General features: G+C 57.3%; 47 protein-coding genes and 1 tRNA gene (1 of these 48 cut by a window edge). 27 read left to right on the top strand and 21 right to left on the bottom strand.

The window, feature by feature from the left end:
- The 8 genes from ACFE7X_RS13105 to hisIE form a co-directional block, all read left to right on the top strand.
- The coding region (locus ACFE7X_RS13105; protein ID WP_375436122.1) for a pyridoxal phosphate-dependent aminotransferase at positions 1-711 on the top strand (711 nt) is incomplete at its 5' end.
- A 7-nt stretch (positions 712-718) separates the two neighbouring features.
- Entirely contained in the window at positions 719-1,171 is a 453-nt protein-coding gene (locus ACFE7X_RS13110; protein ID WP_375436123.1) for an AAA family ATPase, read from the top strand.
- A complete protein-coding gene (locus tag ACFE7X_RS13115) occupies positions 1,158-1,922 on the top strand; it encodes a tRNA(His) guanylyltransferase Thg1 family protein (protein WP_375436124.1) in 765 nt (254 codons plus the stop codon). Before ACFE7X_RS13110 ends, ACFE7X_RS13115 begins: the two co-directional genes overlap by 14 nt.
- 89 nt (positions 1,923-2,011) lie before the next feature.
- Positions 2,012-3,124: a bifunctional histidinol-phosphatase/imidazoleglycerol-phosphate dehydratase HisB gene (gene hisB, locus ACFE7X_RS13120; RefSeq protein WP_375436125.1), complete on the top strand. Its 1,113-nt coding sequence runs from the start codon at positions 2,012-2,014 to the stop codon at positions 3,122-3,124.
- A gap of 153 nt (positions 3,125-3,277) precedes the next feature.
- Complete coding sequence (gene hisH, locus ACFE7X_RS13125; RefSeq protein ID WP_375436126.1) at positions 3,278-3,865, top strand: imidazole glycerol phosphate synthase subunit HisH; 588 nt, start codon at positions 3,278-3,280, stop codon at positions 3,863-3,865.
- A 96-nt stretch (positions 3,866-3,961) separates the two neighbouring features.
- Entirely contained in the window at positions 3,962-4,678 is a 717-nt protein-coding gene (gene hisA, locus ACFE7X_RS13130; protein ID WP_375436127.1) for a 1-(5-phosphoribosyl)-5-[(5-phosphoribosylamino)methylideneamino]imidazole-4-carboxamide isomerase, read from the top strand.
- Between the two features lie 87 nt (positions 4,679-4,765).
- Positions 4,766-5,524, top strand: coding sequence for an imidazole glycerol phosphate synthase subunit HisF (gene hisF / locus ACFE7X_RS13135; RefSeq protein WP_375436128.1), 759 nt, complete (start codon positions 4,766-4,768; stop codon positions 5,522-5,524).
- A gap of 94 nt (positions 5,525-5,618) precedes the next feature.
- Positions 5,619-6,260: a bifunctional phosphoribosyl-AMP cyclohydrolase/phosphoribosyl-ATP diphosphatase HisIE gene (gene hisIE, locus ACFE7X_RS13140; RefSeq protein WP_375436129.1), complete on the top strand. Its 642-nt coding sequence runs from the start codon at positions 5,619-5,621 to the stop codon at positions 6,258-6,260.
- A 185-nt stretch (positions 6,261-6,445) separates the two neighbouring features.
- On the opposite strand, the gene ACFE7X_RS13145 is transcribed toward hisIE, so the two are convergent.
- The 4 genes from ACFE7X_RS13145 to ACFE7X_RS13160 all read right to left on the bottom strand — a co-directional run bounded on the left by ACFE7X_RS13145 (position 6,446) and on the right by ACFE7X_RS13160 (position 12,749).
- Positions 6,446-7,411, bottom strand: coding sequence for a hypothetical protein (locus ACFE7X_RS13145; RefSeq protein ID WP_375436130.1), 966 nt, complete (start codon positions 7,409-7,411; stop codon positions 6,446-6,448).
- A 1,040-nt stretch (positions 7,412-8,451) separates the two neighbouring features.
- Positions 8,452-9,594 (bottom strand): tetratricopeptide repeat protein, encoded by a 1,143-nt coding sequence (locus ACFE7X_RS13150; protein ID WP_375436131.1) that lies wholly within the window; start codon positions 9,592-9,594, stop codon positions 8,452-8,454.
- A gap of 171 nt (positions 9,595-9,765) precedes the next feature.
- Positions 9,766-12,360, bottom strand: coding sequence for a DNA gyrase subunit A (gene gyrA, locus ACFE7X_RS13155; protein WP_375436132.1), 2,595 nt, complete (start codon positions 12,358-12,360; stop codon positions 9,766-9,768).
- Positions 12,361-12,506: 146 nt separating this feature from the next.
- Complete coding sequence (locus tag ACFE7X_RS13160; RefSeq protein WP_375436133.1) at positions 12,507-12,749, bottom strand: hypothetical protein; 243 nt, start codon at positions 12,747-12,749, stop codon at positions 12,507-12,509.
- 303 nt (positions 12,750-13,052) lie between these two features.
- Between ACFE7X_RS13160 and ACFE7X_RS13165 the strand changes: the two genes are divergently transcribed.
- Entirely contained in the window at positions 13,053-14,651 is a 1,599-nt protein-coding gene (locus tag ACFE7X_RS13165; RefSeq protein ID WP_375436134.1) for an OmpA family protein, read from the top strand.
- Positions 14,652-14,691: 40 nt separating this feature from the next.
- Here the strand turns inward: ACFE7X_RS13165 and ACFE7X_RS13170 are convergent, their stop codons facing one another.
- Both ACFE7X_RS13170 and ACFE7X_RS13175 read right to left on the bottom strand, forming a co-directional pair.
- Positions 14,692-15,375 (bottom strand): HD domain-containing protein, encoded by a 684-nt coding sequence (locus ACFE7X_RS13170; protein WP_375436135.1) that lies wholly within the window; start codon positions 15,373-15,375, stop codon positions 14,692-14,694.
- 102 nt (positions 15,376-15,477) lie between these two features.
- Complete coding sequence (locus tag ACFE7X_RS13175) at positions 15,478-16,023, bottom strand: RNA 2'-phosphotransferase (RefSeq protein ID WP_375436136.1); 546 nt, start codon at positions 16,021-16,023, stop codon at positions 15,478-15,480.
- 121 nt (positions 16,024-16,144) lie between these two features.
- Here ACFE7X_RS13175 and ACFE7X_RS13180 point away from each other — a divergent pair, with 121 nt between their 5' ends.
- A complete protein-coding gene (locus tag ACFE7X_RS13180) occupies positions 16,145-16,597 on the top strand; it encodes an antitoxin Xre/MbcA/ParS toxin-binding domain-containing protein (RefSeq protein WP_375436137.1) in 453 nt (150 codons plus the stop codon).
- 12 nt (positions 16,598-16,609) lie between these two features.
- Positions 16,610-17,059: an RES family NAD+ phosphorylase gene (locus tag ACFE7X_RS13185; RefSeq protein ID WP_375436138.1), complete on the top strand. Its 450-nt coding sequence runs from the start codon at positions 16,610-16,612 to the stop codon at positions 17,057-17,059.
- Between the two features lie 35 nt (positions 17,060-17,094).
- Here the strand turns inward: ACFE7X_RS13185 and ACFE7X_RS13190 are convergent, their stop codons facing one another.
- Positions 17,095-17,907 carry a DUF547 domain-containing protein gene (locus ACFE7X_RS13190; protein ID WP_375436139.1) on the bottom strand — a complete coding sequence of 271 codons (813 nt, stop codon included), beginning with the start codon at positions 17,905-17,907 and terminating at the stop codon, positions 17,095-17,097.
- A 184-nt stretch (positions 17,908-18,091) separates the two neighbouring features.
- On the opposite strand from ACFE7X_RS13190, the gene ACFE7X_RS13195 reads away from it, so the two are divergent.
- A complete protein-coding gene (locus ACFE7X_RS13195) occupies positions 18,092-20,986 on the top strand; it encodes a TonB-dependent receptor (protein WP_375436140.1) in 2,895 nt (964 codons plus the stop codon).
- Positions 20,987-21,141: 155 nt separating this feature from the next.
- On the opposite strand, the gene ACFE7X_RS13200 is transcribed toward ACFE7X_RS13195, so the two are convergent.
- Positions 21,142-22,305 (bottom strand): hypothetical protein, encoded by a 1,164-nt coding sequence (locus ACFE7X_RS13200; protein ID WP_375436141.1) that lies wholly within the window; start codon positions 22,303-22,305, stop codon positions 21,142-21,144.
- A gap of 350 nt (positions 22,306-22,655) precedes the next feature.
- Here ACFE7X_RS13200 and ACFE7X_RS13205 point away from each other — a divergent pair, with 350 nt between their 5' ends.
- Both ACFE7X_RS13205 and ACFE7X_RS13210 read left to right on the top strand, forming a co-directional pair.
- Positions 22,656-24,128 carry a L,D-transpeptidase family protein gene (locus tag ACFE7X_RS13205; protein WP_375436142.1) on the top strand — a complete coding sequence of 491 codons (1,473 nt, stop codon included), beginning with the start codon at positions 22,656-22,658 and terminating at the stop codon, positions 24,126-24,128.
- An 89-nt stretch (positions 24,129-24,217) separates the two neighbouring features.
- Positions 24,218-24,290: transfer RNA gene (locus ACFE7X_RS13210), tRNA-Thr, on the top strand.
- Between the two features lie 243 nt (positions 24,291-24,533).
- Here the strand turns inward: ACFE7X_RS13210 and ACFE7X_RS13215 are convergent.
- Both ACFE7X_RS13215 and ACFE7X_RS13220 read right to left on the bottom strand, forming a co-directional pair.
- Positions 24,534-26,999: a S9 family peptidase gene (locus ACFE7X_RS13215; RefSeq protein ID WP_375436143.1), complete on the bottom strand. Its 2,466-nt coding sequence runs from the start codon at positions 26,997-26,999 to the stop codon at positions 24,534-24,536.
- 263 nt (positions 27,000-27,262) lie between these two features.
- The gene (locus ACFE7X_RS13220) at positions 27,263-29,596 is read right to left on the bottom strand and encodes a DPP IV N-terminal domain-containing protein (RefSeq protein WP_375436144.1); all 2,334 of its coding nucleotides are present in this window, start codon (positions 29,594-29,596) and stop codon (positions 27,263-27,265) included.
- Between the two features lie 202 nt (positions 29,597-29,798).
- Between ACFE7X_RS13220 and ACFE7X_RS13225 the strand changes: the two genes are divergently transcribed.
- Positions 29,799-30,278, top strand: a complete 480-nt coding sequence (locus ACFE7X_RS13225) for a hypothetical protein (RefSeq protein ID WP_375436145.1) — start codon at positions 29,799-29,801, stop codon at positions 30,276-30,278.
- Between the two features lie 73 nt (positions 30,279-30,351).
- Here ACFE7X_RS13225 and ACFE7X_RS13230 read toward each other — a convergent pair whose 3' ends face one another.
- The 5 genes from ACFE7X_RS13230 to ACFE7X_RS13250 form a co-directional block, all read right to left on the bottom strand.
- The gene (locus ACFE7X_RS13230) at positions 30,352-30,984 is read right to left on the bottom strand and encodes a gluconate 2-dehydrogenase subunit 3 family protein (RefSeq protein ID WP_375436146.1); all 633 of its coding nucleotides are present in this window, start codon (positions 30,982-30,984) and stop codon (positions 30,352-30,354) included.
- Between the two features lie 19 nt (positions 30,985-31,003).
- Positions 31,004-32,746, bottom strand: coding sequence for a GMC oxidoreductase (locus tag ACFE7X_RS13235; RefSeq protein WP_375436147.1), 1,743 nt, complete (start codon positions 32,744-32,746; stop codon positions 31,004-31,006).
- Between the two features lie 529 nt (positions 32,747-33,275).
- Positions 33,276-33,902, bottom strand: coding sequence for a helix-turn-helix domain-containing protein (locus ACFE7X_RS13240; protein ID WP_375436148.1), 627 nt, complete (start codon positions 33,900-33,902; stop codon positions 33,276-33,278).
- A 12-nt stretch (positions 33,903-33,914) separates the two neighbouring features.
- Positions 33,915-34,292: a cupredoxin domain-containing protein gene (locus ACFE7X_RS13245; protein ID WP_375436149.1), complete on the bottom strand. Its 378-nt coding sequence runs from the start codon at positions 34,290-34,292 to the stop codon at positions 33,915-33,917.
- 4 nt (positions 34,293-34,296) lie between these two features.
- Positions 34,297-36,570, bottom strand: coding sequence for a heavy metal translocating P-type ATPase (locus tag ACFE7X_RS13250; RefSeq protein WP_375436150.1), 2,274 nt, complete (start codon positions 36,568-36,570; stop codon positions 34,297-34,299).
- A gap of 289 nt (positions 36,571-36,859) precedes the next feature.
- Here ACFE7X_RS13250 and ACFE7X_RS13255 point away from each other — a divergent pair, with 289 nt between their 5' ends.
- The 11 genes from ACFE7X_RS13255 to ACFE7X_RS13305 all read left to right on the top strand — a co-directional run bounded on the left by ACFE7X_RS13255 (position 36,860) and on the right by ACFE7X_RS13305 (position 48,434).
- Positions 36,860-37,780, top strand: coding sequence for a cation diffusion facilitator family transporter (locus tag ACFE7X_RS13255; protein ID WP_375436151.1), 921 nt, complete (start codon positions 36,860-36,862; stop codon positions 37,778-37,780).
- 249 nt (positions 37,781-38,029) lie between these two features.
- Entirely contained in the window at positions 38,030-38,512 is a 483-nt protein-coding gene (locus ACFE7X_RS13260) for a hypothetical protein (RefSeq protein ID WP_375436152.1), read from the top strand.
- 328 nt (positions 38,513-38,840) lie between these two features.
- Entirely contained in the window at positions 38,841-39,788 is a 948-nt protein-coding gene (locus tag ACFE7X_RS13265) for a heavy metal-binding domain-containing protein (protein ID WP_375436153.1), read from the top strand.
- A 359-nt stretch (positions 39,789-40,147) separates the two neighbouring features.
- Complete coding sequence (locus tag ACFE7X_RS13270; protein WP_375436154.1) at positions 40,148-41,383, top strand: TolC family protein; 1,236 nt, start codon at positions 40,148-40,150, stop codon at positions 41,381-41,383.
- Between the two features lies 1 nt (position 41,384).
- Complete coding sequence (locus tag ACFE7X_RS13275; RefSeq protein ID WP_375436155.1) at positions 41,385-41,996, top strand: hypothetical protein; 612 nt, start codon at positions 41,385-41,387, stop codon at positions 41,994-41,996.
- Positions 41,980-43,125, top strand: coding sequence for an efflux RND transporter periplasmic adaptor subunit (locus tag ACFE7X_RS13280; protein WP_375436156.1), 1,146 nt, complete (start codon positions 41,980-41,982; stop codon positions 43,123-43,125). The genes ACFE7X_RS13275 and ACFE7X_RS13280 overlap by 17 nt, the downstream gene beginning before the upstream one ends.
- Before the next feature lie 2 nt (positions 43,126-43,127).
- A complete protein-coding gene (locus tag ACFE7X_RS13285) occupies positions 43,128-46,349 on the top strand; it encodes an efflux RND transporter permease subunit (protein ID WP_375436157.1) in 3,222 nt (1,073 codons plus the stop codon).
- Positions 46,350-46,530: 181 nt separating this feature from the next.
- Positions 46,531-46,758 (top strand): hypothetical protein, encoded by a 228-nt coding sequence (locus tag ACFE7X_RS13290; RefSeq protein ID WP_375436158.1) that lies wholly within the window; start codon positions 46,531-46,533, stop codon positions 46,756-46,758.
- Complete coding sequence (locus tag ACFE7X_RS13295; RefSeq protein ID WP_375436159.1) at positions 46,724-47,095, top strand: ArsR/SmtB family transcription factor; 372 nt, start codon at positions 46,724-46,726, stop codon at positions 47,093-47,095. Before ACFE7X_RS13290 ends, ACFE7X_RS13295 begins: the two co-directional genes overlap by 35 nt.
- 36 nt (positions 47,096-47,131) lie before the next feature.
- On the top strand, positions 47,132-47,590 hold the full coding sequence (locus ACFE7X_RS13300) for a DUF6428 family protein (protein ID WP_375436160.1): 459 nt from the start codon (positions 47,132-47,134) through the stop codon (positions 47,588-47,590).
- A 70-nt stretch (positions 47,591-47,660) separates the two neighbouring features.
- The gene (locus ACFE7X_RS13305) at positions 47,661-48,434 is read left to right on the top strand and encodes a metallophosphoesterase family protein (RefSeq protein WP_375436161.1); all 774 of its coding nucleotides are present in this window, start codon (positions 47,661-47,663) and stop codon (positions 48,432-48,434) included.
- Between the two features lie 172 nt (positions 48,435-48,606).
- Here ACFE7X_RS13305 and ACFE7X_RS13310 read toward each other — a convergent pair whose 3' ends face one another.
- A complete protein-coding gene (locus ACFE7X_RS13310) occupies positions 48,607-48,900 on the bottom strand; it encodes a hypothetical protein (protein WP_375436162.1) in 294 nt (97 codons plus the stop codon).
- A gap of 541 nt (positions 48,901-49,441) precedes the next feature.
- Here ACFE7X_RS13310 and ACFE7X_RS13315 point away from each other — a divergent pair.
- Entirely contained in the window at positions 49,442-50,449 is a 1,008-nt protein-coding gene (locus ACFE7X_RS13315; RefSeq protein ID WP_375436163.1) for an SDR family oxidoreductase, read from the top strand.
- Between the two features lie 229 nt (positions 50,450-50,678).
- On the opposite strand, the gene ACFE7X_RS13320 is transcribed toward ACFE7X_RS13315, so the two are convergent.
- The 5 genes from ACFE7X_RS13320 to ACFE7X_RS13340 form a co-directional block, all read right to left on the bottom strand.
- Complete coding sequence (locus ACFE7X_RS13320) at positions 50,679-51,074, bottom strand: two-component system response regulator (RefSeq protein ID WP_375436164.1); 396 nt, start codon at positions 51,072-51,074, stop codon at positions 50,679-50,681.
- Between the two features lie 8 nt (positions 51,075-51,082).
- The gene (locus ACFE7X_RS13325; protein ID WP_375436165.1) at positions 51,083-52,522 is read right to left on the bottom strand and encodes a PAS domain-containing protein; all 1,440 of its coding nucleotides are present in this window, start codon (positions 52,520-52,522) and stop codon (positions 51,083-51,085) included.
- A 336-nt stretch (positions 52,523-52,858) separates the two neighbouring features.
- Positions 52,859-53,749, bottom strand: coding sequence for a hypothetical protein (locus ACFE7X_RS13330; protein WP_375436166.1), 891 nt, complete (start codon positions 53,747-53,749; stop codon positions 52,859-52,861).
- A 402-nt stretch (positions 53,750-54,151) separates the two neighbouring features.
- On the bottom strand, positions 54,152-54,553 hold the full coding sequence (locus ACFE7X_RS13335) for a hypothetical protein (RefSeq protein WP_375436167.1): 402 nt from the start codon (positions 54,551-54,553) through the stop codon (positions 54,152-54,154).
- Between the two features lie 330 nt (positions 54,554-54,883).
- Positions 54,884-57,316: the 3' portion of a DUF349 domain-containing protein gene (locus ACFE7X_RS13340; RefSeq protein ID WP_375436168.1), read on the bottom strand. 48 nt of this gene lie beyond the right edge of the window; the window shows 2,433 of its 2,481 coding nt (coding positions 49-2,481); the start codon falls outside the window, past its right edge — the gene reads right to left on this strand; its stop codon occupies positions 54,884-54,886.

A 57,316-nucleotide genomic window follows, 5' to 3' on the forward strand; every position in this document is an offset into this window, starting at 1 on the left:
GACGTGCACATCGAGCGGGTCCCGCTCACGGCTGACTTTCAACTCTCGCCCGAAATCATAACCCAAGTTCTCGCCTCTCAAGCCAAGTTGGTGTTCCTGTGCTCGCCCAACAATCCCACGGGCAATTTGCTGCACGCCGAGGCTATCGAAGAAATCCTGCGCGGTTTCAAGGGGTTGGTTGTGGTGGATGAGGCCTACGCTGATTTTGCCGCTGCTCCCAGCTGGACTACGCGCTTAGCTGAGTTTCCTAATCTGGTGGTGCTGCAAACCTTCTCGAAAGCATGGGGCTTGGCTGGTTTGCGGTTGGGCATGGCCTTCGCCTCGCCGGAAGTAATCAACTACCTCAACAAGATCAAGCCTCCTTATAATATATCGGAAGCTACCCAGCAGCATGCCTTGGCGGCGTTGCAGGATGCCCCGCACTTCGGGCAGATGCGCGAGCAACTCCTAGCCGGCCGTGACTGGCTCACCCAGCAGTTGCCCGCGCTCGATATTGTCGAGGAAGTATTTCCTTCTGATGCCAACTTCTTGTTGGTGCGCTTCCGGCCCGATGCCACCGCCGTTTATGACTACCTGCTTGGCAAAGGCATTGTGGTGCGCAACCGGACCACCCAGCCTGGGTGCGCCGGCACGCTCCGCCTGACGGTGGGCACCACTGACGAAAACGAACAGTTGGTACAGGCCCTGCAAAACTTCCCGGCTTCGCGCTAACCCGCCTATGCAGCTCGTTTTGTTCTGCGGAATTCAGGCGACGGGCAAGTCGACTTTCTATATGCAGCGCTTCTTCCACTCGCACGTGCGCATCAGTCTCGACCTGCTGCGTACGCGCAATCGGGAGCGGCGGCTGTTGCAGTTGTGTCTGGAAACCCAGATGCGCTGCGTAATCGACAACACCAACCCGACCCGTGCCGAACGAGCCGCCTACATAGAACCTGCCCGCGCGGCTGGCTTTGAAATTGTCGGCTACTTCTTCCACTCGGTGGCTGCTGAAGCACTAGTGCGTAACCTACAGCGTCCGCCGGAGCGCCAGGTTCCCGAGCGAGGTATCCGGGGCACCCGCAACCGGCTCGAGTTGCCAACCCGCGCTGAGGGCTTCGATCAACTTTACTTTGTGCGGGCCTTAGGCAATCAGAAATTTCAAATCAACAATTGGCAGGATGAAGTTCAATGATGTAGATGCGCGGCTACGGGTATTCGAAACCGCCCACGACCATTGTGCCTTACCGGGCCTCTACTTAGTGGCCCGCTTGGATGGGCGCGGCTTCACTCGCCTGACCAAAGAAGTTCACCCATTTGAGGCACCCTTCGATGAACGGATGCGGGACTACATGGTGGAAACCACGCGTCACTCGTTGGACTGCGGCTTTCGAATGGTGTATGGGTATACCCAAAGCGACGAAATTTCTCTTTTGCTTCATCCCAACGAGGATACCTTCGGGCGTAAGCTGCGCAAATACATTTCGGTGCTGGCAGGCGAAGCCTCCGCTCAATTCTCTTTACAACTCGGGGCAGTAGGCGTTTTCGATTGTCGTATTTCTCAGTTGCCCCGCCAACAAGACGTACTCGATTATTTCCGGTGGCGGCAAGAAGATGCCGGCCGCAATTCGCTGAATGCGCACTGTTATTGGTTGCTGCGCAAGCAAGGCCGTACGGTAGGGGAGGCGACCAGTCAAGTGAAAGGATTGAGCACTCCTGCCAAGCACGATTTACTGTTTGGGGCGGGCATCAACTACAACACGCTTCCCACTTGGCAAAAGCGGGGAGTCGGGTTGTACTGGGAAGACTACAGCAAGCCAGGACTGAATCCAGTTAGCCAGCAGCCCATAGCAACCATTCGGCGGCGGCTGGCTACTAATAGTGAGCTTCCGCTGCAAGAAGCGTACGCGCATTGGGTTGGTACTTTGCTTTCGGCGGTCGAGTAGCTTTCGGCGGTCGAGTAGCCCGTCGGCTTTTACCATATTATATACTATCCGTCGGGGTAACCATTGAACTCGGCGGTATCTTTCACTCCATGAAAAAAGTTCTCTTCATTGACCGGGACGGGACCATCCTGATTGAGCCGCCCACAGATTTTCAAGTAGACTCTCTAAGCAGAGAGAAGTTTCAGTTTGTACCAGGAGCCATCACCGGTCTGGCGCGCATTGCCCGTGAACTAGACTACGAGTTGGTATTGGTGAGCAACCAGGATGGCCTTGGCACCACCAACTTTCCCGAAGAAACCTTCTGGCCGGCTCACAACATGATGCTCGATATCCTGCGCTCAGAAGGAGTGGAGTTTGCGCGGGAGCACATCGACCGAAGCTTTCCCCACGAAAACTTGTCTACCCGCAAACCCGGTGTCGGCATGTTACAATATTACTTGGAAGAAGGGAATGGCTATGATCTTTCGAATTCTTTCGTTTTGGGTGACCGTCTGACGGATGTCGAGCTAGCGCAGAACCTAGGATGTCAGGCCATCTTGCTAAAGCCCGAAGCCGAGAGCGATGAGCGAGCCGCCCTTACTACTATGAGTTGGGAAAGTATATACCAATTCCTTCGTTTGCCTGCTCGCACTGCCGTAGTACAAAGAAATACCAACGAGACAAAGATTTTAATTGAGTTAAACCTCGATGGCAACGGCCGGCCACAGATGCATACCGGTTTGGGCTTCTTCGATCACATGCTTGATCAGCTAAGCAAACACTCTGGCGTCGACATGAAGATTCAGGTGGAAGGCGACTTGCACATCGACGAACACCATACAATAGAAGACACCGCTATTGCTTTGGGCGAAGCCTTCACCCAGGCACTTGGCGACAAGCGGGGACTGGCGCGTTATGGATTTCTGCTCCCCATGGACGACGTGCTGGCTCAAGCCGCCGTCGACTTTTCGGGCCGTCCGTGGCTGGTGTGGGAAGCCGAGTTCAAGCGGGAGAAGATAGGGGACATGCCGACCGAAATGTTCTACCATTTCTTTAAGAGCTTCTCCGACGCGGCTCGTTGCAACCTCAACATTAAAGCGGAAGGCGCCAACGAACATCATAAGATAGAAGCCATTTTTAAGGCAGTAGCCAAAGCTATAAAGATGGCCCTGGTGCGTGATGCTGGTAAGATGGAAATCCCAAGCACGAAGGGTATTCTCTAGGCTTATCCATATGTATAAACAAATGGATAAGCTTGGAAAGTCTCTCATCATCAGTACTATTCAGGTGAAATTATCGAAGAGTGCTCCCTGCAATCATGTTTATCCATATGTATAAACAAATGAGTAAACAACGTTCAGCGCCATAAGTAAGCCATGGAAATAGCAGTAATAGATTACAAAGGGGGAAACGTCCAGTCCGTGCTGTTTGCGCTCGACCGGCTCGGTGTAGAAGCCACTTTGACAGCCAACCACGACGCCATTCGCCGGGCCGATAAGATCCTGTTTCCGGGGGAAGGCGAGGCCGCTTCAGCCATGGAGGAACTGCGGGCCCAAGGGCTCGATCAGTTGCTGCCAACTCTTACCCAGCCTTTCCTCGGCATCTGCTTGGGCATGCAGCTACTAGGGCAGCACAGTGAGGAAAACAACGCCGACCTACTTGGTATCCTGCCTTTCGACGTCGTGCGCTTTCCGGCCAGCATCGATTACAAAGTGCCCCACATGGGATGGAACACTTTGCAGGAGCTACGGTCGCCGCTATTTGCGGGCTTGCGCGAAGAAGATTATGTGTACTTCGTGCATAGCTATTACGCCCCCGTAGGAGACTACACCATTGCGCAGGCCGCTTACCCCACGCCTTTCAGTGCCGCCGTCCAGCACAAGAACTTCTATGCGGTCCAGTTTCACACCGAGAAGAGCGGCCCGGTGGGTACCCGCATCCTGGAAAACTTTTTAACCATGTAATACAGTGTTGGGGCTTCTGTGGTGCCGCTTGGTACCTAGCAGCAGAAGCCTGTAGTGACTACTGCTTCCACACAAAGACAATGCACAACTAACCTAATGGAGATAATTCCAGCCATAGATCTTATCAACGGGCAGTGCGTGCGCCTCACGGAAGGCGACTTCGCGCAGCAGACAACCTATGATTCCGACCCGGTAGCTGTAGCCCAACGCTTCGAGCAGCAGGGAGTGAAACGGCTGCACCTAGTGGACCTGGACGGGGCCCGCGCCAAGCGTCCAGTGAATCTGCCCGTACTGGAGCGGATAGCCGCCACTACCTCGCTCGTGATTGACTATGGGGGAGGGCTGCAGAGTGAGGAAGCCGTGCGACAGGCCTTCGACGCTGGCGCCGTACAAGTCACAGCAGGCAGCATTGCCGTGCGGGAACTAGCGTTGGTAGGAGGGTGGCTTCAGTCCTTTGGGGCCGAAAAGATTATTGTGGGGGCTGATTTCCGCGACAATCACATTTCCATTAATGCGTGGGCCGAACAAAGTGAGCGGACGCTACAGGAGTTTCTTCAGCAATACCTAGCAGCGGGAGCTACCACCTTTATTTGTACGGATGTAAGCAAGGACGGCAAGCTGCAAGGCCCCGCGCTGGCCACCTACCGTGCCTTACGCCAAGCTCTACCCGAAGCCCAACTCATAGCCAGCGGCGGCGTCACGACCATTGCTGACGTTGCGGCCCTAGCGGATATCGGGATGCATGGCGCTATTATCGGCAAGGCCATCTACGAAGGCACAATCACGCTACTCGAGCTACAGCCCTGGCTTTAGCATCACAGACTCGTTTTCTAGTGCTTCCTCTTTCTTGAAAGCCCAAGCAATCAAAGACGAATCTTCAAACAACGAAAACTGAATCTAATGCTGACTAAACGTATTATTCCCTGCCTCGACGTGAAAGATGGCCGCACCGTGAAAGGGGTGCGCTTCGAAGGGCTGCGCGACGCGGGTGACCCGGTGGCGCTGGCCTCGCGTTATGCTCGGGAGGGCGCCGATGAGCTGGTGTTTCTTGATATTACGGCGACCAACCAGAAGCGGGCCACCTTGGTGGCGTTGGTGCGGGATGTGGCGCAGGAACTGGATATTCCTTTCACGGTGGGGGGAGGTATCGGGACGGTGCAGGATGTGGAAGCCTTGCTACTGAATGGGGCGGATAAGGTTAGCATCAATTCGGCTGCGCTGGCGCGGCCGGAGCTACTTGACGAGCTGGCGCGGCGGTTCGGTTCTCAGTGCATTGTAGTAGCCGCCGATGCCCGTTTCCACGAGCCCGATGGTTGGCAGATCTACACCCGCGCCGGCACCCACAACACCGGCCTCGATGCCGTGCAGTGGTGCCGAGAGGCTGCCGACCGGGGTGCTGGCGAAATTCTGCTTACCAGCATGAGCAACGACGGCACCAAGGACGGGTTTGCGCTTGACCTGACCGGGGCCGTCAGTCGGGCCGTTTCCGTGCCGGTGGTAGCTTCGGGTGGGGCGGGGTCCAAGCAGGACTTCACGCACGTCTTCCAGCAAGCCCACGCCGACGCCGGGTTGGCGGCTAGTATCTTTCACTTCGGCGAAATCAGCATCCGCGAGTTGAAGGAACATCTCCGTCAGGACGGTATCCCGGTCCGCCTTTAAATTCATATTCTAGTTGCTAGACACTGTTCGTTTTCAAACTCAACAGTAACCTAGCAACCAGAGAGATGAAGAACAAATCAACGAAAAACGAACTATGGATTTCGCCAAAATGCCCGACGGCCTCGTGCCGGTTATCGTTCAAGATGCGCAGACCGGACAAGTATTGATGCTCGGCTATCAAAACGAAGAAGCCTTAACCAAAACGCAACTAGAAGGGCGGGTCACGTTCTTTTCCCGCTCCAAGCAGCGGCTCTGGACCAAAGCCGAAACCAGGGGCAACTTTCTCCCGGTTGTCAGGCTTCCCACCGATTGTGACCAGGACGCTCTGCTGATCTTGGCCACCCCCGATGGTCCCACCTGCCACCGGGGTACCACCAGTTGCTTCGAGCAGCCCGAGCAGCTGGCGTATCCCGCGCCGGCCGTGAGCTTCGTGGCGGAACTTGAGCGTTTGGTGCAGCATCGTCACCGGTTCCCCGATGAGGACCCGAACTCCTATACCGCTTCTCTTTTTCGCAAAGGCATTCCCAAAATCGCCCAGAAAGTAGGAGAGGAGGCCGTCGAAACCGTTATTGACGCGGTAGCTGGCAACCGCGACGGTTTACCAGGAGAAGCTGCCGATTTGCTTTACCATTTGTTGGTATTGCTCACAGCCTCCGGCCTCTCGCTGGAAAACGTTGTGGATGTATTGCGGCAGCGGCACAGCACCATTTCGCAGGGAGTGCGCCGGGAGGAATAAGCAAGCCATTGTTAAGTTGAAAACAAAAAGGCCCGCTAACCGGCGGGCCTTTTTGTTTTATGTACCTACATTTATTTGTTAGCTCAACTGTTTGCGAATCTTTTCTATGAGGATGCGCACGATTTCCAAGTCGTCGGTATCCTGGATATGGAGTTGGGTATCGAGGCCCGGGCCGCTGATATGGATCATGAAGCTTGGAGACCCCGACGAGTTAACCAAAGATACTGGCGGTGTCGCAGATACATTGGTTGCCGGTTTTGGGGCAGGTGAAGGTAGAGACGCCTTAGGGGGCGACGGCGGAGGGGTATTAGGTGCTGATTTATTATATACCTCTGACGCAGGCTCAGGCTCAGGTGATTTATTAGCTGCTGGCGTTTGAGTTGACTGGTGTAGTCCAAACAGCGCAGATATGGGTCTGAGTCGTCGCTCTCGGGGGCGGCATTAGCTCTACTTATTGGAGGCGCCGGTACAAAAGGCCTGATGGAAGATTTACCAGGGCTTCCGTTGCTTTCAAATTCAGAGTCTAAATCATCTGATGCAGGTTGTGCTACATTCGTGGAGTTAGTAGAAGCAGACTCCGACTCTGGGGTTGCTCTAGTTTTATCTGAACTCTTAAACAAGTTCAGGGGCATTTCTCCACTGGCTAGTTCACGCCGTGGCCCCTGTTGGGCTGCTAACTGATCTATATCGGCAATAACGTTTCGTTCATCGATAATGCCGGTCATGCGCGCTCCTTCCACAAAGGCTTTAGCTACGTTCTGAGCATTTATCTCTTCCACACCAAATTCGCGGATGAGCATGATGTCGAACATATGTACCGGAAGTTCCCGATTGCGAAACTTACGGCATATCTGAGTGAAGAGCGGTGGGTGCAGGAATGCCTCGCGATGATATAGCGTTTCTTCTTGCTTGTCATACGCATGCTTTATCCGGCGAAACAGGTTGGTTGTGGTAAGCAACTCTCGTTTGCTTGTCAGTAACCCGAACTTAACTGCTGAGCCAAGTATAGCCTTAAAGGAGCCACTGACCTTACGATTGAGTTTGCGGGCACAAGTTTCCAAAGAGCACTTACCTCCAGTATCATCAACTACCTCGGATACCTCCCATGCGCTTTGATAGCTGGTACGGGGGTAGTCTATGGTCTTAGGCATAAAAAGATAAGGATTAAGTGAGAGGCAAGTATAAGAATAAAAAGTATGTAAAAGTAGCTTAAAGTATAAAATAGCTCATAAAAGTTGTACTTTCTAATACTTTTTGTGCTTTTATGTACTTTATAAGATATATTTTTTTCTTATCTAACATACACTATGCACCACTATGATATATAATACTGCTAAACCAAATACAATATTTTTTATACCAAACTAATAACCGGGGCCGGGGGCTAGGGGAGGCTAATTGAAAGGTGACATAAGGCTCTTGAATTGGCCCTCGTACGATTTACTGTCACTTATTGATAAATTGTTTGTCTTTACTTCATGTAGGCTTATAACGTCGAAAACGTGTATAAACAGGCTTGACAATAGGATAGGAGATATTTAAACATTTTGTATTTCAATATGCCCCTCAACTAGGTCTAAAATTTCAGCCTCATCATATCACCGTAATCCATAACAGCTGCGGCACTACGCCATCGACGAGCAGAATGCTTACGCTAAACAGTGCACTCTTTTAAACCTCATAATCTATTTGTTCTATGTAGCGGTTGCTAACGCGTCATCATATTTATTAGACTATTCATCACATGGTATTGCATTCCAACTGCACTTGAAAGTTCACAGGCATGGACTTTAATAATTCGCATTACATCAGCCACAACAGATGAAATGCTTCAGTAGGCTAGGTAAATTAGGCTTCAAACAAAAAGACTTTCGTTTAGCCCGAAACGTAGCTGCTCTAATCATCACCAGAATTCAATGAGCAACATTTAAACTCAGTATCTCAGCTGGACTCGGATATCCATAGCTTAGAATTTAACGCGAACCTTCATCTATTTGTCATGCCACTAGCTAGTCTCATAGAACAAGACAACGACTTGAGGAACGATAAACGACATGTAGCTAAGCGACCTAAGAACCAGATCATTTGTCTTATAATTTATATTATGTTAAGTAGACTTTTCAAAAACTAGCCCGTGGCCTTTTAATGACCACGGGCTAGTTTAACATCTATCCCCTTCTTAAGGAATTGGCTACTTCTTCAACCCATCAAGCTTAGCGTTCATTTTCTCGGCATCAGCTGAGCGACCGAGCTTGGCATATACTTTACCCAGCGACGTAATAGTAGCACGGTCATCAGGCTGGATGGCCAGAGCTTTCTCGAAATATGGCACGGAATCCGTGAAATACTTTTTGCCGTCGGTTTCAAACTTCTTACCGCTCTTTTGGTAAGTAGCCAAGTCCATTTTACTGGCTTTAGTATATAAGTCAGCGGCTTTGTTGTAGTTATAAACGCCAAGGTTGAAATTGGCGTCGAAGTTGTTGGGATCAACCTCTACGGCTTTCCGATAAGCGGCCAGCGCTTTCTCGGGTTGCTTGTCCTGGTCGTAAATCGAGCCAAGCACCGCATATAAGTTGGAGTTCTTTGGGTCGGCCGCAATGGCGCTTTCGATTTTGCTGATAGCTTCCTTACCACGGCCAGCACTTAGGTACATATTCAACTCCTCCAGCATAAAGCTTTTGTTGTTGGGATATGCTTTCAGGGCTTGCTCGACCACCTTCATGGCTTCCTGCTCGTTTTTCTCTTGACGGGCAATTTGTAGCATCCGCCCATACATTTGCGGCGACTTGTAGTTCATGCCCTGCAACTGAGCATACGTCTGCTTCGCACTAGCGAAGTCTTCCTTAGCTTCGGCGGCATACGCGGCATACAAATACGCCGTCGTGTCCTGTGGACGAATCTGCTGCGCCATTTTGTAGGAAGCCAGCGCCTCATCATACTTCTTTCCGTTGTAGTTCTCTACACCAGCATTGAGGGCTAACCCGTACAGGTTATCGAGCTTGGCAGTGGCTTGCTTGCCGAACTCCCCATCTTTGCCATCGAGTTCAATGGCTTTCTTGTACGACTCGTATGCCACCTTGGTGCCTTCCCCAGGCTGTAATGACTTACCATAGATGGGGTTGGTGGCCATGGCATCGTAGATTTCGCCGCGCGTAAACCAAGTTTTGGCCTTGGTCGAGGTTTTCTCGTTTACAATGGCTTTGTCGATGTCGGTGCGGGCTTTGTCAAGTAAGCCTTGCTTCTGATTTAGAATGGCATTGGTGACCGCCGAATTCTGGGCCGAAGCGGAAGTGAGAGCTGCCGCAGCAACAAGCGTCAGAATAATCTTCTTCATGGGGTTTTTTCGTGAAGAATGTGGATGTGGAAAGGAATTGTTGAACAAACCGTAAGAACCGGCGCGAAGTTCAGCTTGCCGGTTCTGTAGCTTTTAGGAGTGGCAGAAGAAACACCGACGCTTCACTTTCAAGTCGGCCTTCCTCCTGCCACCACGCTAGAAAAACAACGCTTAGTTATCGCTAAGCGTGTCTGGATCAGTAAGAGCTTCTAATTCATCCGGGTCTGGCACAACCTCCGCGGAGGTGGCCGCATCCCCGTTTTCACCATTGGCAAGGGTCGTGCCATCAACGACTAACTCGCCGTCTAGCTCCTTTTCGTCTTCGGCTGCAACTTTGGCCACCGACGAAATAGCGTCCCCATTGCTTAAACGTATCAGCCGTACCCCTTGGGTAGCCCGGCCGATAGAACGCAGTTCCTTGGCCACGCTCATCCGAATCGTGATACCCGACTTGTTGATGATCATCAAATCATCGGAATCCGAAACGGCTTTGATGGTTACTAAGGCCCCGGTTTTCTCGGTGATCTTCATCGCCCGCACACCTTTGCCGCCGCGGTTGGTGATGCGGTATTCCTCGAGCGGGCTGCGTTTCCCGTAGCCATTCTCGGAAACAACCAGCAACTCTTCCTGGCTGTCGTTGGCAATACACACCATGCCTACCACCCGGTCCTGCTCATCGGAGAGCGTGATGCCGCGTACCCCGGCGGCCGTACGACCCATGGAGCGCACTTTCTCTTCGGAAAATCGCACCGCCCGACCCGAGCGCAACGCTACCACTATTTCCGACTTACCGCTGGTCAACTGCACGTCGAGCAGCCGGTCGCCTTCGTTGATGGTAATGGCGTTGATACCGGCCGTACGGGGCCGGGAGTACGCCTCAAGCGGCGTTTTCTTCACGGTGCCCTGCTCGGTGCAGAACATCAAATACGTATTCTCCAGATAATCCGGGTCGCGCAAACCGCGCACGTTCAGCACCGAACGGACGTTGTCTTCGCGCGGAATTTCGATTAGGTTCTGAATTGGACGACCTTTGGCAGCCTTGCCGGCTTCGGGTACTTCGTAGACTTTCAGCCAGAACACCCGGCCCAACTCCGTGAAGAACAACAGATATTCGTGGGTGGTGGCCACAAACAGGTGCTCGGTGAAGTCGTCCTGCTTGGAAGCCGCCCCCCGGGCCCCTACTCCTCCCCGACCCTGCGTCCGGTATTCGGCCAAGGCGGTGCGCTTGATGTAGCCGTCGTTGGAGATGGTAATCACCATGCTCTCGTCGGCTATCATGTCTTCCATACTGAAGTCGCCACCGGCGTACTCGATCATGGTCCGCCGCTTATCGCCGTACCGCTCGCGGATGTCCACCATCTCGTCGCGAATAATCTGGCGTTGCAGATCTTCCGAAGCCAGCACCGATTTTAGGTAGTCAACCAGCTTCATTAGCTCGTCGTACTCCTGCACGATTTTGTCGCGCTCCAGGCCGGTGAGGCGCTGCAAACGCATATCCAGGATAGCGCGGGCTTGCACTTCACTTAGCGAGAACCGCTCGATAAGCTGCGCCCGGGCCACTTCACCGTCGCGGGAACCCCGGATCAGGGCAATCACCTCGTCTAAGTGGTCGAGGGCGATAAGTAAGCCTTCCAGGATATGGGCCCGCTTCTGTGCTTCAGCCAGTTCGTAGCGGGTGCGGCGCACCACTACATCGGCGCGATGCTCAACGAAGTAGTGAATGAGTTCCTTGAGGTTGAGCGTCATCGGGCGCCCTTTTACCAGGCACACGTTGTTGACGCCGAACGAGGACTGGAGCTGCGTGTAGCGGTAGAGCTGGTTGAGCACCACGTTGGGCATGGCGTCGCGCTTGAGCACGTACACAATGCGCATCCCGTCCCGGTCCGACTCGTCGCGCAGATCGGCAATGCCTTCAATGCGTTTCTCGTTGATAAGGGCGGCGGTTTTCTCGATCATCGAGGCCTTGTTCACCATGTAGGGAATTTCGGTAACCACGATCTGCTCTTTGCCGCTGTCCAGGGTTTCGACGTGGGCTTTCGCCCGCACAACTACCCGGCCGCGGCCCGTTTCGAAAGCTTGCTTTACGCCCTCGTAGCCGTAGATGGTACCACCCGTCGGAAAGTCCGGCGCGGTGATGTGCTCCATGAGTTCGGCAATGGTAACGTCGGAGTTGTCGAGGTAGGCCACAATACCGTTCACCACTTCCGTCATGTTATGGGGCGGCATGTTGGTGGCCATGCCCACGGCAATACCCGTCGTGCCGTTCACAAGCAGGTTCGGAAACTTCGAGGGCATGACGCTGGGCTCTTCCAGCGAGTCATCGAAGTTGGGTTGGAAGTCAACTGTTTCCTTGTCGAGGTCGCCCAGCATCTCGTCGGCCAGCCGTTTAAGGCGAGCTTCGGTGTAACGCATGGCGGCTGGTGAGTCGCCGTCAACCGAGCCGAAGTTACCCTGCCCATCAACGAGCGGATAGCGTAGGCTCCAGTCCTGGGCCATGCGCACCATGGTATCATACACGGACGAGTCACCGTGCGGGTGATACTTACCCAGTACTTCGCCCACAATACGGGCGCTTTTTTTGTAGGATTTGTTGTACGAGACGCCCAGCTCGCTCATGCCGTAAAGCACACGCCGGTGTACGGGTTTGAGGCCGTCGCGCACGTCGGGCAACGCCCGGGAGATGATAACCGACATCGAGTAATCGATGTAGGCGCCGCGCATCTCGTCTTCGATGTTAATCGGAATGATCTTTTCGCCTTCCGCCATAGGGAGAACTTAGTCGGCCGGCCGCTGCTTTTAATGGCAGTTCCGGCCCCGTGAATGATGGTTGCGTTTAGGCAGCAAGATACGTAAAAAACCCCGTTTTTCCTAGCTTCCGCCCCGATTCAGGTGCTCTGTTGTGGGCGTTGCCTTCAGCGTATCGACTTGCTTTTATCGGCTTTATGCTTGCCCGATTTGGGGTTATAGGTTTTGATTTTCTCGCCGATAGCCGGGTTTTGTTTCTTGAAGATAGGCTGCCCCCGGTACTTCACGCCATCATGGAAATGCACCTTACGAGTATGGCAGGATACAATTGGGCAGGAGCGGCACGAAGCTACTACAACCAGCAAAAGCAGCGGCCAATACCGCCGCGAGAAGAGTCGGAAAAATTTCATGGGGGTAAAGATATTCAGTTACCAGCAGCCAACTACCCGGTGCTAAGTTCCTACCGGGCCCCCAGGTGAAAAGACTGTTTTAACCATATCAATTCCCGCTTAAGCACCAGACTGTAAACACTCTTCCTTGGGCTGCGTAGTAGGGCTGGCAAAACATGCTAACGCTGACGGTGGTTTTTTGAAGGGCGTCTGTTAACTCTCAAGCGTAGCATCCACTAAATACTTGGTATGATTATAGGGTTGTTCTATAAAAACCAATACGTCGTATAGGTAAAGTGAAACGTGTTTAAGAAGGCCATGGCCATGAAGCAGGATGAAACAGTAGTTGAAGTGGTTAACGGCTGCCTGACTCCAGAGCATATCAGTCAATTGAGTGCCATGGTCGGCAAGAGCACTACTTTGGTTGAGCAGGCATTGGCCCAGTTGATTCCGTGGGTGGTTACCATGCTCACGGAACGGATGACGCGGCCGCATGGGGTAGAGGCCATTTGGGACCTTACGCGGCAGGCGCAGGAGAATCAGGTGCTAACTCAACTCGATAAGCTCGACATTGCCAGCTGGCACGGGCGGGGCGTGATGTTACTGCAAGGCCTGCTCAACGATAGGTACGAATCCACTACGTTCCGCATGTCCATAAAGGCGGGCCTGCCGTTGGCGTCGTTCAATTTAGTGCTTGAAGTGGCCGTGGCCGCCGTGTTGGGGGGCCTTGGCAAACATGCTGCCGAGCATCACTTGGATGCCGCTGGCTTAAGCAACTGGTTGCAACAACAGTCGCCTATCCCCAGCGCCCAGTCCCACCCAACGCCAAGTGAGCGGGTAACGGCCACGGTGAATCCAGCTACTCGCCGCGCTGTTCCGCCGCCCACTTCGCAACCTACCCCCAAGTTTGAAGCCGGCGCCGGTGACTGGGCTAATGTGGGCGGGGGCAGCATCTTTATACCGAAGCAACGGACCCTGCTAGGCTCGTATCTGAACAAGCTGCACCACTGGAAATGGGCCTTGTTGCTCTTTCCAGTGCTTGCAATTGGCTACGGTCTTTTCCAATGGCTTCCTGCTGCCAACGAAACCGCCTTTCCTGAACAAGACACTCCCGTAGCTTATACGGCCAGCAATGCCCCGGCAACTACCTCCGCCATAGCCGAAACGGGTTCCCCTACGCCCTCCCTGAACGCGCAGACACCTCCCGGTCACTACGATGCCGCCACCGATACCTACATCTACCATACGGGCCAGCCCCTGATTATTACGCTGGCCGATGGCAGCACGCAGCGCGTAGGTATGAACTCAACTGAGTACCAGCTGTATCGTTTTTTGGCCGATGCCCACCGCCGAGTGGACTCGTTGAACCCCGCCACGGGCTGGATCAACGTTGACCGGGTGTATTTCAAATCGGGCGCCGCCACGCTTACGCCCGAATCGCAGCAGCAACTAAACAACCTGGCAGCCATTCTAAGAACCTTCCCCCGCGCTCAAATCCTGTTTGGCGGCTACAGCGACAGCATCGGAGATGGCTTAAAGAATTTACGCCTCAGCGATGCGCGGGCGCAGACCGCTATGCGGGCTCTGGCCGAAAAAGGAATCTCGATGGGCCGCTTGCAAGCTATTGGCTACGGCGAAGCCTATGCCGTAGCGTCCAATGCCGCGCCGGTCGGCCGCGCCCTCAACCGCCGCCTCAGTATTAAAGTGGTTTCCAAATCCGGGCCCCTCCTAGCCGAGCCTCAAACACCCCTCCAACCTAAAACAGCTCTTGCTGCCGCCTCCGCTGCGCGGGCCGCCAAGTTGGCCCGCTTGAATGCCCCGCAGCAAGTACGGCAGCGGAAGCCACGTCAGCGCACCAAGGTAGGACGTTGGATCAACAACGTGCGCCAAAAGTTTCGCGCTAAACGCAACCAGCAACAGTAGAAGTTTAGCGTAAGCATAAGAGAAAGCGCTAATCCGCAGATCAGGGCTTTTCTTGTGGCCCAGCCTTCACGTCCTTGCTTTCCCACTCTAGCAGGAACTGCGTCAGAAACTGTTCCATAAAGGCGTGGCGCTTCTCGGCTACCTCACGGGCGGCGGGCGTGTGGAGCCGCTCCCGCAGGTGCAACAGCTTCTCGTAGAAGTGGTTGATAGTAGGTGCCGTGTTTTGCTTGTAACTCTCGAACGACTCGTGCACCATGGGCGGTATGGCCGGATCATGCAAAGGCCGGCCCTTGTGCCCACCGTAGGCAAAGGCCCGCGCTACGCCAATGGCCCCAATGGCATCGAGCCGGTCGGCATCCTGCACCAATTCCCCCTCCACTGAACTCATGGGCGTGGCCACGCCTAAGCCCTTGAAACTGATTTCCCGGATGATAACTTCCACGGCCTGCATAACGGGTTCCTCGGCTTGCTGGCTTTCCAGCCAAGCCCGCGAAGCCCGCGGGCCCGCTTCCTCGTCGCCGTTGTGAAACTTCCAGTCGGCAACGTCGTGCAGCAGAGCGCCAAGTTCGGTGACAAGCGGATTGGCGTGCGGGGTGTCGCGGGCCAGGGCGCGGGCCACCTGCCACACCCGGCGAATGTGTTCCCAATCATGGCCGGAACCTTCGTGCAGAAATTTCTCGCGGACGAAGTCGGCGGTACGCTTTATAAGATCGTGGTCGTTCAAAAGCAGCAAAGAAAAACGCGGCCATCCCACCATGAGACGGTTACACAAAGCAACAACTTTGAGTTGAGAAATTTGCCTCCCTCCTATGGTAGCTTGGTCGTTTTACAACTCGCGCAAGTACTGCGGGGGTACCTGGGCAATAAGCCATACACCATTGCCGGATTGGTAAAATACATGCCCGGCCGCGTGCAAACCGGCTGCATCGATGGCCAGCAGTACTGCGGGGCCGCGCCGGTTGCCCACGCGCCGGGCCGTCTGCTGGTCGGGCGAGAGGTGAACGTGGTGGCGCTGCATCTTCAGCAGGCCGTCGCGGCGGATAGCGGGCAAGGCGGCGGGCACGGTGCCGTGGTAGAGCACAACCGGCGGCGTTGCGGGCACCAAGCCTAGATCAACAGGCACGCTGTGGCCCTGTTGCGCCCGGATACGACCGCCCTCGGCATCGAAGGCAAAACGCTGTTTGTCGCTACCGGTTACCACTTCACCGAGTTCGGCGCGACTGATGAGCTGGCCGTGGCGAGCGGCCGCGGCTAACAAGTCCTCCACTCCTACCCAGCCACCTGCCGCCAGCGTCAACCCCAACGCCTCGGGGCGGTGGCGCAGGTGCAGACTAAGAAACTTACTCAAGCGAGTGGCACGGGCAGGATTCATGGCGCAAACATACTTAGACGGCAAAGAACTTGAAGGCCATGAAAATTCCCCGGAATTAGGCGTGCAGCCTTTGTCGTTACTTTCGTATCTTACCGTCAAATGACGATCTTATAACCTGCAAATGACTGTTCTGCGCAAAACGCCCGTAGCTACCATGGTGGACCTGATGGGGGGTACCGCCGTTATTGCGCTGCCCGTACACAACGAGCTAGACTTGCTGACTGTGGCCGTGCAAGGCCTGCCAATACAGGCCTTACGAGCCCTGCAACGGCATCTTCGCTTCTCCAACAAAGAAATCAGTGCGGTGCTCGATATTTCGGAAAGCACCCTGGCCCGCCGGGAACAGTCGCAACGGCCCCTCACCCGCGACGAAAGTGAAAAGGCCATTAAGCTCTCGGGCGTGCTGCTGAAAGGACTGGAAGTGTTTGAGGACGAGACTGATTTCAACCATTGGCTTTCCACTCCTAACGCGGCCTTGGGCGGTGTCCGTCCCAAAGAACTGCTTAACTCCGCCATCGGGCGCGACCAGGTGCACGACGTGCTAGGACGAATTCAACACGGTATTTATTCCTGAGTTGGGGAGCTGATGCTACTTTATCGACTAGGTAAACAGCCCTACCTTCAGGATGTATCGGGGCAGGGTGGGCTTTACTATGCGGGGCGTTGGCACGAAAAGGGCACCCGGATTCTTTATACCTCCGAGCACCTTTCGCTAGCTAAACTCGAGGTACTGGTAAATGCGGCCACCCTACCGCGCTCCTATTTTGCCCTCACGCTGGAAGTGCCCGACCATACGGCTACCAAAGTGCTGGAAGCTGCCGCTTTGCCTTCGAACTGGATGGATATTCCTTACCCCCAAGAACTGGCGCTGCTTACCCGGGAATGGCTGGCAGAAGGGAAGTACTGGCTGATGAGAGTGCCCTCCGCCCAGGCCCCGAACGAATGGAACTACCTGCTCAACCCCCTCCACCCCGACCACGGCAAACTGCGCATCGTGTCGCTGGAGCCCCACCCATTCGACCCAAGGCTTAAGTGACGAGCCTTACCAAGTGAATCATCGACTTACGCTTCCTACTTCTGTTCATTCAGCGCCCAGTCGTATTCCAGGTAGCCGAGTTGAGCATCTGGCTTGATTTTCTGGGTGGCGTAGCGGTTGACAAGTTCCTGTACGGAAGCGCTGCCATTTTTCTTGAAATCGCCGGGATAGAAGTTGAAGATGGCCGACACCTTCGGCTGGTCGGGCGGCGTGAGCTGGTTTTTCTGGGGGTTGTTGACGAAGCCGTTGGCTTGATCCTCTAGCTGGGCGTTGAGCCGGCTACCCACGTAGGCCTCATTGCGCAGCCGCGGACACGACATGGCGGCGCACACCAGGGCAAAGTGAATGCGGTTGTCATCGAATTTCTTGCGAATGATGCGCTGCTCGATGTCGTTGAGGGTCAACTTGTCGCCGTCGAGGTTGATGAATTTCTGGTCCCAGACCGTATTCACCAGGGTTTTGTCGCCGCCCAGGTCCTTGATGCTCTTCACCGGATACGCCCGAATCACGCGCTGAATAGTGAAGGCATTGTAGGCATTCAGCCAGTACGCCAGCCGCTCGTCCGGCGTCCATTTATCGGCGGGCAGATGCTCGGACAACGTTTTCAGGTAGGCGTTGAGGGTGGTACTGTCCTGCCGAAACCCCTGGTAGTTAACCATTCCCTGCGCATCGACGTGCTTTTTCAGGAGGCCGTCCCAGGTGCTATGATCGGCGGGCGAAGCATTCTTGGAACTTGGGTTGAGGGGCGTAAAGTAGCGCACGTAGGCGCAGCCGCTTTGGCAGGCCGAGGTAGCAGCCAATAAGGATAGCAGAGCTAGGCGAGAAGTCAAACGGGAGAATTGCTTCATAGAAGAAAAAACAGGGTGGGTTACCGGCGCAAAGGTATTACGAAAGAAACAGCCTAAACAGTTTGTTGCGGCCCTGTTTAGATAGTAGACAACGCGCTGGACTCCTACTACCTGAATCCGTATAGCAGTCGAGGTCGTACTTTCGCAACCTTTACCGAACGCAGCAACCGATTCCTACTCCCCTATGAATTCAATTCGTACTTCAATCAACCGAATACTACCTGCCGTGGCCGTAGTTTGTGCGGCCACTTTGCCGGGCGCGGCGCAAAGTTCGGGCACCGTCAATGGCCAGATAAAGGACGGCTTGGGCCGGCCGCTCGCCGGGGCCACGGTGGTCCTACAGCCTTCCGGCCAGGGCACAACCACCAACTCCGAAGGTCAATTCAATCTGAACGGTGTTCCCCCCGGCGCCTACACGGCCACCGTGTCTTTCCTGGGCTACCGCACCGCCACCCAGCCCCTCACCGTGGAGGCCACCCAGAACGCCACCTTGCAAGTAAGTCTGGCCGAAGATGCGCTCCTGATGAACGACGTGGTAGTAACGGGCACGTTCAACCCCCAGAGTAAATTGGAAAGCTCCACGGCCGTAACCACGCTCAACAGCCGGCAGATCCAGAACCGCGTGTCGCGCGGCACCGCGGATTTGCTGATGGCCGTGCCCGGCTTCCGGGTGAACTCCGACGGCGGCGAGGCGGCCAACTCGGTATCGGCACGCGGGCTGCCCGTGAATGCCGAATCGGGCTTTGGCTTTATCCAGCTGCTCGAAGACGGCCTGCCCATTCTTGAAACTGGTTCGCTCACTTTCGCCAAAACCGATATTCACTTCCGGGTCGATGAAACGGTTAACCGGCTGGAAGTGCTGCGGGGCGGTTCGGCAGCCATTTACGCCAACAACGCCCCGGGCGGGGTGGTCAACTTTCTAAGCAAAACCGGCCAAGGCGACAAAATTGGCGGGTTGGTTCGGCTCACGGCCGGCGACCAGGGCTACTACTCCGACCGCGAAGGCGCGGCCCAGGCGGGCGGCCTGCAACGAGTGGATATCAACGTGGGCGGCCCCATCAAAGGAACGCCCATCCGCTTCAACGTGGGCGGCTTCTACCGCTACGACGTAGGCACCAAGTACCCCGGCTTCCCGCTCAACCGCGGCGGCAACGTGAAAGCCAACGTCACCTACACGCTCCGAAATGGCTACGTCCGGGTTTACGGCAAGTACCTCAACGACCGGGTAGCGTACCTGACCAGCATTCCGTACCAGAACCTCAACAAGCCGCAGCAGATTCCGGGCGGCCCCGACTTCCGGCGCGGCACGGTGATGTCGCAGTACCTGCGCCGACACAGCATTCCTAACCCGTTCAACAACGGCCAGGGCACGCTGGAGCGGGATTTGGCCGATGGCCAGCACTCGCGCTACAAGGCGGTTAGTTCAGAGGTGTTTTTCGACCTCGGCAATGGCTTCACGCTAACCGACAATGCCCGCCTGCTGGACGCCAACCTCACGTCCGACGGCGTGTATGATTTGACGGCGCCCCTACCAGGCGCCGCCCTGGCGGGCAGCTACCTGGCCGGCTACCGCCCCTTGGGCGCCGCCTCGGCCCGCTTCACGTACGCCGACAACGGCCAGCCCCTTGAAATTGCGACCCTCAACGGCAATGGGCTGGTGAACATTGCGGGTATTTTCCCCGACGATAAGCCGGCCACCAATGCCATCAACAAGCTACAGATCAACAAAACGGCTGGCCGCCACCAGCTTTCGGCCGGTTTCTACGCCAGCCGCTACACCATAAAGGAGCGTCTGAGCTACAACCAGGTGATACAGGAAGTAAGCAACCGGCCGCGGCTACTCAACCTGGAGCTGCTCAATGCCGCTGGCCAACCCGCTTTTCAGGTGACGCAGAACGGCTTTTTGGCCTATAGCTTCGGCACGGCGGGCGGTCTGCTGGCCAACACCACCAATACCACTCAGGTGCTGAGCTACTTCGTTGGCGACGAGTACCGCGTAACCGATAAGCTGCGCGTAGACGCGGGCGTGCGCCTCGAAACCACCCATACCGAGGGCGCGGCGGCCCGATCAGCGAAGCTGGTAAACGCCGATGCGCGCTTCACGCCTTTCGTAGGGGCTCCGTCCGCGGCCAACGGCTTCGGCGGCTCCAATGGCGGCCTTGATGGCATTTATACCACGCTCTACGACAACTCGTACCTGGCTTCGAGCGGCGGCAACCGCGAGTGGGACTTCAATTTCCAGACCTTCAACTACTCGGTAGGCGCCAACTATAAGCTCGACGATAATTCGGCGCTTTACGCTCGGTTCAGCAACGCCGGCGTGGTGCCAACCAACGACCAGTTTGCTTTCAATGCCGACGCCGAGGGCAATACGGTGCGGGGTGAAATTCAGCGCGTGGTACAGGCCGAAGCCGGGGCCAAAGCCTCCACCGATAAGCTAGGGTTGGGCTTGACCTTGTTCTACAGCCGCAACAAGAACATTCCGTTCACGGTGCAGCAAACCAACGCGGGCGGGGGCTTCACGCTCCGCCAGGACCGGGGCACGGTACAGAGCGCCGGTATCGAATCGGAAATCAGCTTCCAGCCCGTGCAGGGCTTGACGTTGCGAGGCATTGGTACGCTTCAGGCCGCCCGCATCGTGGAATTTCAGTTGCAGCCGACGGCGGCCGCCGCGCCAATTTCCATTGCCGGCAACCGCCTCGAAGACACGCCCGACGTACTGCTGGAAGGCGGCGCCGACTACCTCTGGAAGGGCTTGAACTTGTTTGCCAACTACCGCTGGTTTGGCGACCGGTACGCCAACCGCCGCAACACGATTCTGCTGCCCAGCTATGGCGTATTGTTCGGGGGCATTGCCTACGAGCTACAGGGCGTGCGTTTGTCGGTGCAAGGGTCCAATTTGCTCAACAAAGTTGGCTTTGGCGATGCTGCTGCCCGCAACGGCGAAACCATCACCCAGGATTTCATCGACAACCAAACCCGCAACGCGGCCAACTTAACTCCTTCGGAAGCGGCTTACAACTTGATTCGCCCCATTCTGCCCCGCAACATCACCGCGAGCGTGCAGTACACTTTTTAAATGGTTGATTGTTAGTTGCTGAATGGTTGATTGTTGTTGGTTGAATCGTCACACTGCTTTATTCAACAGAAGCACTACAACCAAACTGCCTCGTTCTGTTGAACGAGGCAGTTTGGTTTAACTAACCAGCCATTTAACAATCAGCCATTCAACCCTCAAATAATTTCAGCTCGTTTAAACTCCTTGGTGCGGTCGAAGAGGTAGCGGAAAGTGGCGTGGGTGCGCCAGATTTCACCGCCGATTTTCTCGGCCACCGACATCATTTTGGGGTTGAAATCCCCAATCCAGTTCATCACAAAATCGTCGTAGTGCACCTTGCTAGTATCCTGCACCACCTTACTGGCGGCCAAGATAAAGGTCATCTCCAAGCCCTTGCCCTGCTGCTCGGGCACGATGCCAAAAGCAATACCAGTCATGGTGTGCACCGCGCCGCGCCAGCGGTGCCACGCAAAATGGAGCTTGCCAAGCCAATCGAGTTTGCCGTTTACGTAGCGAAACAGTTCGTTGAGTTCGGGCAGGGCAATAAAGAAGCCCACCGGTTCGCCCCGGAAATACGCAAACCAACAGATGCGCTCATCCAGCACCGGCCGCAGCTTGTGCATAATGTGGAGCGACTGATCGGTTGTCATTTCCTTGACGCCGGTGTGCCTCACCCACGCCTTGTTGTAGATCTGGCGGAAATCTTCGGCATACTTGGGCAACGCGCGTAGCCGCAGATGCTCGAACTTGTAGTCGGGGTCGTTGAGCATGCGGGCCGCCGTCAACTGATACTGGGGCGAGAGAGGGGCCTGCACCTTACGGAAATACGTGTACTGCTGGAAGTAGAGCTGAAAGCCGTACGTTTCGAGCAGGCGCCGGTAATAGGGCGGATTGTAGTTCTGCGTGTAAAGCGGCGGCCCAAAATTATCAACCAGCAAGCCCCACCACTGGTCCCGGTCGCCGAAATTGATGGGGCCATCCATAGCTTCCATCCCCCGCTGCGCCAGCCAGGTATGGCCGGCGTCGAAGAGCAGATCAGCGGCCTGTTGCTGGTCGATACAGTCAAAGAAACCGATGCCCCCGGTGGGCTGCTCGAAGGTAGTGGCGGTTCGCTCGTTGATAAAGGCGGCCAACCGCCCAATCGTTTGCCCCTGCTCGTTCTGCAACAGCCACCGCACCAGTTCTCCGTGGCGGAAATACTTGTTGCGCTGGCGGTCAAACACTTGGTTGATGTCTTTATCGAGCGGGCGGATATAATTGGGGTCGGTGCGATAAAGGCGAACTGGAAATTCAAGAAACTCGCGGGCGTGTTCGGGGGTGGTAATTTCCAGCAGATGCATGCAGTAGTAGAAACAAAAAAGATGAATTACCTGGCGCGTAGCTGCTGTAAAGAGCCGCTCAAAAACTGACGCTACTCTTACCCACAGTGCCTGGTTTGAAAACATACCTACGAACAGTACTAGCCCCTGGTACAGCTGCCCGTCGGTTTTCACCCAAGGTAAAATTAAACTGTATGGCCCGTTGAAATAACCGCTAGTGGCGCAACATATCTCTTGATTTCAGCTTGTAAATACGCTATATTTTCTTGCTGGGGATTAGTGCGGTTTTTTGCTCGAAGCCTGTTGAAACCGTTGTTTTCGATGAGTTAATTCTACTATCTCAACCTTCCGGCCTCTTCTGGGTCCACGTTATGGAACGGTTAAAAAATACAGTCCAGTCTGTCCGGCTTTGGCTGGCTTTGGCGTGCGGCGTGTTTCCTGCACTTGTGTCGCTAGCCAACGACGGTAACCGTGCTAGCTCGCCCCCTAAGCCGGCGGCAGTCGCCATGCTCTCGCTGCGCGTGGTGCTCGACACGGCGGCACTGGGTTCCACCGCTACGTATGCGCAGTTAGGTTTGCAGGCCGGCCCGGCCGTACAGCAATTCTACGCGCAGCGCAACTTTGCGCCCGCCTGGACTCGGCCGGACTCGGGCGGTTGGAACGGCAATGCGCAGCAGGCCCTTGCGTTGTTGCGCTCGGCGCCCGAGTTTGGCCTCGACCCGGCTACCTACGCCTGGCCAACTCTGCTTGCCCTCCCCGACTCTTTGCGCCGCTCAACGCAAGCGGCGAGTAACCTAGCCGGCTTCGAGCTGCGCCTCACCGACGCATTGCTGCGCTACGCCCTGCATCTGCGCTATGGGCGCCTGCACCCTACCACGCTGCTCCCAATCCCCTTAGATAAGGTCCAGACGCAAGAAGCGGTTGATCGGCTTAAACTCGCCCTAACTGATACCCTGCTCGGCCCTGGTTTTTTGCGCTGCCAGCCAGCTAGCCGAGCGTATCAACAGCTCCAGCAAGCCTGGAGCAAAACGCTCCGCGCAGTTCCCGATTCTTTACGCCCTTCCACTGGCAATGCCGCCGACTTCCGCCGGGTAGCCCTCAACCTGGAACGGCTGCGCTGGGACGCCAGCCTCCCCGATTCCGGCGATTACGCGTTAATCAATATCCCGGCCTATCAGCTTCAGCTAATCCGGGCGGGCCGGGTGGTGCAAACGCACCGGGTGGTGGTCGGGAAAGCCGCCACCCCTACTCCTACCCTCGACAGCCGAATTGCCGTTTTCGTTACGGCCCCCGAATGGCGTATTCCCTACAGTATTGCCGTCACTGAAATATTGCCCGAACTTCAGAACGATCCAGGTTTCCTGGCTGCCCACAACTATCGCCTGCTTGATTATCGCAACCGCGTGGTAAATCCCTGGCGGGTGAACTGGCAGCGTGTCACTCCCCAAACATTTCCTTATACCATTCGCCAAGCCGCGGGCCGCCGCAATGCGCTCGGCAATATAGTTTTCTACTTTGCCAACCAACACGGCATCTACGTTCATGATACGCCTTCCCGGTCTTTGTTCCGAGAACCCCGCCGGGACCGTAGCCACGGCTGCATCCGCGTAGAAAAGCCACTGGACCTAGCGGCCTTTCTACTCAAGCGAGAAGGCCAGTTGGCCGCCTTGCCCGACATGCGCCGCAGCATTGCCACCCGCCAGAAGTGCCGCTACGATTTAGCGCAGGGCCTGCCAATCCGAATTCGATACTACACCTGCGAGGCGGAAAACAACCGGCTGCGCTATTATTCCGACATCTATTGCCAGGACGAAACCCTTGCTGCTGCCTTGTTCAAGCCCTGAGGCCTAGGCACTTGCCTTTTTGTTGCTATAAAAGTTCAAGAATTGATTTGAAAAACTCGTCGGCCGGCTTAGTTTTGCACCACCAACACGCCTCCTTAGCTCAGCTGGTAGAGCAACTGACTTGTAATCAGTAGGTCGCTGGTTCGATCCCGGCAGGAGGCTCTTAGTCTCAAAAACGCCCTGTAAATCAGTGATTTACAGGGCGTTTTTCGTTGGCATGCTCGCCACTGCGTCTGTTTTCAAGAAGGGCCTGCGACCCGGCGCTTACGTTAAACAGGGCTTTCGCCCGTTGGATTTACAAGCGAGTATCGCTGGAGCCAACAAGCCGTGTAGGCAAAAAGCCCGGACTACCGTGCGGTAGGCCGGGCTTCTCTTTATTGCTGTTCAAAAAACCTCTCTCAAGCCTCAGTTAGCTGGTGCGGGGGTTAAAGTTTTCACGTACTTGTTCAGCCACGCATCCGTCTCCCACAGCACGTGAAGCAGGTTTTCGCGGGCGGTGTAGCCGTGAGCCTCGGCAGGTAGCACTACGTAGCGAGCGGTGGCACCCTGGCCTTTCAGCGCGGCGTAGTACCGCTCGCTCTGAATGGGATAGGTACCGGTGTTGTTGTCGGCCTCGCCGTGAATAAGCAGGATGGGGGTTTTCATTTTGTCGGCGTAATTGAATGGCGACATGGCGTTGTACACCTCCGGGGCCTGCCAGTAATTGCGCTCTTCGCCTTGGAAGCCGTAGGGCGTGAGCGTGCGGTTGTAGGCGCCGCTACGGGCAATGCCGGCCTTGAACAAGTTGGAGTGCGAGAGCAGATTGGCCGTCATGAACGCGCCGTAGCTGTGGCCCATCACACCCACGCGGGCGGCATCGACCACGCCCAAGCGGACGCCTTCGTCGATGGCCGCTTTGGCGCTGCTTACCAACTGCTCGATATAGGTGTCGTTGGGGTCTTTGTTGCCCTCGCCCACTATCGGAACGCTGGCATTGGCAAGCACGGCGTAGCCCTGCGTCACCCAGAAGATGGGCGAGCCCCCGTTCAGGCGCGTGAAGGCGTACGGGGAACCGGTGACCTGGCCGGCCGTGCTTTTGTCCTTGAATTCCAGCGGGTAGGCCGACATGAGGGTAGGCAGCGGGCCATCAGATTTCTTGTAGTTCGGGGGCAGGTAGAGGTCGGCGGTCAGGGCTACACCGTCGGCGCGCTTGTATTTCAGCACCTGCTTCGGGAAGCTGCCGCCAAAGGCCGCGTAGGGGTTAGCAAATTTGGTTACGGCCGTGAGCTTGTCTTTCTTGGTGGCGTCGCGCAGGTAATAATTAGGCGATTGGGTGAGCGACTCGCGGCGGGTAAGTAGCTGGCGTTTATTGCCGCTGGCATCGAGAATGGCTACCGGAACTTCGTACACCGGCGCTTGCGACCGCCACCAACGGGTGGCTTTTTTGGTGCTTAAGTCCATTTCATCCACAAAAGGCCGGTCGCCTTCGGGAGAGGCGCCGTTGCCCAGCAGGTAGATGCTTTGGCCCATGGAGCCGCCCGTGAGCAACACCGGTTTTCCTTGGGCGTTGCGGTGCTCATAGGGCGTGCCGGGGTCTTTGTACTTATCTTCCGACGACCCATCAAACAGCACGGCGAGCGGCGCATTTGGCTTGCTGGGGTTCAATTGCCAGGTAGTCTGGTGCCGGTCGGCCCAGCGGTAGCCTTCGGCCAGGGCCAGTTGGTTGTTGCCCCAGCTCAGGCCGCCAAAGCGCATGGGCAAAGCCGCCAGCAGTTGGGGCGCCCCCGTAAACGGCGCCTCGAGGGTAAAGAGCTTGTCACGGATGTCGGCTTTCGTTTTGGGGTTGCCGCCGTCCTGGGCTTCGGCGTAGCAAATGGTGGCCGGCACATCGGCACGCCAGGCGTGGTTGCGTGGGCCGGTGGCTGCGGCGTCGGCCCCGATGGGCACGGCATCGGCCAGGGGCAGGTCGGCCACGGTTTTTACCGGGGCGCCGCTGGCTAGGTCCAGCACATCAATGCGCTGCGGAAACCGGTTGATGGGCAGCGTGTAGGCATACGGCCGGTGCCGGGTGCGCAGCAGCACATATTTGCCATCGGGCGAGGGCGAAGCGGTTTGAATCACGCCGGGCTGGCCCAGGGGTTGGGCCGCGCCATCGGCCAAGCTCACTTTCACTAGCTGCGAGGTGGCGTAGTAGTCGAACAGCCGCTCGTCGGCGGGGGTTTTCAGCAAATCCTGGTAGGTGGGGGCGGCGGTTTTTTTGCCACCGCCGCTCTCTTGCACGGCCGGACCGGTGGGTACAGCATCGGCTGACGGAGCGGGGCCCCGGCCCGCGGGCACGGTGCAGGCCAAAATAGTTTTGCTGTCCGACACCCAGTCAAAGGAATTGCCGAAGGCGTCGTTGAGGGGCGTGGCCAGCAGGCGGCGGGCGGTGGCGCCGGCCACGTCAGCCACCCACAGCTCCACGCGGCCGTCGGTACCGGAGCCGGGCGTGGTGAGCGCAAAGGCCATGGTTTTGTTGTCGGGCGACCAACTTACGCTACTGATGCGGGCCTGGGCCGGTAGGCCTTTGACGTCGATTTCGGCACCGCTGGGCAGGGTTTTGAGCTTGATGCCCACGGCGTAGCTCACGCGGCTCTGGCCGTTGGTGCGGGGATTGAAGCGCAGACCGGCCAAGCGCAGCTCGGGTTGGGACAACTCGGCTATGGTAGGGAAATCCTGCACTTGCAGCAGGGCCACGACGCGGCCATCAGACGAGAGGCTGACGCGCGGTGTGGGCGGGGCCAGCAGCAAATCTTGCAGGGCCTTGGGCGGCGTTTGGTACTTGAAATCCTGAGCCTCAGACACGGCAGCAGTAGCAAGTAATAAGGTGGCGGAAAGAAGCAGTTTGTTCATACGCAGAAATGAAAAGAGAAACTGTTTGTTATGGCTAGCAGCCGGGGTGAAGAGGCCCTGCTGACAAACGCGGCGACCTCTGTAGTACAACAAGATAAATAAACCCTTCGGCTGAAACGACTCACTAGCTGACGCCTAAGCAAGTAAATAGGCGCATCAGCGGATGAAGCAAAGCTGACTTAGATGAGAGACAGACGGTGCGCGCAGGTGGTTTGATTTTGGTGGCTATCAGTGCATTCCGCCGCCAATTCACTTACTTTTCCTCATGGCGTGGGGTCGGGCCTGGGGGTCATTTCGTAGTCCTGTGGCGGTTCGGCACCAGCCAAGTTGCGCACAAAATAGTCCCAGCGGCGGCGGGTCATGTAGGGCGAATAGGCGCCGTAGCCATGGGTGGCGTTCGGCAACACCACCAAGTCGTAGCTTTTGTTGGCTTTGGTTAGGGCTTCCACTACCAGCATGGTGTTGTAGGGCGGCACGTTATTGTCCAGCAGACCGTGGGCTAGCAAGAGCTTGCCTTTGAGGTTTTTAGCCAACGGCGCGTTGGCTTGCGAATCGTAGTTGGAAGTGCCGTTGGCCTGAAGCGTAAGCAGGCCAATGTACCGCTCGCCCCAATCGTCTTCGTAGTTGCGGCTGTCGTGGTTACCGGACTCGGAAATGCCGACTTTGAAGAAATCCGGGTAGCGAAACATCGCCGCCGCCGCCGCGAAGCCGCCACCGGAGTGCCCCCAGATGCCGGCCCGGCTCAGGTCGAGGTACGGGTAGCGCTCCGCTAGCTGCCGCATGCCGGCTATTTGATCGGAAAGCGTGTTCTCGGCCATGTTGCCGTAGCAGGCATCGTGGAAACTTTTAGAACGCAGCGGGTTGCAACTGCCTTCCAGCACGACCACCACGAAGCCCAGCTCGGCCAGCGCCTGGTGGTCGCCCCGCGCCGGGGTAAACGACCAGCTACCGACGCTGCCGCCCTGCGGCCCCGGATAGATATAGTTGACAACCGGGTATTTCTTGGCCGGGTCCAGCATGGAGGGCGTGAACAACAGGCCGTAGAGGTCGGTCTGGCCGTCCTGGGCCTTGACTGTGATGGGAGTAGGCGGCTTCCAGCCGGTTGCCGTGAGGCGGGAAATATCGGTTTTCTCTAAGGACGAGACGAGTTTGCCATCCACGGACCGAAGCAGGGTTGCGCCCGGACGGTCGGGCTGCGAGTAGCTGTCAATAAAATAGCGGCCCGAAGGCGACAGGGTAACGAGGTGGTTGCCGGTTTCCGGCGTGAGTAGGGTGAGGTTTTTACCGTCCATCCCAATCCGGTACAGGTAGCTGAAATACGGATTGCCCGGCTCGCGGCCCCCGGCCAGAAAATACAGCTGGCGGCGCTGCTCGTCCACTTTCAGTAGCTGCGTCACCACCCAGTTGCCCTTGGTAATCTGCTGCTTAAGCTGGCCGGTGGTGGCATCGTAGAGGTAGAGGTGGCCCCAGTTGTCGCGCTCAGAATACCAGATAACCTCTTTCTTGCGGGGCAAATAGCGCCAGTTGATGGCGCCCTGGCCGGATTCGTACTGCGTAGCCACGGTTTCCGAAAACACCTCCCGGATGGTGCCGGTCGCGGCGTCGGCCACCCGGAATTTCTCCTGCTTGTGGTCGCGCGAGGTGGATACAAACGCCAGTTGGGTTGCGTCGGGGCTCCAGTCCACGTCGTCAAAACCCATGCCGCCGCAGGAAATATCGTCGCAGAGCGAGCCCCGGCGCGGGTCGGGCGCCATTTGCAGGCGCACCACTTTCGGGCTGTTTACTTCCACAATCACCCGCTCGATGGTGATGATGTCCTTGTCGCCGGGCAGCGGGTACTTCCACGATTTCAGCGTCGGCTTGCCCACGTTGGTCGTAACCAGGTACATGTCACTCACCTTGCGCTGGTCCTGCTTGAAGGTGGCAATTTTGCGCGAGTCCGGCGACCAGAGTAGCACGGGCCGGTCACTGGTGGTCCAGCCGGCATTGTCGGTGGCGTAACCGAAATTCTGGGCGCCGTCGGTGGTGAGCGGGGTTTGCTGGTTGGTTTTCGTGTCGCGCACCCACAGGTTGTAGTCGTGGATGTAGGCCGCCAGCCGACCATCGGGCGACACGATTTCGTTGTCGGTATTGACGCTGGCCTCAGGGCTGACCGTTGGCGGGGCCGCGGAACTTAACTGACCGTTCGCCAGCTCATATTTCCAGTCCTTACCGTTCGCCGCAAAGAAAATCACCTTCTCATCGGGCGAAAACGTGAAGCGGCGAAACGGCAGCCGGTCCGCGTTGTACTGCTGGCCGCTGGCCGCCGAAAGCGCGGCGGCCAGTTGAGCGTGGTTGAACGCCGCGGTGCGGGTTTTGCGGGCCGGGTTCACCAAAATGAACTCGTTGCCCTGCGCCGTGGAAACCCGGTACCAGAATCGGTCATTGGCCAGCCAAGTCGGCCGTTCGCTGCTATGATCGACCAGGGGTTGGGTGTTGTAGCCCATGAAGCGTTCCGCCCGGGCGTAGTCTTGGGTTGTGCGGACGGGCAGTTGCTGGGCCGGAACCGCCGAAACCGAGCAAACCACCGCGGTAAGGGCCAGTAAATACTTGTGCATAGGCTTTGCTGGAAATAGGCTAAAAGTCAGGATTATTAGGAGTGTAAGGTATTGCGAAATACGTAACTGAGCGTCTTCCTTGAGCAGCCTAAGCCACTAAAATCGTGGGAAGCCTGTCTAAAGGAACTCAGTAGCACGAACGGCTTGGACGCGTATCTTTCGGCAAGCGAGAGTTTTGTCTCACCTGTCTTACTCCACTCCCATGGCTTCTTCCCGGTATTCAGGTTCAAGTTGGGCCTTGACAAGCACGGCGTTGGTCGCCGGCACCTTGGACATTGCCACGGCCTTAACCAAGTACTTCCTGACCACGGGCCGCTCGCCCCTGAACGTATTGCGCTACGTGGCCAGCGGGGTGTGGGGCCCGCAGGCCCTGACGGGTGGCTTGGCTATGGCCGCCGGGGGCTTGGTGCTGCACTACACGATTGCCTTCCTGTTTACGGGCTTCCTCTTTTGGCTCTACCCCAAAGGGCGTCTGCACGCCTTCCATCCCCTGCTGGTAGGCGTGCTGTACGGCTCTTTCGTGTGGCTGGTGATGAACCTCGTGGCGGTGCCGGCCTCGCAGGTTGCGGCCGCTCCTTTTCGCCTTGGGCACGCGGCCGGGGAACTGCTTGTTATTGTGGTCTGCGTGGGGCTGCCCATTGCCTTCGGCGCCCACCGCTTCTACCGGCGGCAAGTAAAGTGAAAGCGGCTAATTGCCTTCAGGACCAGGCATTCCCCTTGTATCTGGCTTTGCGAGTACCTCTCCTTGCAGCCTCCTAGACGCTAACCTGCTCCATTCCGTACTGCTTTAAAACGTCCACGGGCACTCCCGTCCAGCGGTTAGGCGCGTTGCCGACGTAGCCAATGTCCGCCATGCCTATTTTGCTGCTGAAAAAGCCCGACGCCGTCAGATCCCGCATTCGGTTGAAAAAAGTAACTCCCTGCTTCATTTCCTTGGTTGCTTTGCGCGGATACGCTATGGCCGTCACCATTTCTAGCTGCTGCTGGGCCGAGCAGTCGACAAAAGCGTGATTGAAACGGTTCAGGCATTGCATATCCAGCCAGCGTAGTCCGCCCCGCATCGGCACCTGATGCTCGGGTATGTCTTTGACAATAAACTCGATAAAATCAGGCACTTTCGCGTCCGAGGCACTGCCCGACTTTTCGTCTTTGGGGATAATAATATCAGCCAATACCGTGATAGTGGCCATTTCGTGCTCGGTGAAAAACGTAATCTGGTTTAGTTTCTCCTCTCTTTCTATCTCGAATTCCTGCCTCCCGGTATTGTCTTTAACTGGCTTTACGGCTACTTCAGGAGCCTTCTTCTGCTCTTTGCTACAGGCCTCCAACAAAAGCGCGGTTGAAAGGGTAGCTACGCCTATTGCTTTCAAAGAATCACGTCTTTTCATCTGAATCGAGAATCACCAGTTAGACATTCAATTTATTGCGCTGATCAAGTATGTACTCGCTCGTACGCATGGAAAGCGCGAGGATGGTCCAGGTCGCGTTTTTGTCGCCCTGCTGGACGAACGGGGAGGCATCCACGACAAACAGGTTTTTGCAGTCATGGGCTTGGCTCCATTTGTTGAGCGCCGATTTTTTGGGGTCGTCGCCCATTCTGACCGTACCAACCTCGTGAATGATGCGCCCGGGGGCTTCGAGGCCGTAGTTGGTTTCGGGCCCCGGAATTTTTGAGGTGATAATGGCACCCATTTCGTGCATCACGGCTTGAAAGGTTTCCTGCATGTGCTTGGCCTGTTTGACTTCCGCATCCGTCCACTTATAATGGAATTTCAAGACGGGGATGCCATACTTATCCACCACATCACGGTCAATCTCGCAATAATTATCTTCCCGGGCGATGGCCGTTCCCCGGCCCGCCATTCCCACTTGCGTGCCGTAAAAGCGCCGGTAATCATCTTTCAGCGCTGCGCCAAACCCGCCGGCTTCTTTCATCTTGCCGTCGCGGCCGGGAACCAGCCCGTTGACGTCCTGGATGCCGCTCCCAAACCCGTAAGCCGGCATGTGCATGCCACCGCCGTATTCAATGTGATAACCGCGCGGGAAATCCAATTTTTTGTTGTCGAGCCACCAGGGACTGTAAATGTGCACGCTGCCCACCCCGTCCTCGTTGTAGCGTTTTCGATCCATTAGTTGCGGTAAAAAGCCCCGCAAGCTGGCGCCCGTCGAATCGTGCAGGTATTTGCCGACTATTCCACTGTTGTTGGCTAACCCATTGGGATGGGCCACCGACGTGGAGTTGAGCAGCAACCGGGCCGATTCCCCGGCGCTGGCGCCCAGAATCACAATCTTGGCGTTTACCTGATATTCTTGTAGATCCTTTTTATCGACGTACGATATCCCAGTCGCCAGGCCGTCCGGGCCCGTCAGCACCTCGCGGACCATGGCATTGGTTATCACCTTTAGATTGCCGGTTTTCATGGCCGGAATAACCAAGCACGAGGATGCCGAAAAATCGCCGTACACTTTGCAGCTACGACCACATTGTCCGCAGTAAAAACAGGCGCCCCGGTCTTTGTTGCCCGGCAGGCTTTCCGTTAAAACGGACCCTCGCCCCGGTATCACGGTTACGCCGGCCTTGGCGGCGCCTTGCTTGATAAATAGTTCGTTGAGGCGGGGTTTCGGCGGCGGAAGAAAAATGCCGTCCGGTTCATTTTCCAGGCCCTCCACGGTGCCATACACGCCAATCAGGCGGTCAACTTTATCGTAGAAGGGTTTAACTTCCTCGTAGGTAATCGGCCAATCGTCCGTCAGGCCATCGAGGTGGTGGCTTTTAAAGTCGTTAGGCCCCATTCGTAGGGAGATACGGCCCCAGTGGTTGGTTCGCCCGCCCAGCATGCGGGAGCGAAACCAGTTAAATTCCGTTTTATCCTTGGTGGTGTACGGTTCGCCTTCCAACTCCCACCCGCCATACGCGGCATCGAAATCCCCGAACGGCCTGGTAGTGGACGCTCCTCTCCGGGGCGATTCATAGGAAAATTTCAACTGCTGCGCATCCTTAGCAGGGTCGAAAAACGGTCCGGCTTCCACCATCAACACCTTCAGGCCGGCCTGCGCCAACACGTAGCCGGCCATACCGCCCCCGGCACCGGAACCCACCACAACGGCATCGTACACCGTCCCCGACTTCTTTATTTGAATATTATTCATAAATGCAGTTACCAGTTACAACTCTTCGATTTTAATAGTCCGAGGGGAGGTTAGTTTTGGGAAAGGGAGTGGCGTACGCTTGATGCTAATACGTATTAGCTGGAGAACCTGCCTATCAGGGAGGCCCTCCCAAAACAAAGCCGTTGAAACTTGGCTCCGGGGGTCGCTGCTCTAGCGGCTTAGTCGTATGGCAATGCAGCAGGGAGTTGAATGCGATGGTGCTCCCTACCTCGGCGTTTGTGCTCTCAATCCGTCAAGCAACCCAGGAACCGGAACGCCAGACGGTGGCAATTTTCCCGAAAGCTCCCGTTGCATGGTTCAATATAGGAGTTATTGCTGGGTTTGCCGAGCCCGGAAAAAGTTGCCGTGGCAGGCGGTAAGTATGCTCTCAACAGGGCACTGCCAAGCTAACGGCGGTTATTGCCGATGGACGCGGCCAGTCACGTAGGCGTTGCCGGCCGCGTCCACGGCTGATTAGACCAGGCTTTGGGGGTATGCCGTGCCCTCCAAACTTCCCTGATTTCGCGGCCTATGTTAATGCGTCGAGGCTGCGCCGGGCGTGGCTGGCCGGGCCCAGGCGCTGAAATTCCGTCGGGGTGAGACCCGTCACCTGTCGGAATTGCCGCGAGAGGTGCGCCGCACTGCTGTAACCTAGATTCCCGGCTACCTCGGCAATGCTCAATTCCCCGTAGCCAATCAGTTCCTTGGCTCGCTCCACCTTCTGGCGAATACTGAACTTCTCGATGGTGAGCCCCTCGGAAACGGAAAACAAATGGGAAAGATAAGGGTAGTCGCGCCCCAGGTGCTCGACCAAGTAAGTTGAGTAGTTGAGCAGGCGCGGGCCGGGCGGCGGGTAATGAATCAAAGTCACCAGCAAGGTTTTGATACGGTCCACGAGCTGGGCCCGGGGGTCTTCCAGCAGGGCAAAACCCGCCTGCTCTAACGTGGTGCGGATGGCCGGCCAGTCGGGTTCCGTGCCCTCCCCTACTGCCGACACCTCCGCTTCGCCCAGGGCCACGCGGTGCACTTGCAAGCCCAGCGCCAAAAGACCATCCCAGACCACACGAATGCACTGAGGGCACACCATATTCCTGATCAACAGCCGGTGCGTGCCCGCCGAGGGCAAAGTATGGGCAACGCTTACATCCGTTTTCATGGCAGTGCTAGCTTATTTTACAATCAGGCTGCCCCGCAGCATGCCCATGCCGCAGGTAAACTCGAATCGGCCCGCCTGCTGGGGCAGCACTTCCACGAGCGTCGTTTGGAAGGCGGGCAGTTCGCGGCGGACATTGAAGGCGGGCATGAGCAGCTCTTCCGAGCAACTGCTTTCCTCGTCGCGGTAGAAGCTTAGCTGCACCAGCTTGCCGCGTTCCACTTCAATCACGTTGGGCGAGTAGCCGCCCTTTACGGTGATGTCCACTTCCTGCACGCCGCTCGACGAAGACACGGCGCTGGCTGCCGGCCGGGTGAAAAAGAAAAAGTACCAGACAACAAAGGCGGACAGGGCCAGCCCGGTCAGCGTCACTATGATTTCGGCGGTATCCATAATATTAGTTTTCGAGCGGCGAGAAGCGGCGCAGACGCAGCGAGTTGGTTAGCACCGACACCGAGCTCAGCGCCATGGCGCCGGCCGCCAGCATGGGCGAGAGCAGTACGCCAAAGAAGGGATAAAGAAGCCCAGCGGCCACGGGAATGCCCAGCACGTTGTAGAGGAACGCAAAAAACAGATTCTGCCTGATGGTGCGAATCGTGTGGCGCGACAAATCAATGGCCGTCACCACCCCCTGCAAGTCCGAGCGCATGAGCGTAATGCCCGCCGCCTCCATGGCTACGTCGGTGCCCCCGCCCATCGCCAGCCCAATATCGGCCTGGGCTAGGGCTGGCGCATCGTTGATGCCGTCCCCCACCATAGCTACGGTGCGCCCTTCGGCCTGCAATTCCTTGACTTTACCGGCCTTGTCCTGGGGCAGCACCTCAGCGAAGTAGCGCTTGATGCCCACCTGACCAGCCACCTGGGCGGCGGTTTGGGGGTTGTCGCCGGTCATCATCACCACCTCTATGCCCATGCGTTGCAGCCGCTTGATGGCCCCGGCCGACGTTTCGCGCACGGTGTCCGCTACCCCGAGCAGGCCCACGGCCTTGCCGCCTACGGCTACATATAGCACCGTTTTGGCGCCGGCCAGCAACTCCTCGGCTTGCCGGCTAATGGTAGCTGACAAGGGAATACCCGCCTCCTCGAGCAGGCGGAAGTTACCGATAAGCACCGCCTGCCCATCAACTGTTGCCGCGGCGCCCTTTCCCTCCACGGCCCGAAAGCCGCTGGCCGAAACAACCGAGGCCTTCTGGGCCTCGGCATAGCGTACCACGGCCTCGGCCAATGGGTGCTCGGATTGCCGCTCCACCGCGGCCACCACTTGCAGCAGTTGACCGGCGTCCTGCCCCGCGGCGGGCACGAAGTCCGTTACGGCAGGCTCGCCGCGGGTGATGGTGCCGGTTTTGTCGAGCAGCACGGTGTTCACTTGGTAGGCTTTTTCCAGGGCCTCGGCGTTGCGGATAAGCACGCCGTGCTCGGCGCCCTTGCCGGTGCTAACCATAATGGCCGTGGGCGTGGCCAGCCCCAGCGCGCAGGGGCAGGCAATGATGAGCACAGCCACAAAGTTGACCAAGGCCAGCGGCAGCCGCGCTTCTAATGGGGCCAAATCAAACCAGAGCACAAACGTGAGGATGGCAACAACGACCACCGTGGGCACGAAGATAGCACTGACCTTGTCGGCCAGGCGCTGAATGGGGGCGCGGCTGCCTTGCGCGTCTTCCACCAGCTTCACAATCTGGGCGAGCATGGTGTCGGCGCCCACTTTGGTGACGCGGAAGCGGAAGGAACCCATTTTGTTGAGCGTAGCCCCGAACACCAAGTCGCCAACCTTTTTCTCTACGGGCAGGCTCTCGCCGGTAAGCATTGCCTCGTCCACGGCCGAGTAACCTTCTTCGATGAGGCCGTCGGTAGCTACCTTCTCGCCGGGGCGCACCACCACTAGGTCGCCTAGCTGCACCTGCTCGATGGGCACATCCACTTCCTGGCCACCGGGGCGCACCACGCGGGCGGTTTTAGCCTGCAAGCCCATCAGCGCCTTGATGGCAGCCGAGGTCTGGGTTTTGGCGCGCAGCTCCAGCACTTTGCCCAGCAGAATCAGGGCAATGATAGTCGCCGTCGTGTCGTAGTAGACTTCCGGCATCAGGCCGTGGCGCATGAAAAAGTTAGGCGCCACCGTAGCAGCCAGGCTATAAAGAAAGGCGGCCCCGGTGCCCACGGCAATGAGCGTGTCCATGTTGGCGGCGCGGTGCCGAAAGCCGTTCCAGGCCGAGGTATAAAACGCCCGGCCGCTGTAGAGCACTACCGGGAGGGCAAGCAAAAGCAGGCCGTAGTTGAGCCACTGCAGGTTTACGCGCTGCATCAGGGCCGGCCAGAGCATAAGCATACTCAAGGGCATGATGAGCAGGGCCAGCCCCGCGGCCACCCAAAACCGGCGCTTAAGCTTCTGGTAAGCCCGGGCTTTCTGCTGGTCGATTGCAGTTTGCCGGTCGGCGGCGCTGGTATCGGGCACCCGTTCGGTAACGCCGTAGCCGGCCTTCACCACGGCTTCCTTTAGCGTGGCGGGGCTGGCCTGGGTGGTTAGATAGTCGATGGTTGCTTTCTCGGTGGCAAAGTTGACCACCGCTCGCTGCACACCGGGCGTGCGGGTCAGGGATTTCTCCACGAAGGCCGCGCACGAGGCGCAGGTCATTCCTTCAATGTCGAGGGTTTCGGTTTTCGTGACAGGTTCCATAGCTATAAGGGGGCGTAAATCGCAAACCCAGGCCCTTGGCAGTTCCCGAAAGGGCCTGGGAGCACGCTACAAAGGAACGGCTCCAACTTAACGTAGTGCGTACGAAATCCTTCCCCAAACATGCATAATTTGTGGGGCAGATGTTGTTGAAACAGCCATAAACCGACGGCGCCTGGCAAGGAACTAGCAGCTATAAGGAGGCGTTGCATTCTTCTGGCGAGTACCTTGGAGGCCCGCCGGCACCCGCTCGCAACGCGGGGCACATTTTTGGTATCGACTGGCTCTGCTTATGCCCATCCCCGTTGGCACACCCGCCCCTCTTGCTTCTAATTCCGAACGCGCCGAGCGGGGACAACAGTCTACGCTGCTGGGCATTGGGGCGAACATTGCCCTGGTTCTGGGTAAGGGAGCGGCCGGCGTACTCGGCCATTCGTATGCCCTGATTGCCGACGCCATTGAATCGGGCACCGACATTATCAGCTCCTTTATTGTGTGGCTAGGCTTGCGTACCGCCGCCCGCGAGCCGGACGAAAACCATCCTTACGGCCACGGCAAAGCCGAACCCCTGGCCGCGCTGGTCGTTGCGGGCGCTTTGCTGGCTGCCGCGGCCTACATTGCCTACGAGAGTATAATGCGAATTCAGACCCCGCACCAATTGCCGGCTTCGTTCACGTTGGTGGTGCTGGCGGTGGTTATTGTTATCAAGGAAACGCTCTACCGCCGGGTGTTGCGCGTGGGCAAGGAGGTGGACAGCAGCGCGGTGAGAGCCGACGCCTGGCACCACCGGGCCGACGCTATTACGTCCTGCACGGCCTTTGTCGGCATTAGCATTGCCTTGTGGGGAGGGCCCGGTTACGAAAGTGCCGATGACTGGGCCGCTTTGGTAGCCTGCGGCTTTATCGTTTACAACGCGTACCACATCTTCCGGCCCGCTTTCGGCGAAATCATGGACGAGGCTCCGGACGGAACTTGGACCGCCGACATTCGGGCGCTGGCCCAGAGTGTGCCCGGCGTGGTAGCCACCGAAAAGTGCTTTGTACGCAAGATGGGCTTTGAGTTCTTCGCGGACCTGCACATCATTGTCGATGGCAGCATTAGCGTGCGCGAAGGCCACGTTATTGCGCACGCCGTGAAGGCCACTATCATGAAGGCCAAACCGGCTGTGTACAACGTGCTGGTTCACGTCGAGCCGCAAGACGAATACGCCTAAGTGGCTTGCGCTCCACCCAGCCCACTTATATAATTGGGGTTTCCATTTGCATAATTTTGCCGTAGCCAAGAAGAGCGAGAGAGGCTCTTGTTGTCGAAACACCCGCCAACACTGCGGTTAGCCAGGTTTTATCGTTGCCGCAACTAGGCAGCCACCGCGGCCGGAACTCTTATGCCGAAATAACAGTAGAGAATCAGTCGTGCACTTTCTGCGCAGAAGCCTAGTTTTGCAATTACGTTAACGCCTGTCATGTTCCGTAGCCTGTTCCCTTTCCGACGCCTGCTGGCGACGAGCTTCCTGCTCGTCTTCGTCAACGTGTTTGTGGGGCAATGCTGGTGCGCAACCATCAATCCGGCACTGGCTGCTCCCGCGCCGGTAGCCCAGGCTGCCGCCTTGAAAAAGCCGACGCATGCCGGCTGCCATGGCATGGCTACGGTCGAGCAGGAGCCCAGGAAGGCCCAACACGCGCACGGCACGCCCGACTCCAAGTCGTCGGGCAAGCACGACTGCTGCAAAGACAACTCGGCCGCCATTCTTAAGTCGCTCGCGACGCCCGGCGAAAAGCACCTGCTAACGTCCGCGCCCGCCCTGCTGCCGGCCAGCAACGACTTCTTTTTCCGGCCGGCTGCCGGCCAGTGGGACCGCACCCACGCCGTGGTTCTGGTGCTCCGCGAGCACCTGCCGCCCAAAATTCCCGACATCCGGATTTTCATTCAGTCCCTGACGGTCTGATTAATTTGACGCGCCGAAGGCTCGCCCCGGCATAGCTGTGCTATGTCCGGGGTGGGCCTTCGCTTTTGCGTGTGCGGCGGGCGCCTAAGTGCGTCCACTCCCTTTTTCTTCTTGGTTTACTGGCCTGCCAAGGAAGTGTTCTTGCCAAGAAGCGGGCGCCCTCACCCTTCCAAGGTTTGGTTTGCCGCTTGGTTTTCCTAGCTGCTCTACACCGTGGCAACCGTCGTGCTGGGCTTCGTGCTCTGGCAGCAATTGGCGGGCCCAATCCTGCGTCCGAGTCCTGTGGGCAGCTTTTCCAGCGCTCCTGTTCAACCCTCATTCTCTCTTTATGTACCGCTTACCACTTTCCCTGTTGGCCCTAGCCGGCCTGCTCACTGTTACCAGTTGCTCGTCTGATTCCAATTCGAGCAGCGCCACCAACACCGTCAGCACGCCCACCAACGGCCCGGCCGAAGGCACGGCTGACCACAGCGGCGGCCACACCTACGCCTGCCCCATGCACCCCGAAGTTACCAGCACCAAGGAAGGGGAAAAGTGCCCCAAGTGCGGCATGACCCTGGAGCATAACGACAAGGTGGCCAACGGCAAAACCTACGAAATGAAGTTCGTGCCGACTCCCACGGAACTCACCGCCGGCCAGCCCGCTACGCTGGCTTTCACGCCCCGCCAAACCGGCAACGAGGCGGCCCCCGTGCCCCTGGCCGTGGTGCACGAGAAAAAAATTCACCTTATCGTCGTTAGCAAGGACCTCTCGCAGTTCTACCACGAGCACCCCGAGTACACGGCCGACGGCGACTACAAGGTGCAGTACACCTTCCCCAAGGGCGGCGACTACGTGCTGTTCCAGGACTACACACCCGCGGGCTCCAGCCACCAGTTGGGCCGCCAGCCGCTCACGGTGAAGGGCCCGGCTTACGCGCCCGTCAAGTTCAAGAACGACGACATGCAGTGGAATAAGAACGGCTACCAGGCCACGCTCTCCTTCGATAAGCCGCTGACCGTGGGTCAGTTGCTGGGCATGAAAATCAACATCACCAAAGGCGGCCAACCGGTAACCGACCTCGACAACTATCTCGGCGCCCTGGGCCACGTGGTCGTCATCAGCGAAGACACCGAGCAATACCTGCACGTGCACCCCAACGACCAAACCGACAAAGGCCCTGCCATTGGCTTCAACACCAACTTCGAAAAGCCCGGCCTCTACCGCGTTTTTCTGCAATTCAACCACGGTGGCCAGATTCATACCGGTGATTTCACCATCAACGTGAAAGCCTAGCCCGGCGCCGCTCGTTTTTCATTGCAACCTAGATTCCATGAAATCCCAGTTCTTTTCCTCGCTGTCCGCTGCTGGTTAGCAACTGCAACCAAGCCGCCGATGCGTCGGCCCCCACGACGGAAAGGTGCCGCCGGCGACATGGCCGGCATGGACCACTCGGCTATGAGGCTTTGAGAAACTGGACGCGGCCAAAGCGAAGGCAGTGTTAACAACAAGCCCGGCAACTACCCGAAGTGTGGTATGGCCCTGATGAAAAAGTCCTAAGCAGACCTTCCGGGTGCGTTGCCCCTTCCGCTTCCGCCCGGAGTGCCTGCTACTGCAACCGCGAGCCGCTTACCGGCGGGTTTAACCTGATTGTAATGAAGTACCTAGTGATAAATGCCCTTCTTGGATGGCTGCTGGCTCTGCTGGCCGGTGCTGGTCCGGCTTGGGCGCAAACGGCCGTCGTTGGCCTCGACAGCGCCGAAGCCCAGAGTTTGCGCCGCCACCCGCGGCTGCGGCAGTCCGAGCGGGAAATTGCCGAGCAGCGGGCCCTCAAGCGCAGCAGCTTTGCACCAGCCAACCCGGATTTTCTGTTTTCGGCCCCCACGGGCGAGAGGTGGGCGCCGGGCGTAGTGCAAACCATCGACCTGCCGAACGTGTACCGGCGGCAACGCCAAGCAGCCGAGGCCGGCATCACCCTGGCTGAGCGCAACCGGGCGGTCAGCCGGGCCTCGGTGCTGCGCGACGCCCGCCTGGCTTACCTTTCCCTGCAATTTGCCGAGGCCCAGGTGCGGCAGCTCACTTACCAAGACAGTCTGTTTCGGGCGTTGCGCCTAGCCACCGAGCGGCTGTTTGCGGCCGGGGAGGTGACGTCTCTGCAACGCATCAGCACCGACGCCGAAGCCCGGCAAGTTACCGTGCAGCTTCAGCAGGCCACCGAAGACCAGCGCGCGGCGCAGCGGCGCCTGGGTTTGCTGCTGGGCCGGCCCACCGAAGCACTGGCCACCAGCACCGACTTGCGCCGCAGCGGCCCGGAATTGGCCCAGGCCGGCACGGCGCTGCTGGGCGGTTTGCCGGCCGAAGACAGCAGCGCCCTGGTGCGCAGCCCCACCCTGGCAGCAGCCACCCAGAACGTGGCGCTGAGCCAATCGGGTATTAGCCTGGTCCGGGCCCGGCGCACGCCGGCCCTGACGGTGGGGTACCAGAACCAGGCCTTTGAAAACTCAACTGTCCGGTACCGCTTCCAGTTCGGCGTGTCGGTGCCCATCTGGTTCTGGACCTACCGCGCCCAGTTGCAGGCGGCCACGGCCCGCAGCCAGGCGGCCGGCTACCAGCTGCAAGTCCAGCGCCTGGAGCTAAGCACTCTCTACCAGCAGGCGCTGGCCGACACGCGCAAGTTTTCGGCTTCGCTGGGCTATTATGAGCAGACTGGCGTGCCGCAGTCGCGGACCATCATCAGCCAGTCGCAGCGCCTGTTCCAAGCCGGCGAAATCAGCTACCTGGTCTTGCTTCAAAGCCTGAACCAAGCCTTTACCATTCAGAATACCTACCTGACCACTATCCGCGACTACCGTCAGGCCCTGGTCGAACTTAACTACCTGCGCGGTGAATAAGATGAAACAACTCCTGATTTTGCTGCTGAGCCTGCTCCTGAGCGGAGCGGCCCACGCCCACGGGGGCGAAGACCACGGTGATGGGGCCAAGGCTTCCACCCCAGCCGGCGCGACCTCCTTCTCTGTGGCCGCCCTATCAGAACAGTTCGAGGTGCTGCTGCGCTACGAGCCGCTGGCAGGCGGCGAGCCCGCCGACCTGCGGCTATTCCTCTCGGACTACGCTACCAACGCCCCCATCAAAGGCGCCAAGCTGACGTTGACCAACCCCGAAGATGCGCAGCTGAAGTGGGCGGTGACGGAACAGGAGCCCGGCATTTACTTGGTAGAAGGAGAATTTCCGGCTAATAAGCCCTACAGCTTCGCCCTCAACATCGTGGCCGGCGACCGGGCCGATTTGATGCTGCTCGAAGGTATTAAGGTGGGCGAGAAACTGCCCGGGGCGGCAACACCCACTGCCGGAGCCCCCTCACTTTTCTTTTCCTGGAAAATCATTCTGGCCCTGGCCGGAGCCTTTGTGCTCGGCATTGCCCTGACGGTCTTGCTCATGCGTCGGCGGCGCGTTGCCGCCCTGGTCTCCACTTCAACTTCTGCCGTCTATGAAAACCACGCATAAATTCCTTGCGGCCACGGCCGCCGCTGGCCTGATACTGACGGTGCTGCTCCCGCCCCCCGTTGCCGTGCTCGGCCACGACGGCGAAGACCACGGCGGCGAAGCCAAAGCCAGCACCGGCGTGGCCCTGACCGACGAAGTATTGCTGCCCAAGGAAAGCCAGTTTCTCTTCGAGGTGCGCACCAACCTGGCCTCTTACTCCACGACTTATAGCCGGGCTACGCTCTACGGCACCGTATCGGCCGCCGCCGGGGGCGAAGGGCGCCTCGTGGTGCCGCAAACCGGCCGCATCGTGCGCCTCGCGGCGCAGGTGGGCCAGCGGGTACGCGCCGGGCAGACGCTGGCCGTCATCGAGCAAACCCTGGATGCCACCCAACAAATTGGGCTGAGCACCGAGCGGGCCAACGCGCAGGCCGAGCTGCGGGCTGCCCAGCAGGACTACGCCCGCCTGCAAAGCATTGCCGACATCGCCGCCCGCAAGGATGTGGTGGCCGCCGAGCTGCGTTTGCGCCAGGCCCGGCAAAATGCCAGCATCTACAACGGGCAGGCCCAGCAGCGCCGCGTGAGCGTCACCTCGCCGGTGAGCGGCACCGTGGATGTGTTCAATCTGGCCGTGGGTCAGCAGGTCAACCAGGGCGACGAGCTTTTTCGCGTCATTAACCCCGGCAAGCTGCGGGTGGAAGCCCAGGTGTTTGCCCAGGATCTGGCCAAGGTCACACCCGGCGCGCAGTTTCGGGTGGAAGGCCTGCAAGGACAGCCCGGCGCCCCGGCCCGGCTGGTGGTGTTTAGCAACGTGGTCAACCCCGTCAACCAGGCCCGCCAGCTGATTCTGGAGCTGGATGCTAGCCAGGGCAGCGCCTACCGCGCCGGCCAGGCGGTGAACGTGCAGGTGATAAGCCAAAGCGGCAATGGCCAGAAGCAACTGGTAGTGCCCACTTCGGCCGTAACCGACCTCAACGGCAAGCCGGTGGTGTTTGTGCACACCGAGCCGGAGCGCTTCAAGATTCGCTACGTGCAGCCCGGCGCCGCCAGTGGCGAGCAAACCGTGCTGGTGCAGGGACAGGTCAATGAAAACGACCGGGTCGTAACCGCTGGCACCTACCAGCTTAAGTCTATTTACCTCAATCAATAGGGATGCTCGATAAGATAATTCGCTTTGCCCTGCAAAACCGCCTGCTGATGCTGGCCTTTGCCATGGGGCTGCTGATTGCCGGCTCGTACACGGCCCGCGAGCTACCCGTGGACGTGCTACCCGACCTGGACCGTCCCCGCGTAACCGTGTTCCTGGAAGCCCCGGGCATGGCCCCGGAAGAAGTGGAAGCCTTGGTGACGTTGCCCGTGGAAACGGCCCTGAACGGCGCTACGGGCGTTTCGGCCGTGCGTTCTAATTCGGCCATTGGCCTCGGGATGGTGTTCGTGGAGTTCGACTATGGCACCGACATCTTCACGGCCCGTCAGATTGTGAGCGAAAAGCTGCAAACCACGGGCGAACAACTACCAACCGGCATCACGCCGGTGCTGGGGCCCATTTCGTCGGTGATGGGCCAGATTATGCTGGTGGGGCTGTCCGGCGGAAGCCAGACCAGTGCCGCGGACTTGCGCACGCTGGCCAACTACACCGTGCGGCAGCGGTTGCTTTCCATTCCCGGCGTGGCCCAGGTCATCCCCATCGGCGGCGACAACTTGCAGTACCAGGTGCTGCTGGACATGCCCCGGCTGAACGCTACCGGCCTGACGGTGAGCCAGGTGGAAGAGGCGCTGCGCCAATCCAACCTCAACACCACCGGCAACTTCTTCGACCGAAATGGCTCAGAGGTACTGATTCGCAACCTGGGCCGCCTGCGCTCGGTCCAGGACATCGAAAACCTTGTCGTGGGCTACCGCGAGCAGTCCCCTATCCGCGTGGCCGACATCGCCAAGGTGGAGTTCGGGGCCCGCTTCAAGCGCGGCGACGGCAGCGTGAACGGCAAGCCCGCCGTTGTTCTGAGCATCGAAAAGCAGCCCGGCACCGCCACCGTCGGCCTCACCGAAGCCGTGGAAAAAGCACTGGTAGAATTGAAGCCGTCGCTGCCCAAAGACGTGCAGGTGAACACGCGCTTGTTCAAGCAATCCGAGTTCATCGAGTCGAGTATCACCAACGTGGAGGAAGCCTTGCGCGACGGGGCCATTCTGGTGGTTATCGTGCTGTTTGCCTTTCTGCTCAACGTGCGCACCACCTTTATTTCGTTGGTGGCCATTCCGTTGTCGCTGCTGGTTACGGCGTTGGTGTTCCGCTTTGCTGGCATCAGCATCAACACCATGACGCTGGGCGGGCTGGCCATTGCCATTGGCGAGCTGGTTGATGATGCCATTGTGGACGTGGAAAACGTGTACCGGCGCCTACGCGAAAACCGGCAGTTGCCTAACCCGCAGCCGGTGCTCAAAGTCATCTACGCGGCCTCGTCGGAGGTGCGCAACTCCATCGTGTACGCTACCATCATCGTGGTGCTGGTGTTTTTGCCGCTGTTTGCGCTCGAAGGTATGGAGGGCCGAATTTTCGCCCCGCTCGGCATTGCCTACATCACCAGCATCGTGGCCTCGCTGTTTGTGTCGCTGACCGTCACGCCGGTGCTCTGCTACTACCTGCTGCCCCGCATGAAGCAGAGCAACCACCCCGAACCCGACGGCCTGCTGGTACGCTGGTTGAAAAAGAAGGACACCCGCTTGCTGGGCTGGGGCCTGCGGCAGCCGAAGCTAGTGCTTGTTTCGACGGCCCTGCTCTTTGTGATGGCCGCGGCCATGGTGCCGTTTTTCGGCACCGAGTTTCTGCCGCCTTTCAATGAAGGGTCGCTAACTGTCAACTTCTCGGCCCCGGCCGGCACCTCGCTCACCGAATCCAACCGCCTGGGCACGCTGGGCGAACAGCAGATGCTCGAGATTCCGGAAGTGGCTTACACCGCCCGTCGAACCGGGCGCGCCGAGTTGGATGAGCACGCTGAATCGGTCAACAATTCGGAAATCGAAGTGGCCTTCAAGACGGCAGCGGAACTGCAACGAGAGGGAAGAAGCATGCGCAGCCGCGACGAAATCCTGGCCGATATGCGCCAGAAACTTAACCTAATTACGGGCGTGAACGTGAACATCGGCCAGCCCATTTCCCATCGCCTCGACCACCTGCTGAGCGGCGTGCGGGCCCAAGTGGCCATCAAAGTGTTTGGCCCTGACCTGCTGGAGCTGCGCCGCTATGCCGGCGAAGTGCGCGCGGCCGCCAGCACCGTGCCGGGCGTGGTGGACTTGCAGGTCGAAAAGCAGGTGCAAATTCCCCAGCTACTCATCCGCCCCCGCGACGAGGCCTTGCGCGCCTACGGCATGGAGCGCGGCGAAGTGGTGCGCGATTTGCAAACCCTATTCCAGGGCACGGTGGTGTCGCAGATGCTCGACGGGCAGAAACGGTTTGACTTAGTGGTGAAGCTACCCGAAGTGCAACGCAACGACATTGCCGCCATCAGCCAAACCCGCATTGAAACGCCGACCGGCGCCATGATTCCGGTAAGTCAGGTGGCCGACATCGTTTATGAGCCGGGCCCCAACACCGTCAACCACGAAAACACCCAGCGCCGCATTACCATCTCGCTGAACGTAGCCGAGCGGGATCTGGGCTCCACAGTGAAGGAGATTCAGCAGAAGGTGAGTCAGCAAGTGAAGCTGCCGCCGGGCTATTACCTCACCTACGGCGGGCAGTTCGAGCGCCAGCAGTCGGCTTCGCAGAAGATTCTGTGGCTGAGCTTGTTTTCGCTGGCCGGCATCTTCCTGGTCTTGTTCTCGCACTTCAAGTCCAGCTACATGGTCGGGCAGATTATGCTCAACATCCCGCTGGCCCTCATCGGCTCGGTGGTGGCTGTGCTGGTTACGGGCGGCACCTTCAGCATTGCCTCACTGGTAGGCTTCATCACGCTCACCGGTATTGCCTCGCGCAACGGCATCATGATGATTTCCCACTACATCCACCTCGTGGAGCATGAGGGCGAGAAGTTTGGGAAGGAAATGATACTGCGCGGCTCGCTGGAACGCCTAGTGCCGGTACTGATGACGGCCCTGGTGGCTGCGTTGGCGCTGGTGCCGCTTACGCTGGCCAAGGATGCGCCGGGCAAAGAAATTCTCTACCCGGTAGCCACCGTCATCCTCGGCGGCCTACTCTCGTCCACCTTCCTCGACATCATCGTGACGCCGGTGGTGTTTTGGTTGGTCGGCGAGAAAGCCCTGGCGCAATACTTCGCTGCCCACCGGGAAACGGGCCTCAACGACCACTCACGGGAGCTGGACGCGCAGCCCCTCACGCCACCCTCGGACCTGAACCCGGTGCTGCCCAGGCGCTAAGCCCTACAACTCCCTGAGTAGCCTAGAAGCCGGCCAGATTAAAAGCCGGTGCCAGATGGCAACTCCTTAAGAGCTGCGTCGGCAGCGGTTTTTTATTTTCTGAAAAAAGTCGTCTATGTTGTAAACATACGACATACTATGTCGTATGTTTACAACATAGCAAATTACTCCCTTCCCCTCGATGCTTGCCAACGCTTATCTTATTGTTCGCTCATGGCTGCGCCTTCTGCTTGAACACGGACTGCGTTTTCAGGCCGAAGTTCGTAGCGTCCTACCCGGCAGCGACATCGACGAAGCCGAGCAACGCGCCCTCCGCAAGGCAGAAACCATGCTCACGCCATTGCTTGCCAGTAGCACTCTAGCTTCCACTCTTTATGGGCTCCCGCCTACGTTTGATGACCTACGCTAAAACTGCCTCTTTCACCGAAGAGCAACAGCAGCTTGCTCGTATTGCCAAGGCCTTGGCGCACCCGGCACGGGTCGCTATCATTCAACTACTGGCCTCCAAACAAACCTGCATCTCCGGCGACATCGCTGCCGAGTTGCCGCTCTCGCGCACTACCGTTTCGCAGCACTTGCAGGAACTCAAGGCCCTGGACTTGATTCGGGGCGAGATTGAGGGACTCACCGTCTGCTACTGCCTCAATACCGAACTGCTGCACCAAGTGCACCAGCAGTTCACTGCCTTCTTTCTTGAGGCCACCACCAGCGCGGCCTGCGGCCCGGATGCCGCCTGCGGTTGCTAGATCACCTTTCCTTTGCAGCCTAAACAGCCCTATCCCATGAAAATCTCTGAAATGAAGCAGTCCCTGGCGGGACTCGAAGCCGTGAATTTTCGCTTGCCCAACGGGGACTACCTCCCTTCCCATTTCCACGTGACGGAAGTCGGCTTGGCAACCAAACACTTTATCGACTGCGGTGGGGTCGAGCGCCGGGAAACCGCAGCCAACTTTCAGCTCTGGGAGGCTGGCGACTACGACCACCGGCTCGCCCCGCAGAAATTTCTGCACATCCTTAAGTTGTCAGAGAGAATTTTAGGCGCTGAGGACCTAGACATCGAGGTGGAATACCAGCAGGAAACCATCGGCAAGTTCGGCCTCACTTTCGACGGCACCGACTTTGTGCTGACCTCAAAGCAGACGGCTTGCCTGGCGCAGGATGCGTGCGGCGTTCCGAATAAAGAGTTTGCATTGCCCCAGCTGCAAATTGCTGGTTGCACGCCGGGCGGCGGGTGTTGCTAAGGCCTTTGAGCGGCGCTGCCTAGTAGGTGGCGCCGTTTTGCTTACCCTCCCTTCGTACTTTCTCTTTCTGATGACAATTGCTTTTTTCTCGGACGTGCACGGCAACCTGCCGGCCTTGGAGGCGGTCCTAACTGACCTCGACCAACGCCGCCCCGACATGGTTTTTTGCCTGGGCGACCTGGTAGGCTACGCCCCCTGGCCCAACGAAGTGGTCAACGAGGTGCGGCGGCGGGGCATTCCCACGCTGGCCGGCAACTACGACCAGGGCATTGGCCTGGCCAGCGAAAACTGCGGCTGCGCCTACAAGACGGACGTAGAAAAAAACCTGGGCGCCCAAAGCATTGCCTACACCAACCAGGTTGTGAAGGCGGATGAGCGCCGCTATTTGCGCTATCTGCCTAAGCACATACGCCTGGACTTTCAGGAGGAGCCCTGTACTCTTAGCCTGCTGATGGTGCACGGCTCGCCGCGCAAAATCAATGAATACTTGTTCGAGGATCGGCCCGAAGCAAGTTTTCTGCGGGTATTGGCGGATACCAACGCCGATATTCTGCTCTTTGGCCATACGCACAAGCCCTACCACCGCACCTTTGCCTACGAGCACGAAGGCGAAACCCGTTACCGGCACGCGCTCAACATCGGCTCGGTGGGCAAGCCCAAGGACGGCGACCCGCGGGCGGCCTACCAGTTGCTGCACCTCGACGAGCACACCACGCTGACCGACCCGCAGCGTGTGCGCTCCGAGTTGATTCGGGTGGCTTACGACGTGGAGAAAGCCGCGCAGGCAGTGGAAGCTTCACCACTGCCCAACGAATACGCCGATATGCTGCGCAACGCCTACTAGCTGCCATAACGGGCACGCCGACCTTTGTGCGCCGTGCGCCACTCGTTAACTTGCTTTTGCCTTCCTCATGCCACTGTTTTTCCTGTTACGCTCCGGCCGCCGTTGCATAAAGCAAGCAGCAAAACTTATTGCTACTGCATTGTATAGGCCGCAACTGAGCGCGCGGGCTTTTCTATATTGTTATGCTTTCCTCCATTGCTTCCGCCACGTTTATCTCTTCCAACGGCGGTACGGGAGCAAACCGGGATTCGTGAAAGTTGGCTTCGGGAAAGCCCGGCGCCACGGCCATATTATTGATTTCTGCTAGAGTAATCCCGTAGCCGCGGTGCGTGTCGTACACGCCACGCACGGTGTAAATGGGGCCGCGCTTGGGCGTTTGGATGTTGGGATTCTGCACGAGTAAGAGCGTGAAGTCATCGTTGATACAAACAATTTCCTGCTCTGGGTGGAAAAGCGGCGGTTTCATGGTGGCAAAGGTAGCAGGCCGCTACTATCGAATGTGAATTTTTCTGGTTTAATCCTACTTCGCGCCGAAGCAATAGGCAACAAAGTTCTTGTCTTGGCCTCTGAGCTAAACCCGTAAGTGCCAGCTGCCAGGTCCGCAACAAGCGCGTCCACCGCCTCACTTTCACGGGGCTTGCTGGTCCGGATTTACCGTGGCTAGTTACGCAGGGGCGGATGTGGTCCTATCTAGTTACCTAACTCCACTTGTAGCGCATGAGCAGCCGGGTTAAGGTTGGCGCTACAAGTGGAGTGCTTGGGGGCCGGTGCTGATTTTGTGGAGCAACAACGGGGTGAGCCTGCGGTGGCAGTTACTCTCAATAAATCCGTATAAATCCTTGCAAATACCTTCAACCGCCCCCCTACAGCCGGCCGTACAACTAAACCAAGTCGCTGGAACTGGTTTTGTCGGATCATATCGATTTTGTAATAGATCGTACCGTCCAAGTCTGCTCTTATCCCACGATTAAGTTCATCCCATTAGTGAAAACAAGCTCAGCAGTAGTATGAAAGAGGAAAATAAATTCAGCCGACGCCAAGTAATCAATGGCTTGGGAGCCAGTTTAGCAGCGGCAGCTATTGCCCCGGTGCTCTCAGTTGAGGGGGCGCCAACCGATGCGGACTCGGCACCAGACGCGCTGCTCGATCCAACCAAAACTTACCCCAAACCCCCGTTCAAAGGCCAGTCGCAGCCCTGGCCGGGCTTGGCCAGCCAAATGGACCCACGGCCCGATCATGGAGAAAAAAGCTACAAAGGCTCGGGCCGTTTGAAAGGCCGCAAAGCCTTGATTACCGGCGGTGATTCAGGCATGGGCCGCGCCGCCGCCATTGCGTATGCACGGGAAGGCGCCGATGTGGCCATCAACTATCTGCCGGCCGAAGAGCCGGATGCGCGCGAAGTTATTGCGCTAATCAAGGCTGAAGGCCGAAAAGCCATTGCTATTCCGGGTGATCTTCGGGATGAAGCGTTCTGCCAAAAGATGGTGGCAGAGGCCGTGCGTGGCCTCGGAGGACTGGATATTCTGGTTAGCAATGCGGCTCGTCAGCAAGCGCACCCGTCGATTATGGATATCTCGACCGAGCAGTTTGACTGGACGATGAAGACCAACATTTACGCGCCCTTCTGGATTATCAAGGCGGCCCTGCCGCATTTGCAGCCCGGCTCCACCATCATTGGCACCACCTCGGTGCAGGCCACTGATCCTTCCGCTGACTTGTACGACTACGCGCAAACCAAGGCAGCAACCACGAGTTTTGTTCGGTCGCTGGCCAAACAGCTCGGGCCGAAAGGCATTCGGGTGAATGGAGTGGCCCCAGGCCCCATCTGGACGCCGTTGCAAGTAAGTGGGGGCGCTACGCAGGAAAAGCTGAAAAGCTTTGGGGGTACCACGCCCCTAGGCCGGCCCGGCCAACCGGCCGAACTAGCTTCTATTTATGTGCAACTGGCCGCTAGTGATGCCAGCTACTCCACCGGCCAAGTGTATGGTGCCGCCGGCGGCGATGGCCAACCGTAAGCATAATCAGAACTGGCCAAGACCACACAACCAGTTTTAGCCTAAAGTAAAACAAGAACGAGTTTGAGGGCCGATCTTATGCCTTCAAACTCGTTCTTGGTTTTTTAGCCCCACTTCCGCAAAATCGGCAGCGAGCAATAGCTAGTAGGTGTATTTACATGCTTTTGGTGTTTGGTACTGTCCTATTCGAGGAGCCACCGACTTCTCTTCAAGAGACTGGTTTAACAGCTTAATGCCGGCTTTCGGCTACGTGCGCATGAATGGTTTGGATTTGCAAGTCGTCCAGCGGTTTGTGGATCAAGCCAGCCACCAAAGGAAACTCATGTACCCGGTCGGTGTCGGAAGGCGCGAGCGAGGAAGTTAGCACGTAAATAAAGCAGCGCCCGGCGAGTTGCGCCTCGTATGGCCGCAGGGCCATTAAAAAGTCCCAGCCGCTCAGAATCGGCATGTTGAGGTCCAGCAGGATTACATCCGGCATCTCGTTCGGAATACTTTGCTGAACGTGGCGCAACGCCTCCTCGGGCGACTGAAACGAACATAACCCTTCGGCCAGACCTTCCCGCTTCAATATTTTTTCTGTTAGAAACACGCTGATATAATCGTCGTCTACAAGTACGGTCCGCATATAGTCTTTTAAGGTAAGAGCAATTGAAATTCAGCGCCGGCATTGGGGGCGCTATGGACCTCGATGTGGCCACCCATCACTTCTACGTGCGCATTAACAAGGTACAAGCCTAAGCCCCGGCCAGTGGGCACTGAATGAAACCGCTTGTAAAGCTTAAACACGTCCTCTCCCGCTTTCTCTCGATCAAAACCCGAGCCATTGTCCGCCACACGAAGACGGGCTCCACCCGCTGGATCGGGGCTCCCCGTTATAGTTACCCGTAGTATGCGGTCTTCAGCCCGGTATTTGATTGAGTTGGAAACCAAATTAAAAAAGATACTGAACAGATAGGCGCGCTTGCCATGCACCCGCAAGCTCTCAGGAACAGCCAGCACTACTTCGCCGCCACATTGCTGAAGCGGCTCCTGCAAGCTAGCTACAACCTGCTTCAACACGTCGATCAGCAGCACCGACTCCGCCACCTCCCCGACGCCTTGCTTGTCCCGGACGGCCAAAATCGTATTCAGGTCCTGCAATATCAAGTCGAGTTGTTGTAAACTGGTTTGTAAGTGAGTCAGGAGCGGAACCTGCTCGGGGTTCTCGACGCGCAACAATTGCACCAGACCCAGCGCATTGGCCAGGGGCGCCCGCAGATTATGCGACACGATGTACGTGAACTGCTGCAAATCCTGGTTGTGGCGGTATAGGTCCAGCGTCATCTTCTCTTGGCTGGCTTCTGCTTCCTTGCGGGAGGTGATATCGGAGAAATAGACCGATAAGCCCTCTTCCGACGGAAAGCACTTGGCATCCAGCCATAACGCACCGGTAGCGTAGTAGGCCTCGAAATGCACTGCCCGCCTCGTAGCTACGGCTTCGTGGTATTTCTGATAGAACATGCTCCCTATTTCGGCCGGAAACACCTCCCATAAGTTTCGCCCGGTAGTGTGCTGGCTTTTCACCTGCAAAAGCCGCTGGGCCTCTTGGTTGAGAAAGGTTATGTTCCAGTCCCGATCAAGCAGAATAAGCGCATCGGTGATACTTTCAAAGATGATATTGAGTTTGCGGGCCTGTTGCTCGATGAGTTGATTAGAGGCGGACAATTCGGTGATATCCCGGCCTACCATGTGTACGCCTACCACCCTATTGTCAACCGAGAGAGGCACCTTGGAAATGCTAAGCACTTTTGGCTCGGCTCCCTTGAACTGCACGGCGACGTCGAACTGCACCGGAATTCCTTGGAAGGCCTCCCGCAGTTTCTGACCGAACACCGGAACTAAGTTGGGCGGCAGAAAATCGTCTATCGAATGCCCTATTACGTCAGATTTCTCGCAATGCAATAGAGCAAGAAAAGGCTTATTTGCATCCAGAATAATGCTTTCTTCGTTTTGAAAGAGCAACAGATCCAGGTTGTTGTCAAACAAAGACCGAAACCGTTGCTCACTATCAACGAACTGCGCGCTCGCACTCATGGGTGGGTGGTACTTATAATGGGAGAGAGCAACCTGCTATGTAAGAGCGAGGCTTTGAAATGTAGTGTTTTCGAGTCCACTTAGTATAGTACGCCCGCTCTAGCATTGGCGTTGCGGGCCAACTAAGGCGTGTTTCAGCGAATATCCGCCATGAGTACATACCGTGCTTGAGTTACTACCTCAATTCCGCAAGCAGTTAGCAAACACGCACACTACGCAGACACGAATTAAATTCTCTAAAACTAGCATTTCCAACCAACAAATCTCAGGAAATGACTACAAAAAGCCGCCCCTTGCAAGCAAGGGGCGGCTTTTTCACGTAGTTAAGTCTACGAGTTACTGAGCTTTCTTACCGTCTTTGCCATCGAATACGCCTTTCACGGCGCCGCCTACTTTCTTGCCTACTTTGGCGGCACCTTGCCCCACATCTTTACCTGCTTCCTTTACATCGGAAGCGGTATTTCTGGCGGCCTGGCCTACTTTGCTGCGTTCGTCAGCAGTTTCTGCTTTCGCTTCTTTTGCCTCGGTGCTTACGGCCGCAGCACCCTGCGAAGCACGGGCTTCCGATTTGTCGAATGATTTGAAGGCGGCGTATTTCAGTTTTTCCTTTTGAATTTCCGCTAAGTCGCGCGCCGATATATCACCTTTCACTTTGTCGTAGGCTTCATCCAAGGCCCGCCATTCGGCGTTGATGACGCGCCAGTCGCCTATTTCGTATTTGTCTTCGTTGGCTTTCACGCGCTGGATGAAGGCCTCGTAAGTAGCGCGGGCATTAGCCGCCGTCAGGGCCGCAGCGGGGCTGGTAGCTTTGTAGAGCTTGGCCGGGGGCTCATTGGCGGGTGCGGGGGCCGGCGCAACCGTAGTGGTAGTTGCCGGAGCCATTGCAGTGCCGGCTGTGTCGGTGCTAGCGGTGGCGGTGCTAGCAGCCGTGCTTTGCACAGTGTTATAGCGCTGTTGCAGGCGCTGAATTTCAGCTTGTTGAGCGGTATCAAACTCTGCTGAGTAGCGCTGTGCAGCCGCCAGGCGGGCGGCAAAGGTATCAGGCACTGTTACGGCCGGAGTGGCTTCAGCCTCGGCCACGTACGTCTGCAAATTGTCGTAAGCACGTTGGCCTTCCTGCGAAACTTCTTTTTTATCGTTGGAAGAACAGCTGGATAACGCCAGGGTGCTGCCACCGGCAAATAAGGAAGTGGCTAGCAATAAAGTGTTGAAGCGAAGTTGGAGCATGACCTTGGAAAAATAACACGCGTGGAAGTTAAACAAGTGTTGATTGTTTGGCTTTTAAACGAAGTAGTGTGTCCCAAGGTTGGAAATATCCCCAGCTACTTAAACGAATATATCCCGTTCCAGTACTTATTTTTAGCCTTATCGTACAATTGCCGACAAAGACCAGCTATTGGTTGAACTGCAATTCAGGGTTTAATCTGGCGGGTAGTAGCCTTTACAATCAACCCGGATTCCCAGGTTTTCTTGAGTAACTCGTTGAAAAAGAAGTGCCCAAGCCACCAAATACGCTTTTCATTAAGACCAGGACTACGTATCAGTTAATCTGTTCCCCGAAACAACATAGGCATGGCAACCACTGAGCTACTGCACAGCCAACGAAATACATGGTATAATTCCATTCTTCTACTTAACTGTGGCAACAGTTAGCAGCCAGGAATAAGCTGATTCCGCGTCTTCGAAAGTGTCGACAAGTGGGCGAGTGGTATAGCTCAGGACCCGCTCGGTGTCCACTCGGGCCGGCCAATTGTGCGAGTTCACCCATGCTATGGCTTCAACTCCGTTGTCGGCCAAGGCGTGGAAAAACTCCTGTGCAATCCAGCGTACTATTTCGCCCCAGCCATCAAACGATTGACTGCTGTCGTTCAAGATTGCGGCGCTTTGGGTTTGGCGCACCTTGTTTAAAATCATGGCGCACCCTGCCACCGAAGATTCTTCGTTGTGCTCCCCACGCCAAGTTACGTGCAACCAGTTCTTGGCTGGATCATGCGCAATAGTTAAACCAGGAATATCAAATAAAGTGTACATACCTCCCCTACGTTTCAACGTGTATACAGGCAATGAACTAGCGTACAGGCTGGTGCCCAATAGATAATCAAACAACCAACTCCCTTTCCCTCCGTGCTCCTGTTCCGAATAGCTTGTAGATAACATACGATTTAATATAGTATATCGGCTTTATGTTTTATTTAAATACTTTCAATTTTTTCGCTAGGTGTTGTGCTATTGGTTTCACTCTGGCGCCTATCTCAGCGCACTACCGTGGGCATAGGCGCAATAGTAGCATGTGCTTCTAAAACACAGAACCCCTGGCAATTGGCCAGGGGTTCTGTGCTTATCAGTTCTTACCTGTGAGCTTTAGCTACGGATTACGCGCAACTGCTTTTTCAGGGCCTCAATTCTATTCTGCGCCTCATCGATACGGCCCTGGTACTCTTGGCGGAGTTGGGCTGCATTCTTGGAGCGAGCAAAGAACTCGAGGTTGGTTTGCAAGGTCGAAATGTCGTTTTCCAGTTCGTTGATTTCGCGGCGCAAGGCTTGCTCTTTCTTGTAGAGTTGCTGCTGCGAATCGGGGCTGGACTTGAGCCGCTCCACTTGCAGGTTGAAGAGCAACTCAGCCCGCTCCGCATAACTTAAATTGGGCACTGTATCGAGGTACTTGCCCATCAAGCTCTGGAACCGCTCGTCGGCCCGCTCGTTATTGCCGCGCGGATTGCTTTCGGCACTGCCAAAATCTCGCCACTCCTGCACGTGCTGCCGGAAGCCTTCGAGGCCGCCAGGCGCATCGGTTGAGAGGGCCGCTACGCTAGCGGCCAGTTGGTCGAGGTAGCCGGTTTGGGCTTGGCTGGCTTGCTGCACCTTTTCCTGGCGCTGCTTCACTTCCTGATTTTTGCGGTCGAAAAATGCGTCGCAGGCAGTCCGGAAACGGTTCCAAACTTTGTCGGACTGCTTTTCGGGCACGCGGCCGATGGTTTTCCAGTCTTTCTGAAGCCGAATCACAATTTCGCGGCCTTGCTCCCAATCGGGATTAGCCAACGCGGCCTCGGCTTGGTCAATCAACTCCAGCTTGCGCTTGAGGTTGCTGTTTTTCTCTTCATCCAGCGCTTTAAAAAACTGGTTTTTGTGCTGGAAGAAGCCTTTGTAGGCGCTCCAGAACTGTTTGTTCATGGCGTCGGCCTTGTCGCGGGGCACGAGGCCGGCGGCGTCCCACTCCTCCTTCAGCTTTTGCAGCTCGTCGGTTTTAGCGCGCCACTCGTTTACGCGCTCCGTATGAAACTCGCCGAAAGGCAGCAGCTGCTCCAACAAGGTGGTTTTGCGGGTCAGGTTGACATTTTCCTGCGTGGAACGCACATCCAGAAACTCTTTCTTGCGGTTGTGCACCAACTCAGAAGCCTGCAAAAATCGCTGCCACAGCGCCTCCCGCTGCTCGTTAGGCACTGGCCCGATGTGCTTCCACTCCTCGTGCAACTGCCGCAAATCATTGAGGGCCTTGTTGATGCTCGACTGCTGAACCAGTGCTTCGGCCCGCACGATAAGCGCCTCCTTGGCTTCCAAGTTGCGGCGGCGGTCCAGCTCCTTCATCTCGAAGAACAGGCCGCGGTTGTTATAGAAAATATCAAGCAGGGCGTGGTAGCTGTTCCACAGTTCCTGGGTGTCTTTCTGCGGTACGGGGCCGGTAGCTTTCCAGTCGTTTTGCAAGGCCTTGATGCGGGCCGAGCTATCCTTGGTTTCGGCCGACTCAACGAGCACCCGCAATTGGGAAAGCAAGTGTTGCTTGTGCAACAGGTTGCGGGCGCGCTGGTCGTCTTCGGCTTTGGCGTCCCGCACGCGGCTGTCGCGGAAATCCTGCATCAGCTTGCCTAGCTCGGCGTAGCCTTCCGGGCCCGAATACGTGAAGCTTTCGCTTTCATTGCCGGCTTCGGTGAAGCGCTGGCGAGCAGCAGTGCGGTCGGCGTTGATGGCCGTTTCGTACTGGCGGTAGAGGTCGGCGATTTGTTTGCGGTTCTGGCGGGCATCGGGGCGCCGGAGCAACGTCAGCAGTTGGGTGGTTTGCGTGGGCAGGTCGAGCGCGGCGAAATCCGGAACGGGCGTCTCCGACACGAACTCTTCCTCTTCCGAGCTGGCCTCAGGCTCCGAATGGGTATTTTCGGGAGTGGCAGGTGTTGGCGAGGAAGTGGTAAGATGAGCAATTCCTTCGGGGAAATCCTCGATTTCAAGCGCGGCGTGCAGTTCTTCTACCGGCAGTTCGATATCAGGCGTTTCGGCAACTAGGGTTTCTGCTGTTTCCGCGCTCGGCGCTTCTTCTTCGGAAACCGCTACCTCTTGTTCGGGAGCAGCAGTTAAGGCATCGGCCTCGGCTGCCGTGCCCGAGGGCGAAGTCACGGGGAGTTCCGTTGTCGTAGCCGCCGGAGCAGTTTCCACCGGAGCTGCTGCCGACGATACCACTGTCTCTTCAGTGGTAGCCGGTGCAACTGGTTCGGGGGCTGCCGCCGTGGTTGGTGCGCTTTCATCGGTCGCCTGATGGGCACTCACTACTCCGGGATTTTGGTCGCCGTAATGGTCGTCGGCGCGAGCCTGTGGGTCGGAAACGGAAGGATCGTGCGCGGGCACCTGCGCCGCCGCGCTAGCCGTTACGTCGGCGGGAAGTTCGGCGGTGCCAGCCCCGGCTGGTTCGCCGGCAGTCGGGTTCACTTCCGTAGCGGGACGCTCGGTGATTTCGCTGGCAGAAGCAGGCTCCTGCTTGGAGCGAATTTCTGCCAGACGGCGCTCTAAGATGCTTAGCGGCGATTC

Origin of the sequence: uncultured Hymenobacter sp. (assembly GCF_964242765.1) — a bacterium.
In the GTDB taxonomy this organism is placed as follows: Bacteria; Bacteroidota; Bacteroidia; order Cytophagales; family Hymenobacteraceae; genus Hymenobacter.

What these genes read in the sequence shown, in the direction of transcription:
- ACFE7X_RS13110 (WP_375436123.1), top strand. Translation starts at nt 719, where the DNA reads ATGCAGCTCGTTTTGTTCTGCGGAATTCAGGCGACGGGCAAGTCGACT.
- ACFE7X_RS13115 (WP_375436124.1), top strand. Translation starts at nt 1,158, where the DNA reads ATGAAGTTCAATGATGTAGATGCGCGGCTACGGGTATTCGAAACCGCC.
- hisB (WP_375436125.1), top strand. Translation starts at nt 2,012, where the DNA reads ATGAAAAAAGTTCTCTTCATTGACCGGGACGGGACCATCCTGATTGAG.
- hisH (WP_375436126.1), top strand. Translation starts at nt 3,278, where the DNA reads ATGGAAATAGCAGTAATAGATTACAAAGGGGGAAACGTCCAGTCCGTG.
- hisA (WP_375436127.1), top strand. Translation starts at nt 3,962, where the DNA reads ATGGAGATAATTCCAGCCATAGATCTTATCAACGGGCAGTGCGTGCGC.
- hisF (WP_375436128.1), top strand. Translation starts at nt 4,766, where the DNA reads ATGCTGACTAAACGTATTATTCCCTGCCTCGACGTGAAAGATGGCCGC.
- hisIE (WP_375436129.1), top strand. Translation starts at nt 5,619, where the DNA reads ATGGATTTCGCCAAAATGCCCGACGGCCTCGTGCCGGTTATCGTTCAA.
- ACFE7X_RS13145 (WP_375436130.1), bottom strand. Translation starts at nt 7,411, where the DNA reads ATGCCTAAGACCATAGACTACCCCCGTACCAGCTATCAAAGCGCATGG.
- ACFE7X_RS13150 (WP_375436131.1), bottom strand. Translation starts at nt 9,594, where the DNA reads ATGAAGAAGATTATTCTGACGCTTGTTGCTGCGGCAGCTCTCACTTCC.
- gyrA (WP_375436132.1), bottom strand. Translation starts at nt 12,360, where the DNA reads ATGGCGGAAGGCGAAAAGATCATTCCGATTAACATCGAAGACGAGATG.
- ACFE7X_RS13160 (WP_375436133.1), bottom strand. Translation starts at nt 12,749, where the DNA reads ATGAAATTTTTCCGACTCTTCTCGCGGCGGTATTGGCCGCTGCTTTTG.
- ACFE7X_RS13165 (WP_375436134.1), top strand. Translation starts at nt 13,053, where the DNA reads ATGAAGCAGGATGAAACAGTAGTTGAAGTGGTTAACGGCTGCCTGACT.
- ACFE7X_RS13175 (WP_375436136.1), bottom strand. Translation starts at nt 16,023, where the DNA reads ATGAATCCTGCCCGTGCCACTCGCTTGAGTAAGTTTCTTAGTCTGCAC.
- ACFE7X_RS13180 (WP_375436137.1), top strand. Translation starts at nt 16,145, where the DNA reads ATGACTGTTCTGCGCAAAACGCCCGTAGCTACCATGGTGGACCTGATG.
- ACFE7X_RS13185 (WP_375436138.1), top strand. Translation starts at nt 16,610, where the DNA reads ATGCTACTTTATCGACTAGGTAAACAGCCCTACCTTCAGGATGTATCG.
- ACFE7X_RS13190 (WP_375436139.1), bottom strand. Translation starts at nt 17,907, where the DNA reads ATGAAGCAATTCTCCCGTTTGACTTCTCGCCTAGCTCTGCTATCCTTA.
- ACFE7X_RS13195 (WP_375436140.1), top strand. Translation starts at nt 18,092, where the DNA reads ATGAATTCAATTCGTACTTCAATCAACCGAATACTACCTGCCGTGGCC.
- ACFE7X_RS13200 (WP_375436141.1), bottom strand. Translation starts at nt 22,305, where the DNA reads ATGCATCTGCTGGAAATTACCACCCCCGAACACGCCCGCGAGTTTCTT.
- ACFE7X_RS13205 (WP_375436142.1), top strand. Translation starts at nt 22,656, where the DNA reads ATGGAACGGTTAAAAAATACAGTCCAGTCTGTCCGGCTTTGGCTGGCT.
- ACFE7X_RS13215 (WP_375436143.1), bottom strand. Translation starts at nt 26,999, where the DNA reads ATGAACAAACTGCTTCTTTCCGCCACCTTATTACTTGCTACTGCTGCC.
- ACFE7X_RS13220 (WP_375436144.1), bottom strand. Translation starts at nt 29,596, where the DNA reads ATGCACAAGTATTTACTGGCCCTTACCGCGGTGGTTTGCTCGGTTTCG.
- ACFE7X_RS13225 (WP_375436145.1), top strand. Translation starts at nt 29,799, where the DNA reads ATGGCTTCTTCCCGGTATTCAGGTTCAAGTTGGGCCTTGACAAGCACG.
- ACFE7X_RS13230 (WP_375436146.1), bottom strand. Translation starts at nt 30,984, where the DNA reads ATGAAAAGACGTGATTCTTTGAAAGCAATAGGCGTAGCTACCCTTTCA.
- ACFE7X_RS13235 (WP_375436147.1), bottom strand. Translation starts at nt 32,746, where the DNA reads ATGAATAATATTCAAATAAAGAAGTCGGGGACGGTGTACGATGCCGTT.
- ACFE7X_RS13240 (WP_375436148.1), bottom strand. Translation starts at nt 33,902, where the DNA reads ATGAAAACGGATGTAAGCGTTGCCCATACTTTGCCCTCGGCGGGCACG.
- ACFE7X_RS13245 (WP_375436149.1), bottom strand. Translation starts at nt 34,292, where the DNA reads ATGGATACCGCCGAAATCATAGTGACGCTGACCGGGCTGGCCCTGTCC.
- ACFE7X_RS13250 (WP_375436150.1), bottom strand. Translation starts at nt 36,570, where the DNA reads ATGGAACCTGTCACGAAAACCGAAACCCTCGACATTGAAGGAATGACC.
- ACFE7X_RS13255 (WP_375436151.1), top strand. Translation starts at nt 36,860, where the DNA reads ATGCCCATCCCCGTTGGCACACCCGCCCCTCTTGCTTCTAATTCCGAA.
- ACFE7X_RS13260 (WP_375436152.1), top strand. Translation starts at nt 38,030, where the DNA reads ATGTTCCGTAGCCTGTTCCCTTTCCGACGCCTGCTGGCGACGAGCTTC.
- ACFE7X_RS13265 (WP_375436153.1), top strand. Translation starts at nt 38,841, where the DNA reads ATGTACCGCTTACCACTTTCCCTGTTGGCCCTAGCCGGCCTGCTCACT.
- ACFE7X_RS13270 (WP_375436154.1), top strand. Translation starts at nt 40,148, where the DNA reads ATGAAGTACCTAGTGATAAATGCCCTTCTTGGATGGCTGCTGGCTCTG.
- ACFE7X_RS13275 (WP_375436155.1), top strand. Translation starts at nt 41,385, where the DNA reads ATGAAACAACTCCTGATTTTGCTGCTGAGCCTGCTCCTGAGCGGAGCG.
- ACFE7X_RS13280 (WP_375436156.1), top strand. Translation starts at nt 41,980, where the DNA reads ATGAAAACCACGCATAAATTCCTTGCGGCCACGGCCGCCGCTGGCCTG.
- ACFE7X_RS13285 (WP_375436157.1), top strand. Translation starts at nt 43,128, where the DNA reads ATGCTCGATAAGATAATTCGCTTTGCCCTGCAAAACCGCCTGCTGATG.
- ACFE7X_RS13290 (WP_375436158.1), top strand. Translation starts at nt 46,531, where the DNA reads ATGCTTGCCAACGCTTATCTTATTGTTCGCTCATGGCTGCGCCTTCTG.
- ACFE7X_RS13295 (WP_375436159.1), top strand. Translation starts at nt 46,724, where the DNA reads ATGGGCTCCCGCCTACGTTTGATGACCTACGCTAAAACTGCCTCTTTC.
- ACFE7X_RS13300 (WP_375436160.1), top strand. Translation starts at nt 47,132, where the DNA reads ATGAAAATCTCTGAAATGAAGCAGTCCCTGGCGGGACTCGAAGCCGTG.
- ACFE7X_RS13305 (WP_375436161.1), top strand. Translation starts at nt 47,661, where the DNA reads ATGACAATTGCTTTTTTCTCGGACGTGCACGGCAACCTGCCGGCCTTG.
- ACFE7X_RS13310 (WP_375436162.1), bottom strand. Translation starts at nt 48,900, where the DNA reads ATGAAACCGCCGCTTTTCCACCCAGAGCAGGAAATTGTTTGTATCAAC.
- ACFE7X_RS13315 (WP_375436163.1), top strand. Translation starts at nt 49,442, where the DNA reads ATGAAAGAGGAAAATAAATTCAGCCGACGCCAAGTAATCAATGGCTTG.
- ACFE7X_RS13320 (WP_375436164.1), bottom strand. Translation starts at nt 51,074, where the DNA reads ATGCGGACCGTACTTGTAGACGACGATTATATCAGCGTGTTTCTAACA.
- ACFE7X_RS13325 (WP_375436165.1), bottom strand. Translation starts at nt 52,522, where the DNA reads ATGAGTGCGAGCGCGCAGTTCGTTGATAGTGAGCAACGGTTTCGGTCT.
- ACFE7X_RS13330 (WP_375436166.1), bottom strand. Translation starts at nt 53,749, where the DNA reads ATGCTCCAACTTCGCTTCAACACTTTATTGCTAGCCACTTCCTTATTT.
- ACFE7X_RS13335 (WP_375436167.1), bottom strand. Translation starts at nt 54,553, where the DNA reads ATGTACACTTTATTTGATATTCCTGGTTTAACTATTGCGCATGATCCA.